We start from the raw sequence: 57,114 nt of genomic DNA on the forward strand, positions 1-57,114 counted from the left end.
CAGCGTCAGCTGAGGAGCAGTTAGCTTCCATGGAAGAAATTGGTTCCGCGGCTGGTACACTATCTCAAATGGCTGAAGAGTTACAAGTGTTAATTGAAAGATTTAAAGTATAAAAAGGGGAGGCTGTCTCAAAATAGCATTAGTGCTATTAGAGGCAGTCTTTTTAGCCGATAAACGGATTATTGTAGGCTTATATATAGGGAATATCAATGATTAGAGGTTCAATTTATTAAATATTTGTCGAAAAATAGAGGGATTTGTTAAGTGTGTGTATAATGAATATTGTATAGATTACATATAAAGGAGATTATTATGGGAGTGTATTGGGGAACGAAAAGACATTCTTGGCTTAGTTATGTCTCGTTTTGGTTAAGTATTTTATTCTTTGCTGTTTTTGTAATTGAAGTGTTTGTATTTAAAACACTTTCAAATAGTTCATTACAAATCGTTAAATATTTTTATTTTATATTTGTCCCATTAAATATCATTCTTAGCTTGAGATTATTATCTAAGAAGAATGAAAAGAAAATATTACCGGTTTTTAGTTTAATTGTATCGCTATTATTTGCCAGTTTAATTATAGTATTAGCATTAGCAGCCGCAGGAAAAGTCTTTTGAGGAGAGTGATATAAATCACTCTTCTTTTGTGTGAAATTTTTAGATTTATAAGTAGTGTGAAGGAAATAAGGAAAGTGATAGGTTATCAGTAAAGGGACATACTAGTGAGTAGAGAAGGAATCAAAAATACTATATGTTTTGTATGTGTTTATAAAGCAAATGAATGCGGTAAGATTCGTGATATATGGTACAATAAACATAGATAGTGATAGAGATAAAGGGTATATAAAATACTCATCGTTTTTTAGTAAGAGAGGGGTTATCTTATGCTATACGAGGATTTGATGACATTATTCCAAGCTGCTCCGATAGAATTGGATAGAGGCGGCTGGAAATATATAATCCAGGAACAAAATGATAATTATGAAATTGTTGATGAAATGTTAAAAAAGCAAATGAATGTTGAATTGTATTTTAATGAATATGATGAGGTGAAAATCACTTTATATAAAGATGGAAGCCCCATTACTACGATGCAAAGAATTGCTATTTCAAAAGTTGAGTTAGATGAAGAGGAGGAAGGCGTTCAATTCGTATTAGAACGCATGCCAAGTCGAATGATTCGTTTGCAATTAAAGCCGTATCTTGCAGTAGAAATGGGGCCGTATTGGGAAGTATGTGAAGAGTGTGAATGAACATGAAAAAGCATCCGTATAAGCGGATGCTTTTTCATGTTTTTTGAAGTTGTTTAAAAGCAATAATCGGTAGTAAAATGATGCTTACCCAACCGATTATTGGATATAGAATATGAAGCAATTGGCTATATCCGATGTAACTAAAGCAATAACTAATTAGTAATATGAAGTAAATAATGTTATGACTTTTCCATCCTGTAATGGATTGCATTTGTTTTGTCATTCCGAAAATATTCCCAACTAATGTTGTGAACACTTCACCAAAAATGATAAGAACAAAGAAAAAGTGGAAAGTGGCATTAAATCTTCTTACAACTTCAGCCATTGGGATGTTGTATTGATAAAATTGTTCAACTGATAATATTGCTAAATGGCTACATAATAAAATGAAGCAAAGCCCTGCGCCTCCTAAAATACCACCCCATAAAATAGCTTTTCGGTCTTTTACTTCACTGGCTAATGGGACGAGAACACTTTGGGCGAGTGAAAGATTTAATGCAACATATGTAATCGGGCTAGTAATCCATTTCATATTCCAACTTTCTGTAGGAACGGTGTTAATAAGAGGAGTTGTACCATGAATAAAGGTTGTGATAGCGAGTCCAATAATAAAGATCATCATTATAGGTACGACAAGTGTATTTACTTCAAAAACACCTTGTAATCCTCGGCTCCCAATAATGAGACAGGCGATGACTGTGATGAAAATACCAAGTTGTCTCGGGAGGCGGAGTTGTTCTTCAAATACTGCCCCTGCCCCTGATAACATAACGCTTGTTACACCAAATAATACGAGTAACAGTAATGTGTTTACAACATTTCCAAATACATCCCCAAATAAATATTTGTTAAATTCTTGAGCTGAAAATGCCCCTATTTGTGATGAAAGTAACATCATCTTTGTGCCGAGCCAAATAAAAAAAAATCCACTTATACATATGCCAATGGTTCCGTAAAATCCGTTCACTGTAAAAAATTCAACAATTTCTCGCCCAGTAGCAAATCCAGCTCCAACGACAGTTCCGATATAAGTAGCAGCGACTTTCTTTGCTACTTGCCATTGTTGATTGTCCATGTTATCCCTCTTTCTTCTATGATGAGCTTGACTTACTATTATGCATATGTGTGAGCTTGGACAATTAGACATATGAAGTAGTTGAAAGAATACATGAATTATATGATATTAGGGAAATATTAAGGTTGTTAAAACTTTGTTACATATAAGCTGTTCATTCAAACGAGTAGGAAATGTATGGTAAAATGTAATTAGGTTATTAAAAGATAATAATTATAAAAATGCTAAGAGGAGTGGATTGTATGAGTACGAAAACAAATGTTGTTGAAGTATTAAACAAGCAGGTAGCAAACTGGAATGTGTTATATGTGAAACTGCATAATTATCACTGGTATGTGACAGGACCACACTTCTTTACATTACATGAGAAATTTGAAGAGTTTTATAATGAAGCAGGGACTTACATTGATGAGTTAGCAGAACGTATTTTAGCGCTAGAAGGAAAACCGTTAGCGACAATGAAAGAATATCTAGCAACTGCTACTGTGAGTGAAGGGACAAGCAAAGAGTCTGCAGAAGAAATGGTACAAACTTTAGTAAATGATTTTTCTGCACTCATTCAAGAATTGAGAGAAGGTATGGAAGTAGCGGATGAAGCTAGTGATGAAACATCTGCTGATATGCTATTAGCAATTCATACGACATTAGAACAACATGTATGGATGTTAAGTGCATTCTTAAAATAAACATAAATGGATTAAAGAAAAACTCTATTGAAAAATTCTTTCAATAGAGTTTTTTATGATTTTTCAGTTTCCTTTTATGCTATAATATAGTAAAAAGGAGGCGATGCGATGTTTCGCTTTTTCAGAACTGGAAAAGAAGAGCGGGAAATTACGAAAGACGAATTAGAGCAAGCGATGGCTAAGTTTCTAGAAACGAATGCTAATATCGTTTATACAGTATTAGTAAATGATGATTACACAGTAAATTATGATTTGTTAAAGCCCTATTTACCTGCATTTCCAACCAATTTTTTTCTTATTACGAAGGAAACGCTTGAGGTATTTGAGCATACAGAAGAAAATTTAAACCTAGTTAAAGAAATTGATATCGTACAAAAGGCCGTAGATCAATATGTAACAGAAAAAGAAATGTTCCCAATTGTTGAAGATAGCGAAGATCGCCTCATATGTGGAATGAAGCTAGGACCATATTTAAATCGTATATTAAAAAGAAATTTATATATTTCAGAAAAACATTATTTAGTTTCAAGTAAACCAGATAAGAAAAAAAAGAATACTGGGTAGATGTTATGAGAACAACAATAATATATTGTTGTCTTTTTTTTGTTTTTAAAATATTGATTTTTCAGTCTATTTAATTTTATACTATAACTAGTGGATAGGAAGGAGTGGTGTATTATGCGTATACATACATTAATTATTAAATATCATTCTGAAAATCAGGTATTGTTAAGGTGAATTGTAGAATTTTACTACTTATACCCTGACCCAAGAATGATAGGATGATTGGAGAAAAAATATTTTAAAAGGTTACGGGGGATTTCTATATGAAAAATAGTATGACTTATATTCAATTATTAAATGAAACGCTAGATTGTTATGCAAAAAAAGGAAGTTTTGAAGCATACACTTATATAATGGAGCATGCTAAAGATGTAATAGGTAATGAAGCACAAATATATAACTTTAAATATGCGCTAGCAAGTGCAGCAGGACTTGAAGATGAAGCGTTGCATTTAATGAAGAAAGCAATTATAGAAAATGGGTTTTGGTATGGAAGTGAGTATTTAATTTCCGATGATGATTTAAAACCATTACATAAATTTGAAGAGTTTCATAGAATGGTTCAATTATGTAAAGAAAGAGAAGAGTTAGCAAAGAAATCGGAACAAGCAGACGTGAAATATATATACAGTAAACAAAATGAAAATCTATTAATAACAATGCATGGTGATCAAGAAAATATAAAAATAGTAGAACCTTATTGGCATTCAGCTTTGGAACGAGATTATATGTTAGTGTTTCCTCAATCGTCTCAAACTCAATTTTCAGATGGATATGTTTGGGATAATATCGAAAGAGGAAGAGAAGAGTTAAAAGGACATTACAATAAGATTATGTTGAGTAATACATTTGAAAACATTATCATTGGTGGATTTTCTGCTGGGGCAAGAGTAGCGCTACATTCCATGTTACAAGGTGAAATAGAAGTGAACGGTTTTATTTTTGTGGCACCGTGGCTCCCTGAAATGGAAGAATGGGAAGAAATGATTGGAATATTACATGATAAAAGCATAAAAGGATATATAATATGTGGGGATCAAGATGAAGATTGTTTCGAATGTACACAGCAATTTGTAAAGTTATTAAAAGATAAAAATATAGAACATAAGTATAAAGTGGTACCTAATTTAAATCATGATTATCCTGAGAATTTTGATGTGGTATTAAAAGAAGCTATTGAATATATAGGAAACAAAAACAATTGATTGGTAGTAAGAAAGGGAGATGCATCATATGTGATGCATCTCCTTTTCGTTATTATAAATTAAAAGCGTCTGCCAATAAGCGATAAGAGTTTAATTTATCTTCAAATTGATGAGTGATTGTGACAATCATAAACTCTTCAGCATTGTATGCTTTGCTTAAGTTTAATATTTTTTCTTTTACAGAAGACGGATCGCCGACGATCATACGTTGACGATTTTCTTTAATACGAAATAGGTCATAAGCACTATACGAATAATTTTGAGCAGTTTCAATAGACGGGGTTCCAGTAGTCCGTTTTCCTTGTTCTAATAGTAAAATCGATAAATCAAGGCTTGATGCTATATTCTCCGCTTCTTCGTTTGTTTCTCCGCAAATAACAAAAATAGAGACGATTGATTTTGGTTTATCACCTAAATAGGAAGGTTGGAATTGTTCTTGATAGGCTTTCATTACTTCAGGGCCACCGTATCCGTTAATGAACTGTGCAAATGCAAAGGAAGCGCCTTGCTTTGCAGCAATCATTGCACTTTCCCCGCTAGAACCAAGCATCCACATTTCAGGAGATGTTGTGATAACTGGAGTAGCCTTTAAATTTGCATAATGATGGTTTTCTGGTACTTGATCATGTAAGTACATAGCAACATCTGCAATTTGTTCTGGATATTGATCAAGTGAGACCATTTTACCTTCTTGAAGTGCGCGAGTTGCTATCGGCATACCACCAGGCGCTCTACCAACACCAAGGTCAATACGGTTTGGATAAAGTGCCTCTAACACGCGGAAATTCTCGGCAACTTTATATGGACTATAGTGCGGCAACATAACACCACCCGAACCAACTCTAATATGATTCGTTTTTGCTGCGATATGTGAAATAAGTATTTCTGGACTTGAACCTGCTAGACTTACAGAATTATGGTGTTCAGATACCCAAAAACGTGTAAATCCTAGTTTTTCAACTTCTTGTGCAAGTGTTACTGTATGTGAAAAAGCTTCAGCTGCTGTACTGCCATCAGAAATAGGTGATTGGTCTAATACACTTAATTTGATCATAGAATATACCTCTCAATCTTAATGTACATTCTATTATATATTTACTTACGAAAAATGCGTAGTGAAATGCTCATACAAAAAAGAGGATGATAATATATCCACTTTTAACGAGAAAACCCTCGTTCATAATGATTCATTTCGACTAAGGTTAAAATATAGTCGTAGTTATCAATCTCAAGTTTTATTTGATCACGTTCGTTTTCTGATAATTGTATACTACTAAGTTTTTTACATAGTTGTTGTTTCTTTAATTCTAAATGCTTTTTTGTAGCGTGGTAATCATAAGTATGTTTCATTTTTAACCACTCCTTCTTTACAGTTGCTATATTATACGGAGCGTGAAGAGATGTGAGAGCTATACCTTATGTACTTTTAGTGAATATTCGACTTGCTATGGTGTTATGTTTGAGGGGATTTATGAATAAAATGCACTAAACCACTAATGCCCATAAAAGCTCGATTGGTTCAACTAATAATCAGTGGGTAGGAACAAACCCACTGATTATAGCTTCACTTTATGAAGTAAGGGGTGGAATTGTGCAGAAAGCTATAATGTTTAACAATGAGATGGATGAAACGTTAAAAGTTATAGATAAAGGATTGGAGAAGACGTCACGCCCGAAACAAATTATTGTAGTAGGGGCTGGTATGGCTGGATTAGTTTCGGCATCTTTATTAAAGGCTGCGGGACATGAAGTGAAGATTTTTGAAGCAAACAACCGGGTAGGTGGCCGTATAGAGACAGTTAGAATGGAAGATACCGGATTATATTTAGATGTTGGAGCAATGAGAATTCCGTATTCGCATACATTAACGATGGCATATATAAGAAAGTTTGGGCTACAGGTGAGCCCTTTTATTAATAGGAATGAGACAGATATTATCTACGTAAATGGTCGGAAAACGACATTAAAACAATACGAAAAAGATCCAAGTATTTTAAGATATCCTGTGGAAATGAATGAAGTTGGGAAAACGTCTGAGGAACTATTAATGTTAGCGGTACAGCCCATTATAAATTTTATAAAAAAGAACCCAGAGAAAAATTGGGATATTGTAGTAAAGGATTTTGGGAGATATTCTACAGGGCAATTTTTAAAGTATCATCCTTATCAATATAATACGTATTTCTCGCCAGTAACGATTGAGATGATTGGTGTTTTATTAGATTTAGAAGGCTTTTTGGAAAGGTCATTCGTTGAGACGTTACGCTTTTTATACATTATGCAAGAGGAAAGTGGATTTTGCGAAATAATAGGTGGGAATGATAGATTACCAAAGTCTTTTTTACCGCAACTAGAAGAAAATATTATATATAATCAAAAATTAATGAAGCTTCATCAACAAGATAACGGTGTGACAGCTTTCTATCGGAACGAGGAAACTTTTGAATATAGTAGTATTACAGGGGACTTAGTTATTGTTACAATTCCTTTTTCAACAATGCGATTTGTAGAAGTAGATCCATTTGATTCGATATCTCATGCGAAGTGGAAAACAATTCGCGAATTGCATTATATGCCAGCTACAAAAATAGGAATTCAATTTAAAAGTCGTTTTTGGGAGGAACAAGGGCAATTAGGTGGGAGAATTATAACAGATCTTCCTATACGTTATGCGTATTATCCAAGTCATGGAATCGGTTCAAAAGGACCAGCCATTATGCTTGGGAGTTATACGTGGTCATACGATGCATTACTATGGGATGGTTTATCAAAAGGGGATCGTATCTATTACACATTACAAAATTTAGCAACAATATTAGGTGGTCAAGTATATGATGAGTTTATGTCTGGAATATCAAAGAGTTGGACATTAGATCCATATGCGCTTGGAGGGTTTGCACTATTTCAAGCTGGCCAAGAATCTGAATTACAGCCAGTCATTGTAAAACCTGAGGGAAGAATTTACTTCGCTGGTGATCATACAACGCTGTATCACGGATGGATTCAAGGTGCGATTGAATCCGGAGTTCGTGTGGCGGTAGAGGTAAATGATCAAAATGTGTAAAATTCAGAAATTTCTTTACTGTATAACTTGAGATGGATATTATTATATATAAAAGAAATATAGGGAGTGTTGAAAATGAATCCGTTATTATTCGATTTTCCTTCTGAATTTTATACTGAAAGGCTTTATATACGAATGCCAAAACCAGATGACGGTAAAGTTGTATATGACGCAATTCAAGCTTCAATGAAAGAACTAAAACCTTGGATGGTCTTTGCACAAAAAGAGCAAACAGAGGAAGAAATAGAAGAGAGTATTAGAAAATCGCATATTCAATTTTTGCAGCGTGAGGATTTGAGATTACTAGTTTTTTTGAAAGAAACAGGTGAATTTGTTGCATCTGCCGGATTACATCGTATTAATTGGGATATACCTCAATTTGAAATCGGGTATTGGATTGATTCAAGGTTTAGTGGAAAGGGCTATATGGTAGAGGCTGCAAAAGGTATAACAGATTATGCTTTCACTGAATTGAAAGCAAACCGCGTAGAAATTCGATGCGATTCTTTAAATAAGAAGAGTAGAGCGATACCTGAGAAATTAGGATTTAAGTTAGAAGGTACGTTAGAAAGTGCGAGTGTTGCAGTAGATGGAAATGGATTAAGGGATATGTGTGTATTTGCCATGACTAGAAATACATATGAAAAAGAAGAGCTGTAAAGAAACAGCTCTTCTTTTTGAGTATTATGGTACAGGATGTCCATTAGAGCTTTCGAAAATTGTAAACCATTGTTGACGATCTAAATTAACTTTTGTAGCAAGCGCGGCTGTTTTAACACGATCTAATTTACCAGATCCAACGATTGGCATCATGTTAGCTGGGTGAGCAAGCAACCATGCATACATAACCGTATCGATGCTAGTAACATTTAGTTCAGTAGCAACTTTTTGTAAAGTTTCACGTACACGTATGGCACGTTCTGATTGACCAGTAAAGATTTCACCACCAGCAAGAGGTGACCAAATCATTGGATTGATTCGTTTTTCTTGGCATAAATCAATCGTACCTTTTTCAAAATGCTCAAGCTGCATCGCAGATACTTCAATTTGATTTGTAATGAGCGGGAAATCTAAATACGAACTTAACATATTAAATTGTGAAGGTAAGAAGTTAGATACACCGAAGTGACGAACTTTGCCTTCTTGCTTTAAGCGTGAGAATGCTTCTGCCACTTCAGTTGGATCCATAAATGGATCTGGGCGATGGATGAGCAGTACATCAATATAGTCTGTATGTAAGTTTTGTAATGAATCTTCCGCGCTCTTTATGATATGTTCTGCACTCGTATTGTAGTGAGCGACATATCGTTCTGGAAATTTTGGTGATGGGGGAGCGATTCCACATTTTGTGATAATTTGCATATTTTCGCGCAAGGAAGGCTTGAGTTGTAACGCTTCTCCAAACAATCCTTCACACGTATATCCGCCATAAATATCAGCGTGATCGAAAGTAGTAATCCCCATATCCATACAGTCTTCAATAAAAGAAAGTAACTCTTGCTTTGTCATATTCCATTCTGCTAAACGCCAAAAACCTTGAATAATACGAGAAAATTCTAGTGTTTCGGCCATTTGAACTCGTTCCACTATAAGTACCCCCTATATGAATGAATAATATTTTTGAAAAGGCTTTCTTACTACATATTATTATATAGTTACAGGTTCGGACATACAATAAATATGTTTTGCTACAAAAACGATTTTCTCTATATGCTATAATGTAGAAACATATAGCTATAAGGAGATGTAAGGGATGATTCCAGTAACGATATTAACTGGTTTTCTTGGATCTGGGAAAACGACATTATTAAATCGTATTTTAACAGAAAATCATGGTAAAAAATTAGCAGTGATTGTAAATGAAATAGGGCAAATTGGTATTGATAATCAGCTGATTATGAATGTCGAAGAAGAGATTATGGAGATGACGAATGGATGTTTATGTTGTACTGTACGTGAAGATTTACTCGTTGCTTTAAAACAATTACTGGACGTAAAAGCTGAAGGTAAAATGGACTTTGATGGATTAGTAATTGAAACGACGGGTCTTGCAAATCCAGGTCCGATTATTCAAACATTCTTTTTAGATCCTGTTATTCAATCTGCATATCAAATTAACGGTGTTGTAACGGTAGTAGATAGTTACCATATACATAAACATTTTGAAAAAGGACTAGAAGCAAAAGAACAAATTGCATTTGCTGATGTCGTTTTAGTAAATAAATTAGATTTAGTGGATGAAAGTGAAAAGGAAAATCTATTGCAGGAACTACAAGGTATTAACCCAACTGCAAAGTTAATCGAGGCCACTAACTGTGATGTGGATATTCCATCATTACTACAAATACAAACGTTTAAAACGAAAGATACGTTACAAATTTACCCTCATAAAGAACATAACCATCTAGAAGGTGTAAAATCATTTGTATTACGTGAAGAACGTCCGTTAGATTTACAAAAATTGAATGAGTGGATGTCAGCTGTCGTTCAAGAGCTAGGGGAGTATTTATATCGTTACAAAGGAATTTTATCTATTGATGGAGTAGATAAACGTATCGTTTTCCAAGGTGTGCATACACTGTTTGCCGCTTCGTACGATAGAGAGTGGCAAGAGGGCGAAGAGCGAGTAAGTGAAGTAGTGTTTATCGGAAAAGATATTAATAAAGAATGGTTCCAAGAACATTTCCAAGAGTGTGTGAAATAAGCCTGCGTAATTGCAGGTTTATTTTTTTATACTTTGGAGAACTTCATTGAAAGAATATTAGATTGTAAAAATGGAGTATATAAGAGGAAGAAACTAAAAATAGAAATAACATTGATAAATGTATAATAAAAAGCCTGTTTTCACAGGCTCGTATTTTCATCTATTAGTAATTCCATTACAACACCTACAACTGGGCCTTCATCATCAATATCACCATTTAAACGGAAGCCAAATGACTCATATAGTCCCATTGCGAGTTTGTTGTCAGGATGTAAACTTAAATAAATTATTTTGCATTCAAATTTTTCTTGTAAGAATTGAATGAGTATGCGAAGGAAACGTTTTGCGTATCCTTTTCCTTGATATTGCTCGTCAATCATAAAGCGATCTAACCAGACACTTTTACGTTTTTCCCAATACCATCCATACATTGCATACCCTACAAGTGTTTCTCCATCATATAAACCTACTGACGTTCCGTTTCCTTCAAATAATGATTCTGCTAAAGAAAACGCATTGCTTTCAATAAATTGCTGCTGGTCTTTTGCGACGTTTAAAGCAGCTACTGAACGCCAATTTTTTGCTGTTACTTCACTAATGTGAAGAATCATAATTCCAACTCACCTTCTAAATTAATATAGCTTAAAAGCTAATATGGATAATTTTACTTGTTATTTTGGTCAAGTCAAGTGAGAACAAACAAAAAAGAAGCTGAATGGCATATTCAGCTTCTTATAAAGTGAAACTTTAATGAGTGGGGGTTTTGTTCATCCCCCACTCATTATCAGCCCGCATCAATCGGGCGTTTACTGCCCGTTAATACGGGATAAAAAGTTGATTAGTTAGTAGCTTCTTTCAATGTATTCACGTTTTCTTCCATTAAAGTAAAGTAATCTTTATTGTTCTTAGCATCATCTTCAGAAATAGTAGCAAGGTGATTTAAACGTAAAATTTTTGTGCCAGTTTCTTGTTGAATCACTGATGCTACTTTTGGAGTGGAGAATGTTTCAAATAAAATATATTTTAGACCGTGCTCTTTTACTGTTTTTGTAATGTCAGCCAGCTGTTTTTGAGATGGTTCATCAGATGCTGAAATTCCAGCGATTGGGATTTGTTTTAAACCGTATCGTTGTTCCCAGTAGCCATAAGCTGCGTGTGAAACTAATATTTCTTTCGTTTTTGCATTTGCAATGACAGCTTTAAATTGATCATCTAAATCAGTAAATTTTGTTTGTAGTGCTGCAAAGTTTTTTTCGAACTCTTTTTTATGTTCAGGCTGTAATTCTACAAGTGCATTTTTAATTTTTTCTGCTTGTTTCATCGCAAGAGTAGGATCTATCCAAACGTGTGGGTCTTTATCATGATGATGTTCATCTTCTTTATGACCGTCTCCATGATCGTGCTGCTCTTCTTCAGATGAAGCACGAAGTTCGATATCTTTAGATGCATTTACAATTTTTACGTTTTCTTTTTTTAATGATTTTTCCATTTTTTCGGCAAATGGTTCTAATTCTGCGCCGTTATAAACAAATAAATCGGCTTTCGCGACTTGTACAGTCTGCTTTTGACTTGGTTCAAATGTATGAGAATCCGCACCAGGTGGGTAAATTGTTTCTACATTTACATAATCACCACCGATTTTTTTTGCAAAGTCAGCGAGTGGGAAAATGGTTGTATAAACAGAAAGTTTCCCATCTTTTTTCGCTGCACCTTCTTTGTTGTTAGAACATCCAGCAAAGATGAGTGTGAAAATAAGTATAAATGAAAATAGAGCTAATTTTTTAGGCATATAATTCTCCTCTTTTCTTTTTTACAATTATATTTTCTCCAAATATTAGAAGAAAATAGCGTTTTAATGCAAAACGGAATAATTACGTTTTAGTGCGCGAACCTAGTATAATACATCTTTATGAAAGTTGCAATAAATAATAATCATTACGATTTGATTTTGTTATAAATTTGTCAAAAAGAACGGTATTAATTTTTATTATTAGTGCATATGTGACAATGTTACTTTCATATATTGGGAGGGAGCAGAAAAAAGGGGATGAGTGCTTGGGTTACTTCATGGAGGCCATCTTATTAATACTTGCGGTCGTTTTGCCATTATCTTTTGTTTTAATTTTTTTAAGGAGATTAATAAGTAATTTAGGAGGTGCTACAACAATAACGAAATTACCAATGGAAGAAAAAGAAAAGAAAAAAGAGTAAGTAAAGCACTATGCGTACGCATAGTGCTTTACTTATGGTAAAATGGGAGAACGGAAACTCCTGTTAGCGACGAATAGCTATAGGGGAGAATAGTAAATAAAGAGGTATACACATATATGAATAAGCGAACAGCGTTAGTACTTGGTGCAAGTGGGTTAGTTGGACAAGAAATAACGCGACTATTACTTGACTCAGATTACTACGATTCGGTTACTATTTTTGTAAGGGAACCATTACAATTACAACATGAGAAATTACAGCAGAAACAGGTGGATTTTTCAGTGTTAGAGGAATATAAAGAATTTTTTGCAGTAGATGATGTATTCAGTTGTTTAGGGACAACGATAAAAAAAGCGAAGTCGAAGGCGAATTTTAAAAAAGTAGATTATGAATATACATTGCGAGCTGCTTGCTTAGCTGAAAAACAGGGCGTGCAAAATTTTCTTGTTATTTCATCAATGGGAGCGAAACCTAAATCATTCTTCTTTTACTCGCAAGTGAAGGGGAGGATGGAAGAGGAGCTGAAAAAGCTAGTTATTGGTGGCATACACATTTTTAGGCCTTCATTATTAGTAGGAAATCGACAAGAATATCGTTTTGGAGAAAGAATGGCTGAGAAATTATCTCGTATTCTTCCGTTTATATTTAAAGGAGCTTTTAAAAAGTACAAACCAATTTCAGCTAAAGATGTGGCGAAAGGAATGTATATAACGGCGCTACGAGAGGAATCGGGTATCCATATTTATAATTCAAATGAAATTACAACTATAGAATAAATAAAACCGAGAAGAATGACTTCTCGGTTTTATTTATTAGTTTTAATGTTTCCAGGTGCTCGTCGGTACTGATATGGTTCTTGTAATTCAAAGCCTAGTTCATTGGCGACTATTCTTGGGAAGTATGGATTGCGAAGTAACTCACGTCCGATAAAAATTAAATCTGCCTCGTTAGTTTTTAAAATTTGCTCTGCTTGTGATCCAGTTGTAATTAATCCTACTGCGCCTGTTGCAATGTTAACATGTTCCTTAATATGTTTAGCATATTGTACTTGATACCCAGGATACACATCAATATGTGCCGGTACAACAGCACCAGAACTACAATCGATTAAATCGACCCCCTGTTCTTTCATCCATCCTGTATACTGTACATAATCTTGAACCGTTAACCCGTCAGGATGATAATCATTTGCCGAAATACGAACAAATAACGGTCCGTTCCAAACTGCATTTACAGAGTCAATGATTTCGCGTAAGAAACGATAGCGATTTTCAGGTGAGCCCCCGTATTCATCAGTCCGCTTATTGGAAAGTGGAGAAAGAAATTCATTAATAAGATAACCGTGAGCGCCGTGTAATTCAATAATGTCAAATCCCGCTTGTTTAGAGCGGAAAGCTGCTTTTTGAAAAGCAGAAACAGTTTCTTTAATTTGCTGTTTATTCATTTCTACTGGTATTTTCATTCCGTCGCTAAATGGAATTGCTGAGGGAGCGAAAGCGTCTGTTTCTAATTCAGCCTTTCTTCCGGCATGAGCGAGTTGAATGGCTGCTTGTGCACCGTTATCATGTATAAAAGTTGTCGTTTTATGTAAGCCTTCAATTAGACTGTCATCCCAAATGCCTAGGTCTTTGTTAGAAATTCGACCTTCAGGTAACACAGCTGTTGCTTCAATCATAACTAGACCTACTTGACCAGCAGCCCTGGTTCCATAATGGATGAGATGAAAATTAGTTATTTGGCCATCCTCATTCTCTGATGAATACATGCACATAGGCGACATAACGATACGGTTTTTTAGTGTAACGTCCTTAATTGTATAGGGTGAAAAAAGTTGGGAATGCATCAAATAGCCTCCTTGATTGAATTTTCTTACATTGTATCATTCTCTTTTTTGTTTCCCTAACAAAACGCTTATACGAAAAATTTTGTCTATTCGTGTTACAATGACTAATATGAAATGAATTGGAGGATGACATATGTATCAGGCATATTATGAAAGTGAATTAGGTTTGCTGGAAATTACAGCGAATGATAAAGGAATTACGTCTGTTATATTTGTTGATGAACGACAAGAAGAACGTACAAATGAAATGATAAATCAGTGTATAAATGAGCTAGAGGAATATTTTAAGGGGAAAAGAAAAGAGTTCACGGTTCCGTTGTCTGCTGAGGGAACATTATTTCAAAAAAATGTATGGGATGCGCTCTATACTATTCCGTACGGCGTAAGTGCTTCATATTTAGATATTGCGGAGAAGGTCGGCAATACAAAAGCTGTACGAGCGATAGGAGGAGCAAATAGCCGGAATCCAATTTCAATTATCGTTCCATGTCACCGTGTAATAGGAAAGAGTGGAAAGCTTGTTGGGTATGCGGGTGGTTTATGGAGGAAAGAGTGGTTATTGAAGCATGAAGGTATTTTAAAATGAAGTGTGGATGGAAAGAGGGATCGTTTTGAAATGTATAAATTGTGGGCGACCTTGTACTAATGATCAGTTAAATTGTGCAAATTGTCAACGGAATTTGCATAATGAACAAGGGGAAAGTAGCTCGTTAATAGACAAAGAATTAGAAGTATATGTAGGGAGACAATATCCGTATTACAAAAGAAAATGGGAGCTTGAGAACAAGCGAATTGCTAGGTGGAGCTGGAATGGTTTGGCTACTATTTTCAATGTAGGTTGGCTTGGATATCGTAAGCATTATTTACCTGCTGCTTTATTTATACTGTTATTAGTAGCATGTGATGCGTTTTCTTATTATATGGGGTTCAATGTAGCATTGCCAATCATTAATATGGTGCCTCTTACGTTTTTATTACTCGTTTTTATTCTATTTGGGATGGGGATTTTTGCGAATGGATTATATTATCAATTTGCAGAAAGGCGTATATATCGAATAAAAGCACGGGGAATTAAAGATGAATCGGTTGAAAATTATCTTATCCGTGATAGTGGTGGAACGAGTAAAATGGGAGCAACAATCGTAACTATTTTAGCAGTTGCTAGCCTTCTTTTAAGCCATTTCTTTTTTCCGACTGATCGAGATATTATACAAAAAGTACGTACAAGTTCGCTTTATGAATATCCATTCTTTTCGATTGGTGAATCGTTTGAAAGCTATTTTCAAAATTCAGGGTGGATATATTATCGTGGATCGGAAGGTATGGAATTAGTAGAATTTCAAGGATACAGCCCAGGGATGCCAAGACAAAAAGTTACGATTCAATTTATTGTTGATTATAAATTGAGTGAAATTGAACCATACTCCCTTACGATTAATGGTGAATCTAAAAATGAAGAAGAGTTTTTGAAGATGATGGAAGAAATATTCAAGGTTCAAAATCCGTTTGAAATAGAGGATGGATTGCAAGTAAAAGTGATAGAAAAAGAAGCGGATGGAAAGAACTTTCTATCTGCTTCTTTTTTTGTGTGTGAAAAATAATATTTGAAATAATCTGAATTTTTTGTATAATAATATGTATTATACTAGCTTTCATTTATACATATAGATTGGGGGAAGGAAGAATGAAGAGAAAGGTAACAACGATTGCTGCAGTTGCATTATCAACTAGTGTATTGGTTGCAGGTTGCGGAAATGGGGAGAAGGCATCTACAACAAAGAAAGAAGCAGGTAAGGGAGTAGCAGATAAGCAAGTATTAAACTTACTAGAAACAGCAGAAATTCCTTCAATGGATACATCAAAATCAACGGATTCAGTATCATTCCGGGCCTTTGTAAATGCAATGGAAGGGCTATATCGTTTAGATAAGGACAATAAGCCAACTCCAGGTATGGCAAAAGATGTGAAGATTAGTGAGGATAAAACGACATATACATTTGAATTACGAGATGCGAAATGGTCTAATGGTGATCCAGTTCGAGCACAAGACTTTGTATATGCATGGCAACGTGCATTAGATAAAGCAACGGCAGCTGAGTATGCATTTATTTTATTTGATGTGAAAAATGCACAGAAAGTAAATAAAGGAGAATTACCGCTAGATCAATTAGGAGTGAAAGCGAAGGATGATAAAACGTTAGTAGTAGAATTAGAACAACCAGCACCATATTTCCTTGAGCTGACTTCATTCCCGACATTTTTCCCTTTAAATGAAAAATATGTAAAAGAACAAGGGGATAAATATGCATTAGAAGCAGATAAATTATTATACAATGGACCATTTACTATGAGTCAATGGAAACATGAACAAAGTTATCAGTTAAAGAAAAACCCTAATTATTGGGATAAAGATACTGTAAAGTTAGAAGAAATTAATGTAAGTATTGTGAAAGAAACGAGCACAGGAGTAAATTTATATGATAGTGATCAAGCAGATCGAGTTATTTTAAGTTCTGAATTTGTTGATAAATATAAAAAGAATAAGCCAGATGAATTTAAAACAAAGTTAGATCCACGTATGTATTTCTTGCGCTTTAACCAAAAAAATGCAACATTTAAAAACCAAAAAGTACGTGAAGCAATTGATTTGGCATATGATAAAAAAGGAATTGCGAATGTTATTTTAAATGACGGATCATTGCCAGCATATTTCTTAGTACCTGAAAAATTTACGACAGGGCCAGATGGGAAAGATTTCCGTTCTGTAAATAAAAATTTCCGTGACAGTAAAGATAATGCAGAAAAAGCAAAAAAATTATGGGAAGAAGCGAAGAAAGAACTTGGCCAAGATACAATTACAGTAGAATTTCTGAATGATGATAACGGTAGCCGTAAAAAAGTGGGCGACTTTATTAAAGAAGAGTTAGAGAAAAATTTACCGGGTCTAAAAGTGAATTTGAAACAACAACCATATAAGCAGAAGCTAGATTTAGAAAAGAAATTTGAATATGAATTCTCATTATCTGCTTGGAGTCCAGATTATCCAGATCCAATGACTTATATTGATATGTTTGTAACGGGAAGCTCATTTAATGAAATGGATTATTCTAATCCGAAGTATGATGATTTAGTAGCAAAATCAAAAGGAGAATTATTAAAAGATGATGCAGCACGCTGGAAAGCACTTGCGGAAGCTGAAAAAATCTTAATTGGTCAAGACGCTGCAATCTCACCTACGTATCAACAAAGTACGGCTTATTTAGAGAAGACATATGTAAAAGGTATCGCTAACCATACGTTTGGTGGAGACTTCAGTTATAAATGGGCATATATTACAAAGAAATAGTATAATAAAAGATGAGTGAATTTTCGCTCATCTTTTATTTGTATAAGGGGGAGCTATAGTTGTTAAGGGGAATCAATCATCTCTGTTTTTCGGTTTCAGATTTAGAAAAATCTATTGTGTTTTACGAAAAGATACTAGAAGGAGAATTATTGGTTAAAGGAAGAAAGCTTGCATATTTTAATATATGCGGAGTGTGGGTAGCACTTAATGAAGAGGTACATATTCCAAGAAATGAGATTCATCAATCTTATACGCACATTTCATTCACTGTAGAACAAGAAGATTTTAATTGTTTGTTAAAGCGATTAGAAGAAAATGAAGTTCATATTTTAAAGGGCAGAGAACGAGATGTGAGAGATTGTGAATCTATATATTTTCAAGATCCAGATGGCCATAAATTTGAGTTTCATTCAGGGACACTGCAAGACCGACTTAATTATTATAGGGAAGAGAAACCTCATATGACATTTTACTAAGGGGGGAAGAAGTTGCATGCACTTGTAATTGGTGGAACAGGAATGTTAAAGAAAGTTTCTGGGTGTCTTTGTGATCAAGGATTTCGTGTGTCTGTTATTGGACGAGATGAAGTGAAATTAGAAAATGTTAAGCAAGCGAGTATTACACCAGAAAATATCACATGTCTTCCTTTAGATTATCATAATGACGATGATCTAAAGCGATCTATTACAAATACAATTGAACAGAATGGTCCAATTACATTAGTTGTTGCATGGGTACATTCGAGTGCTAAGCATGCATTGCGACTCATTTGTAATGAGGTTGAATTGTCATCGGAAAAGTACAGTTTATTTCATATATTAGGTAGTAGTGCATCGCGTACGAAGTCACAAAAAATAGGTGGTAGATTATGTCGTTATCATAGAATTATATTAGGTTTTATTATAGAAGATACATATGGAAGATGGCTTACACATGAAGAGATATCAGATGGAGTAATAAAGGGGATTGAAAGTAAATACGATGAATGGATTGTCGGGAGAGTAGAGCCGTGGGAATCACGGCCAAAATGGTAAGGGGGCATGGGAAATGAAGACAACGGTATATGTAACAAGGCACGGTGAGACAGAATGGAATGTAGCAGGGCGGATGCAAGGACGGAAAAATTCAGCATTAACAGAGAATGGTATGATACAAGCGAAACAATTAGGGGAGCGTATGAAGGATTTACCACTCCATGCCATATATAGTAGTCCAAGCGAAAGAACGCTTCATACTGCTGAATTGATTAAAGGGGAACGCGATATTCCAATTATAGAAGATGAACGTTTCTATGAAATAAATATGGGGATATGGGAAGGGCAAACAATTGCTGATTTGGAAATGCAATATCCAGAAGAAGTACATTTATTTTGGAATGAACCACATCTTTTTCAATCAACATCAGGGGAAAACTTTACGGCCGTTCATAAAAGAGTAATTGAAGGGATACACTTTCTTTTAGAAAAACATAAAGGAGAAAATATTTTAATAGTTACTCATGCTGCAGCAGCGAAACTACTTGTAGGACATTTTGCAGGTCTTGAAATTGAACATGTATGGGGAGAGCCATTTATGCATAGCGCGAGTCTTAGTGTGATTGAATTTGATGAAGATCTTGGTAAAGTAAAACAATTTGCAGATATAAGTCATTTTCAGTAAACGTAAAAAAGGTCGCAAAGCGACCTTTTTTTGGTGGGCATAAAAAACTAGCAATTACGTTTTTTATACCAGAAGTGATCGAATTTTTTATTCTTGCAAGAAGAAGACTTGTGTCTGCTATCTTTGCAATCGTCCCATTTGTGCCCATCATCATGACAGTCCTTACCATGATCCCACGAATCATCACAAGAACCATGATGGCTATGAGGGAAAAATACACATTTTTTACAGAAACATCGTTTTGTCCAGAAACATTTCTTTTCAAAGCGAACGCATTTTGTAACGAAAGTACATTTTTTCACGCGAGTACGTTTTGTAACTATAACGCATTCTTTTCTGCGAGTAACCTTTGTAACGAAAGTCCATTTTTGAACGCGTACACGAGTACATTTTGTAACAAAAGTCCATTTTTTTACATGAGTACATTTTGTAACGAAAGTACAATGTTTCACGCGAGTACATCTTGTTCTTGTACATTTACGCCCTGTTGTACATTTACGCCCTGTTGTACATTTACGCCCTGTTGTACATTTACGCCCTGTTGTACATTTACACCCTGTTGTACATTTATGATGATCATCATCGCAATCAAAAGTACTTGGATCTTGGTGTAAGAAATCCTCCATCCCAGCACTTTTGATTTCTTCAACAGCTTTTCTAATGTCACGTTTCATAGAAATCCTCCTTATCGTGTATTAAATTGAACAAGTATTCTTTTTCCTTAACATGATATGAGATTAGGTTTCTTTCTGAACAAGACAAGAGTGTAATTTTATATAAATAGATGATAGCGGATGTATGGACAAGACAAGGCGCATACATTGAATGAAGAGAATAGAGAAGGGATGAGAATATATGCTACCTTCATATGAATTTTTTATTCATCCAATGTACTTAGTGGAAATGAAAAAAGACATTTGGTCAGATAGTCCAGTGCCAGCAAAGTTAACATATGGAAAAAAGAAGTATGATATTGATATCGTTTATCGGGGTGCTCATATTCGTGAGTTTGAGAAAAAGTCATATCATGTTCAGTTTTATAAACCGAAAAAATTTCTAGGTGTGAAGGAATTTCATTTAAACTCTGAATTTATGGATCCATCCCTTATTCGTAACAAATTATCATTAGACTTTTTTAATGATATTGGGGTACTTTCACCGAAGTCACAGCATGTGTTTATAAAAATAAATGGTCAAACCCAAGGTGTATATTTACAGTTAGAATCGGTTGATGAAAACTTTTTAAAAAGTAGAGGGTTGCCGAGTGGTTCTATTTATTATGCGATAGATGATGACGCAAATTTTTCTCTAATGAGCGAGAGAGATAAAGATGTTAAAACTGAGCTTTTTGCAGGGTATGAATTTAAATGTTCGAATGAAAATAGTGAAGAGCAACTTAGTGAATTCGTTTTTCAAGCAAATACATTATCGAGGGATGATTATGAAAAAGGGATTGGAAAATACCTTAATGTTGATAAATATTTACGTTGGTTAGCGGGAGTTATTTTGACTCAAAACTTTGATGGTTTTGTTCATAACTATGCACTGTATCATAATGATGAAACAAATTTATTTGAAGTGATACCGTGGGATTACGATGCGACTTGGGGGCGGGATGTACAAGGGAGACCACTTAATCATGAGTACATTCGGATTCAAGGGTATAATACGTTAAGTGCAAGATTGTTAGATATACCTGTTTTTAGAAAACAATATCGAAGTATTTTGGAAGAAATATTAGAAGAACAATTTACCGTTTCGTTTATGATGCCGAAAGTAGAAGGTTTGTGTGAATCGATTCGTCCATATTTACTACAAGATCCATATATGAAAGAAAAATTAGAAACATTTGATCAAGAAGCTGATATGATTGATGAATATATAAATAAAAGAAGGAAGTATATACAAGACCACTTACATGAATTAGATTAATTTTGAAAGAGATTGAAACATTATCAATCTCTTTTTTTGTATAATAAAGATGTATCAATTGAATTGACGTAATATTTATTTAATAAAGAATGGAGATGTGGAAACATGACGGTCAAGTGGATTGATTGGGTAAAACAAATACAATCTATAGCTCAAGCGGGTTTAACGTATTCTAAGGATGTGTATGATATAGAGCGTTTCCAACAATTACGGGATATTTCCATTTCGATGATGTCACATTACACAAAGACAGATTGGGAAGTTGTAGAGAAGTTATTTGCAAGTGAGACAGGCTATCAAACACCTAAAGTTGATATACGGGCAGTTATTTTTCAAAATGAAAAACTATTATTTGTGAAAGAAAAAAGTGATAGGAAATGGGCATTGCCAGGTGGATGGGCTGATGTTGGTTATACGCCAACAGAAGTAGCAGCAAAAGAAGTTTTAGAGGAGACGGGTTATGAAGTAGATGATTTTAAGCTACTCGCTATATTTGATAAAGAAAAACATCAACCATCACCTTCAGCAACGCATGTATATAAGATTTTTATTGGCTGTAATATTGTTGGTGGGGAAAAGAAAGTTAGTATTGAAACAGAAGAAATAGAGTTTTTTGGTGAAGATGAATTACCGGATTTATCAATTGCTAGAAATACAGGAGAGCAAATTAAAGAAATGTTTGCCTACATGAAAGACCCGCAGAAAGAAAAAATAATAGATTAATACTGCTAGAATTGTACATATTGTTAAAATGAAGATATTGGCAGAATGCAACCTTTATGTAATAATGGGATGGTATGTGAAGAAAAAAGGAGATAGAAAATAAAATGTTAGCAAGCATAATAGATCAGTTATTGCAATTTTTTGCAAGCCTAGGTTACTTTGGAGTAGCGCTAGCTTTAATGATTGAAATTATCCCGAGTGAAATTGTACTTTCGTATGCTGGCTTTTTAGTCGCAGATGGTAAAATTAGCTTTGTCGGTGCAGTTATTGCTGGAACAATCGGTGGTACTTTAGCTCAAATCTTTTTATATTGGCTTGGATACTATGGAGGACGTCCAGTTGTAGAGAAATATGGAAAATATCTACTTATTAATAAACACCATTTAGACATAGCAGAAAATTGGTTTAAGCGTTACGGAGCTGGAGTAATATTTTCGGCACGTTTTATCCCAATTGTACGTCATGCAATCTCTATTCCGGCAGGACTAGCTAAGATGCCATTAAAACTTTTCACACTGTATACAGTTGTAGCGATTATTCCATGGTCAATACTATTTATATACTTAGGTGAAAAGCTTGGTGGAAATTGGCGACATATTAAAGAGTATGCATCTGATTACACACATTACATAATTATAGGAGCTGTTCTCTTTGTTGCTCTATACTTTGGTTTAAAGTATTTAAAAAAGAAAAAAGCAGCGCGTTAAAGTCAATGATTTTTCATTGGCTTTTTTATTTGTTTCGGTTCTAAAAAAAAGGAGTTGTCCATAATGTGTAATAATAAAGCGTAGCGGGGGAATGTGATGAAAGGATCACCGTTTTTACGTGGAACGATATTTTTAACGATGGCAACGATGATATCTAAGATGTTAGGGTTCATATATGTTATCCCATTTACAGCAATGGTAGGTACGAGTGGGTACGTATTATATACGTATGCATACCGTCCTTATACAATTATGCTTAGTATTGCGACGATGGGATTGCCACTTGCCGTTTCAAAAATGGTATCAAAATATGATCAATTGAATGATTATCATACGGTTAAAAGAGTATTAAAGAGTGGTATCGTTTTTATGTTTATAATGGGAGTTATTTCATGTTTTACACTATATATATTAGCTCCACATTTAGCTAAACTTGTAATTGATGGTAATGATCAAACCGGGAATAGTATAACGGCGGTCGCAAATAACATTCAAATTGTAAGTTTTGCGCTAATACTTGTACCAGTAATGAGTTTGTTAAGGGGCTTCTTTCAAGGATTTCAATCGATGGGGCCTTCTGCACTAAGTGTAGTTGTTGAGCAATTTTTTCGGGTCTTAACCATTTTAATAGGAAGTTTTGTTGTTTTATATGTTTTAAAAGAGTCTATTTCGCTAGCGGTCGGTATTTCAACGTTTGGTGCATTTATGGGAGCTATAGGTGGATTAACGGTTTTAAGTGCGTATTATGTAAAAAGGAGAAGGCACTTAAAGAAAAAAGAGATGGCAAGTATACAACAAACAACGAAATCTTTTTTCTCGTTATATAGGGAGCTCTTTACATATTCAATACCGTTTGTTGTGGTTGGTTTAGCAATTCCGTTGTATCAGACAATTGATACATTTACAATTAATAAACTACTTATACAAATAGGATATATGCAAGGAGAAGCTGAAAAGATTAATGCGATAATTGGTCTTGTTCAGATGGTTGTACTCATTCCAGTTTCCGTTGCGACCGCTTTTAGTATGTCTCTTGTACCGGAGATGACGAAAGCTTATACAGCAGGAAATACAAAATTGTTGTACAAACATTTTACGAGGACGAATGTATTAGTAGTAGGGATTACGGTACCAGCCGCAATTGGGATGATGGTATTAGCTAAGCCAGTATATACTCTTTTATTTGGTGCCGGAAATGATCCGGAGATGGGGAGAATCATTTTACAGTACTATGCTCCTGCTTGTATACTATTTTCACTCTTCACAGTAACGGCTGCAATGCTACAAGGAATCAATCAACAGCAGAAAACAGTGCTAGGATTAGTAATCGGAATAATTGTAAAGATAGTTTTAAATATTGTATTGCTACCGTATTTTGATTATGTGAGTTTTATTATTTCAACATATGCTGGCTATACGATTTCAGTCGGCTTTAACTTGTGGATGCTTTCTAAATATGTTATAAAGGCAACATAAGCTTTTTTAAAGGCAGAGAATACTCTGTCTTTTTCTATGTTTACAAGATTTTTCTTAAAAAAACGTTTTCAAAATAATTTTTCTATTGAAATTTAATCGTTTGTTCCATATGCTGAAAATAGCGGTTCAAAAACTGTTGTTTAAGTGAGGTAGATTCCTACATGTAAAAAGAATCGGGGTGATAGTATGTTAAATATTTATTTAACAGACCGAAACGGAAAACTACAAGAGATTGAGGAAATGCAAAAGGGCTGCTGGATTAATGTACTTCATCCAACAGAAGAAGAAATTCAGTATCTAGTACAAACTTTAAATGTAGACTTAGATTTCATTAAAGACCCTTTGGATGATGAAGAACGCTCTCGTATTGAAAAAGAAGACAATAATACTTTAATTATCGTGGATATTCCGACAGTCAGACATGATGAAGAAGGAAATTCAATTTATGACACGATTCCAATAGGTATGATTGTAATGCCAGATTGTTTTGTTACTATTTGCTTAGAAGAAAATCCAATTTTTGAACGATTTATTAATCAACGTATTAAAGAATTTTATACGTTTAAAAAGACGCGCTTCGCACTTCAGCTCTTATATACAATTTCTACTTATTATTTAAGATACTTAAAGCAAATTAATCGAAAAACAATCGATTTAGAGCACCAATTAAATAAGTCGATGAAAAATAAAGAAATTTTCACATTGCTAGGTCTAGAAAAAAGTTTAGTTTACTTTACAACATCATTAAAGGCCAATAAGATTGTAATTCAAAAATTAATGCGAAACAGTACATTTTTGAAAATGTATGAAGATGATCAAGATTTACTAGAAGATGTATTAATTGAGAATAAGCAGGCTATTGAAATGGCGGAAATATATAGTCACATTTTAAGTGGAATGATGAATACATTTAGTTCGGTTATATCAAATAATTTAAATAGTGTTATGAAACTGTTGACTTCAATTACAATCATTTTATCATTACCAACGATGGTTTCTAGTTTCTTTGGAATGAATGTAAAGGTCCCGTTTGAAGGGGAAGCACATGGTTTTGTAATTGTACTTATTATATGTGTAACATTATCTTTCACTTTAGCATTTGTTTTTTGGAAGAAACGTTACTTTTAATGATAGGAAAGCTGATCTAGCATAGTTATAAAACTGCGCTAGATCAGCTTTTTTTGCTATGAAATCTCAATTTTGGAACAGAATATATATTGTAAAATGTAATGTGTATGAAGGTTGTGAATTCTGTATAACCCTTGTTCAAATAATAAAATGGGGTTAAAATTACATATTGTTAAAGAAAAGTTGGAGGAAATACATCATGGAATTGTTTCAATTACCGAAAGCATTCCTGCAAATGAATACAATCTTTATCTCAATATTAATCGAAGCACTTCCGTTTGTGCTAATTGGTGTATTTATTTCAGGATTCATTCAAATGTTTGTGACAGAAGATATGGTGGCAAAATGGATGCCGAAGAACCGATTTCTGTCTGTTTTATTAGCTACTTTTTTAGGCATGATGTTTCCTGGATGTGAATGTGGAATTGTTCCGATTGTAAGACGATTAATCGGAAAAGGCGTTCCACCATACGCAGGGATTGCATTTATGTTAACTGGACCGATTATTAATCCAGTTGTACTATTTGCAACATATGTTGCTTTTGGAAGTAGTATGCACATGGTATGGTATCGTTCTATTGTAGCGATTATCGTAGCAATTATTGTTGGAATTATATTATCATTTATGTTTAAAGAACATCAATTAAGAGATGATCACTTCCCAGAAGTGAATCATAAGCGTCCATTACGTACAAAAATGTGGGATGTATGTACACATGCTGTTGAGGAATTTTTCTCAATGGGGAAATATTTAGTGTTAGGAGCGTTAATTGCTGCTGCAGTTCAAACGTTTGTACAAACTTCAACATTGCTTGCTATTGGACAAGGTCCGTTTTCTTCATCAGCTGTAATGATGGGACTTGCTTTTATTTTATCACTTTGTTCAGAGGCAGATGCATTTATTGCTTCTTCGTTCCAAAGTACATTTTCAACAGCGTCACTTGTCGCGTTCCTCGTTTATGGACCGATGGTGGATATTAAAAATATGTTTATGATGCTTGCAACATTTAAAACAAAATTTGTAATTGTCGTGACGGTTACAGTTACACTTGTTGTATATGCAAGCTCACTACTCATTTATGCGATGGGGTGGTAGGTTATGTTTCGAGCATATATATTATTAGGTTTTACAATATTAATTGGACAGCTTCATATTTCCGGTAACATTACGAAGTATATAAATATGAAGTACGCCTATTTATCAAAAACTGCAGCTATTATTTTAGGTTTCTTAACGATTGTACAAATTATTATCGTTTTCCAAAAAGAGCACCAAAAGGAAAAAGAGAAACGTGATTGTAGTTGTGATCATAGCCATTGCGGTCATGATCATTCGAAAGATGAGAATACATGGTGGAAAAAAGTATTTTCGTATTCATTGTTCTGTTTTCCAATCATTTCAGGTTTGTTTTTCCCGATTGCAACATTAGATTCGGACATTGTTAAAGCGAAAGGTTTTCATTTCCCTGTTGCCCAAGCGGAAAGTAAAGATCCATTTATGACAAGACAATTTTTAAGACCGGATACGAGTATTTATTACGGGAAAGAAGGATATCGTGGTGTAATGGAAAAAGGGAAGAAAGAGTTTGTTACGAAAGATAATATCACTTTAAAAGATGAAGATTTCTTAAAGGGTATGGAGACAATTTATAATTATCCTGGTGAATTTACTGGTAAAACCCTGTCTTATAAAGGATTTGTTTTCCGAGATGATTCTTCTAAAAAGGAACAATATTTCTTATTCCGTTTCGGTATTATACATTGTGTTGCGGATTCGGGTGTATATGGTATGTTAGTTAAAAAACCAGAAGGTGTAGAGTGGAAAAATGATGATTGGATTCAGGTAGAGGGAGAAATTTCAACTGAATTTTATCAGCCGTTCCATGCAAATATTCCTGTTTTAGAGGTAACGAAATGGAATAAAGTTGAACAGCCGAAAGAACAATATGTATTTAGAGGAGCCGATTGATAAAATCGGTTCTTTTTTATGGACTAAAAGTTCTAAAAATTGTTAATATTAAACGTGTAGTTCATGAGATGTAGTGTATATTGGGATATTAGGGATAAATAATTAAAGGGGTGATAACAATGACTGAAGTAAAGGGTAAAACAGCTAATGAATCAAGAGTGTTTAAAACGAGCCGAGTATTTCCAACAGATTTAAATGATCATAACACGCTATTTGGTGGAAAGATATTGGCGGAGATGGATATGGTTGCTTCAATTTCAGCAACGAGACACTCGAGAATGGAATGTGTCACAGCGTCTATGGATTGGGTAGATTTCTTACACCCAGTTCGTTCTTCAGATTGTGTTAGTTATGAATCTTTCGTAATTTGGACGGGAAGAACTTCTATGGAGATTTTTGTGAAAGTAGTAGCGGAAGATTTAATTTCAGGTAAAAAACGTGTAGCGGCAACTTCATTCGTTACTTTTGTTGCGCTTAGTAAGGAGAATAATCCAGTTCCTGTACCGCGTGTTATCCCTGAGACAGAAGAGGAGAAAGAATTGCATCGAATTGCTGTGTTACGTGCAGAGCAACGCCATATTCGTAAGGCAGAGAGTAAGAAGGTAGCTACACTGTTAACTTTTTGATGAAACATACTTTCCCGGTGGTACTAGTATTGGAATAGGCTAGGGGATTTTTGAAATGAAAAGCGGACACCTAAAAATAGGTGTCCGCTTTTATAGTTTTTCCATCCGCATATCGTATTACAATAACTGCTTAGCAGAAGCAAGCAGCACCTACGATAATTAAGAGGATAAATAATACGACTAGTAGCGCAAATCCATTACCATGTGCGAAGCCCATTGTTATTTCCTCCTTTTATTTTAAGATACAACATAGAATATGCAAATGAGCTCCTGTTTGATATGGACGTATATCATGCAATGACATATTTTTTGAATGGTAATGTTAAAAAAAAGGAAAGATATAGGAATAACAGTATTTAGAGAAAGGAACATATCCATGAAGCACTTTTTAATTGTAATACTTTGTTTTATAGGTGTATTCATATGGATGAACATCGATGTGGAAATGGGGAAGAAAATGGCTAGTGGATATGAATTAGAACAAATTCGATTAGGGGATTTTCAATTATATACGAACGGTGATGAGTTATATAAAAGTTTATTTGAGGATGTAAATCGTGCAGAAAAGAATGTGTATATTCATTTTTATATTGTAGGAAAAGATGAAGTAAGCCAAAAATTCTTACAGTTATTAGAGAAAAAAGCATCTAGCGGAGTAGATGTGAAATTGTCAGTAGACCGTATCGGCGGATATAAGCTTAAGAAAAAGATAATTAATCAATTAAAAGAAAAAGGCGTGAAGTTTACATTTAGTAAAAAACCTAAATTAAAAAACTTATTTTATTCTTTGCATCAACGTAATCATAGACGCATTGTTACAATAGACGGGAAAGTTTCGTACATCGGTGGCTTCAATATCGGAAAGGAATATCTTGGACAGGATCCTAAATTTGGTCCGTGGCGTGATTATCATGTACGCATCGAAGGGAATGGAGCTACTGATATGGAAAGGAAGTTTGCGGAAGATTGGCAAGAAGATACGGGAGAAAAGTTTCCTATACATCAAGAGTTACCTGTAAAAGGAAATGTAAAATATCAATACGTATTTTCGAATGGAAAAGGTTTATGGAAGGAGTATGGAGCGTTTTTAAAGAAGGCAAAACATTCTTTAATTATCGCTACACCATATTTTGTACCGAGTAAAGAAATGGTGAAGGGGCTGAAAGATGCATTAAATCGTGGTGTCCGTGTAAAAATCCTCGTCCCATTTAAAAGTGATGCCGTATTGTTAAAACAGGCTGCCTATCCTTATTTGAAAGACATGTTAGATGCTGGAGCGGAGATTTATCAATATCGAAATGGATTTTTTCATGGGAAAGTAACAATCATTGACGAGGAAATGGTTGATATTGGTACAGCAAATTTTGATAATAGAAGTTTTTACTTAAATAACGAATCTAACTGTTTCATATATGATAAGACAGTCGTTGCTGACGTCTGGAGTCGACTAAAAGAAGACTTTCATAAATCAAAACGATTTTCTGAAGAAGATTTTGAAAAAATTAGTAGATGGGATTGGTTTCTAGCAAGAATATCAAATGTTATCGCATCATATTTATAGTATAGAGATGAAATAGGAAGGGAGGCGCTTTAATGGATTGTATGAAAGAATTGATGACATATAGTTACACACTTATATATAAAGTTGGAGAATACACGAGCAAGGTTCGAGATGAAGAATTAAAGGGTATTTTGCAGCATCATTTGCCGTATATGTTACAAGCATATAATGAACAAGTGAATTTTCAAGAAGGAGAAAATATACAACATATAACTTGTAAACAAATGTGTCCGGAATTTCCTGATATGGATAGGGAAACAGATAATGAGTATACAGGGGATATTGGGATTGCTATTTGTTATATTACACATTTGAAACGATTAGCATTAAAGTTTGCTCAAGTGGCAGTAGAAGTTGCGAACCCGGAATTTCGTTCTTTTCTTGAAAATTGTTTTGTGAAAATGAACCGTTATGCATATAATGTTTGGCAATATGTTGTGAAGAAGGAATATAAGATTAAACATGTATATGAAAATGAAAAATTCGCGTGAAAAGCTAAGGCGGAATGAAAGGCGCCTTAGTTTTTTTATGTTCAATTAGAGGGTGAAGATTAAAGAGTGGGTTTGTTATCGGAATATTTACAAAAATTTACTATATCTTTACTATTTTTAAATCTTTCCTTTAAAAATAAAGAGTAATATGGGATTGTACATATTCTATCAAAGGGAGGAAACGCAAATGAACAAATGGGTTAAGTCATTAACTGCTATGGCACTTGCAAGTTCTTTATTAATGGTAGGTTGTAGTAAAGGTGAGGATAAAAAGAAAGAGGATGACACAACTTCGCAGCAAGATGAAAAGAAAGATAAAGAAACAAGTGGAACAGAAAAGTCTTCTGATTCAAAAGAAAAGAAATAAAGTGAAACTTTATTTAATCAGTGGAGGTTTTGTCCATCCCCCACTGAATATTATCCCGCAAATAGCAGGATAAATGGATAATAGAGCTTCCTCACATATATGGGGAAGCTTTTTTGTTGTATATTTGTAAGTTTTGCGGAAAAATAGAGAGATAGAATGGAAGAGGGGGATAGTATATGAAAGTATGTATATTAGGAGCGACAGGTAGAGTAGGTTCACACATTTTGAAGTTAGCATTACATGATTCATATGAAGTGACAGTATTAGTTCGTGATTTGAGTAAAGTGGAAATAGAGCATGAAAGGTTACATATTATAGAGGGAAATGTATTAAATGAAAATGATATAACGGAAGCAGTGAAAGGGTGCGATTTTGTAATTAGTACTCTTGGAACAGATGGGAATGGAACGTTAGCAAAGAGTTTACCAATTATTATAAAATGTATGGAAAAAGAGGGCATAAAGAAGATAGTTACAATAGGAACTGCTGGCATTTTACAAGCACGAACAAATCCAAGTATATATCGTTTCCAATCAAATGAATCGAAAAGAAAAACAACAACAGCAGCGGAAGATCATTTAGCTGCCTATGAAGCGCTGGAAAATAGTAAACTTTGCTGGATTGTTGTTTGTCCAACGCATTTAATAAATGGTGATGAAACTGGTTTATATCGAACTGAAAAAGATATGTTGCCAACAGATGGATCGAAAATCACAGTTGGTGATACAGCTCATTTTACATGGAGTTTACGTAATAAAAGCTTATACGAGAAAAGCCGAGTAGGTATTTCATATTAAAAAACCATCCCAAAATAGGGATGGCTAAAAAATGATATAGCATACAAAGATGATAATCATAATGATTTGGAGAATGGCTTTGGCTACTGTACTACTTAAAAAACCGACTACGGTTGCAATTCCGACTAATAGGGCGTCTTTTGGCGCCTTTTTATGCATTAGTTCCGTAATAAATACAGATAGGAACGGTATGATAATAAGCCCGAATGGTGGGAAGAAGAACGATCCGACAATGATAGAAACCATACCAACACGTTCGCCCGATTTTGTACTTCCGTATTTTTTTAGGAAGTATCCATTTGCAATAAAGTCAGCAACGAAAATGAAGAGTGTAAAAATGACTTGAATAATCCAAAAAGATGTCGTTAACTCTCCGCCGTTTATTCCAAAATGATAAATGAAATAGCCAGCCCATACGGCAAGGATGCCAGGGATAATGGGGTATATAAAGGCAAGAAATGAAACAATGAAACAAGCAATGATACAAATTGTTAATAAAACAGTCACTTTATAACTCCTTTGTAGTATCTAATTTATGTACAGCAATCTTTTTAATTTGATGCCCATCAAGTTCTAATGCTTTAAATTGAAAACCATCATATTCAACTGAATAGCCAGCCTCAATATTTAAATCAATTGATTGAGAGAGAAGCCAACCACCAATTGTATCTAAATCACTTTCATCGATATGTAGGCCAAACATATCATTTACTTCAGAAATGAGTACTTTCCCATCTAAAACAGTAAGCTTAGGAGTACGCTTTTCAATCATTGGTGATTCGTCTGCGTCAAATTCATCTTGAATTTCTCCGATAATTTCTTCAAGAATATCCTCCATCGTTAAAAGGCCAGCAGTTCCACCGTATTCATCCATAACAATCGCCATTTGTACGCGGTTCTTTTGGAGGTGTATTAACGTTTTACGAATGGGAACTGTTTCAAATACAGTTAAAACAGGATGTATGTAGGCATCAAGTGGTTTGTAAATGCCTTTTGTTTGATTATGGAAAATCTCTTTCGTATTTATCATTCCGATAATATCATCTTTATCCTTTTCAATAATAGGATAACGTGTATACTTTTCAGTTGCAACGATTTTCATATTTTCTTCTAACGTATTTTCAGTAGATAAACAAACCATTTCAGTTCTAGGTACCATAATTTCTTTCGCAACACGATCATCGAATTCAAAAATATTATTAACATATTTATACTCGGTTTGATTAATTTCACCGCTTTTATAACTTTCACCTAAAATGAGTCGTAATTCTTCTTCAGAATGAGCAAGTTCATTTTCTTTCGCAGGCTCTAAACCGAGTAATTTTGTAAAAAATATAGCTGCACTATTGAGAAGCCAAATGAACGGATACATAATTTTATCAAATAAAATAAGTGGTTTTGCAAATTTTAATGTGATTGCCTCTGCTTTTTGGATTGCGAAAGATTTAGGAACTAACTCTCCTAATACAACATGGAAAAAAGTAATCACACTAAAAGCAATAATAAAGGATAGCGTGTTAGCCATTGTTCCAGTAATATTGATTCTTTCAAATAGTGGTCGTAATAAATGTTCTACAGTTGGTTCACCAAGCCAACCAAGCCCTAAAGAAGTGATAGTAATCCCGAGCTGACAAGCGGATAAATAAACATCTAAGTTAGATAGGACGCTTCTTGCAGCTAATGCTTGCTTATTACCTTCATTGGCAAGTTGATCGATTCGACTTTTTCGTACTTTTACAACAGCGAATTCTGATGCAACGAAAAAGCCAGAAATAAGGATAAGTATAAAGATGAGAAAAATATTTAATATGTCCAAGTGTGTTCTCTATTCCAAAGTTTGGAATAAAGATGTCACCTCCTGCAATTATGTTATACTTTTATAATAAATCTAAATGAAAAGATTAGTCAAAGAAAATGGGTAAATAATGGTAGGTTTTAATAGTGGTTTTTTAATTTGCTGTTATTTTGTCCTCTATATAATAGGAATAACCGTCTACATTTAATTTAAGTAGACGGTTATTCTATGTTATGGTTTCGAAATACTTCTAGTTAAAGTATAGGTATTTTGTTTAGTGTAGTTTGTTGTCCATAAAGCTTGGAGAAACGATAAGATGCTATATGGAATATAAAGTAGTAATAAACCAATTGTAACAACTATAGGTGCTTTTCCGCCAAATTGAACGACAAATTGTAATAGTCCGTTTGTGTGAAAAATACATTCCATAAAAACGAATGAAAGAATAATGGAACTTAAAATAGATTTATGATTGGAAGTAAGGGCAATAAATAATGTATCAATAAGAAAAGATGAATTTTTTATTTCGTATTCATTAGTATTATTTAAGAACGGTAGCCATTTTTTAATTGCTTGCATAACGATAATCATGGAAGTGCTACATACGATGATAAAAGAGGAGAAGAAAGGAAAATTTATGAATTTCGCGATATAGAGAAGTGATAATAGCACTGAACATTGTAATATCACAGTGCTAAAAGAATATGGTATCCAGCGAAATAAAGAACTGCACTTTTTTAATGAATTGGGTGCTTTTAAAAATAGATGACCAATTCCTAGACTTATAAAGAAACCGATTACAAGAGTGAATGTGAAACGAACGATCGATAAAAAATAAATTTCCCATATGTAGGGGAACAGTGGTGACGAATGATTAGAGGTATGTATTATATTTTGTGCATGTATAAGCTGACTTGCTGAGAAAAGGATAGGTTCATGCATCCAATCAATTGTTGGAATTGAAATGGAAGAAGGCTGTGCAAAATTATGAAAAATGCTTACAAATCCAGTTAAATAAGAGTAATTATGTGTAATGAATAATGCTGGAATAGGACTAATGACAAAAATAATCAAAACACCGACCATGAATTTACATATCTGTGAGCGCAATAAGGACATACAATCACCTACTCTTTGAATATTCAGAAAATTCTTATTCTTATTTTAGCCTTTTTCGGATGAAGTTACAACATATTTTTCTCGAAGTAGGTTAGAGAGAATATACTATACTGTGATTATCCCGCTTTAACGGGCAGTAAGACTCCACCTCAAAATGCGGCGAATGCGTAGAAGTTAGGTGGGGAGATCAACTGCCCGTAAAAGCCCGATTGGTGAAGGCTAATAATAAGTGGGGTGGGAAAATCCCCACTTATTAAAGTTTCACTTTAAACAAGTGTATGATTAATGAATAAATTATGACGGAAAAATGAACAATTTTCAGAAAAATAAAATAAATCATTTATTTTTTTCTGAAAATATAATATAGTTATGGCACAGAAAGTATTTTAACATAAGGAGGCTGTTTATGAGGATTAAAGGGAATTATGTGCCGAAAAGGGAAGTTTTATTTTGCTTAAGTTCAATAACAATAGGGGAAGCACTGGAGCATTTAAATAAAACTGGCTATCGTTGTGTACCAGTTTTAGATGAAAAAAAAGAGAAATATTTAGGGAATATATATAAAGTAGATATTTTAGAATATAAAGGTTCGCTGGAAGAGAGTGTATTACAATTATTAAACGATAAAGAAGGATATGTCAGAGAAGATTCTTCGTTCTTTAAAGTGTTTTTTACAATAAAAAAATTACCTTATTTATCAGTAGTTGATGAAAAAGGAGTCTTTCTTGGAATTTTAACGCATAAAAAGGTTTTTGAGTTATTAGAAGATGCTTGGGGTGTTCATTCTAGTAAATATTCTGTCATGATTGGGACGCAGGATTATAATGGGGCAATTCAAAAATTATCGACAGTGTTAAAAAAGTATACAGGTATCCAGAGTTTAATGACTTTTGATAATGATGCCTTATTAGTTCGTAGAATTATGTTTACATTAGGAGAAGAGTTTAACGAAGGTGAATTAGAGACGTTATTGAAAGATTTAGAAGATCATGGATTTAGAGTTGTGTATGTGGAAGAGATGAAAAATCCACGTGAAGTTGAAACGATAGAGTAACATGCAAAAGCCATCTAATTATGTTGGATGGCTTTTGCTATGTTACGTGTATAAAATTATTTGAAAATAACGATAGGGTAATAGGTGAGATTGTAAAAATATTTGTGTAAAAGAATAAAAAATGTAGATAATTTTGATTTTCAAAAAAATCAATTTGAAAATATGTTTTTATTTTTCAACTAAATATGTTACTATATGTGTGATAAAAACAAAGAGGTCTGACAACTATACTCCACGCAATACCACTCTAATGAGTTAAATTTTCGAAAAAATCAAAAATTAATAATTAGAGTAAGAATAAGGGGAATGGAGAAATTATGGAGAAAGACACTGCTTTGTAAGGGGCATATTTTATCATCTTGAGCAGAGAGGAGGATGCATAGCATATTGTGAAAAGAGAGATAAACAATGAAAAAGTGCTATGCAAATGAAAAGTATGAAGGGACGTTTAAGGCCAGGTGATACGGTAGCAATTGGTTTAATGTTATTTGCACTATTTTTAGGAGCAGGAAATTTAATTTTCCCACCAGTTTTAGGGCAACAAGCTGGAGAGAATGTTTGGGTTGCTACAATCGGATTCCTTGTAACGGGAGTCGGATTACCCCTATTAGCTGTGACAGCTGTCGCGTTTGTAGAGGGGGACTTGAAAGCGCTATCTTCTAGAGTTCACCCTATATTTGCGTTTATTTTCCCATTGATTAGTTATTTAGCGATTGGACCATTCTTCGCGATTCCGCGCACGGGAGCCGTTTCATTTGAAATGGGTATGAAGCCATTTTTATCAGAGGCATTGGTTTCAGAGTGGTACATGCTATTTATTTTCACTATAATTTTCTTCGGAATAACGTGGTATTTATCATTAAATCCATCTAAGTTAGTGGATTGGTTCGGGAAATTTCTTACACCATTGTTAGTATTGATTGTTGCTGTAATTGTCGGAAAGGCAATTATTGATCCGATTGGAGAACCAGCTGCGCCGCTAGCGGCATACAAAGAAAATGCTTTCTTTGGTGGATTTATTCAAGGATATTTAACGATGGATGCAATTAGTGCGCTTGTATTTGGAATTGTCGTTGTACAAGTTATCCGCTCTAAAGGAATAAAAGAGAGTAGTCAAATTGCAAAAATAACAGTTGTATCAGGTATTATTGCTGTACTTGGTTTAACGTTAATCTATTTATCACTTGCTTATCTTGGTTCAACAAGTACATCACTTGGTGTCTCAGAGAATGGTGGACTTATTTTAACGAATGTTGTAAATGAGTTATATGGAACAAGTGGTAAAATTTTATTAGGACTTGTTATTATACTCGCTTGTTTAACAACTTCTGTTGGATTAACATCAGCTTGTGCTGGCTTCTTTACAAACTTATTCCCAAAACTTTCGCATAAAACGATTGTAACAATGGTATGTGTGTTTAGTTTAATTGTATCTAACCTAGGTTTAACACAATTAATTGCAGTTACTTTGCCAGTGTTAATGATTATTTATCCAGTTGCAATTGTATTAATTGTACTTTCGTATTTCCATAAATGGATTGGAAATCGTAATACAATTTATATTGGAGCTATTTTAGGCGCTTTGTTAATTAGTTTCTTTAACGGTTTAGAAAGTGCGAACATTAAAATTGACGCGATTTCTAACGTATTACAAATGCTACCATTATATAAAGAAGGAATAGGATGGTTAATCCCAGCATGTATTGGCGGGGTTCTCGGTTTCTTCTTCTATAAATCAAATGAATCAAGTGAGTTACAAAAGAAAGGTGCCTAGGCACCTTTCTTTTTTTTGAAGGGGATTTTTATATTTTGTCTAAGTAGTAATTGGGAGGATTGATATAATGGCTAGTTTTGAAGATTTTTTAAATTTGGATTTGCGTATTGGGACGGTAAGAAAGGCGGAGGAATTTAAAGAAGCAAGGGTTCCTGCAATTAAGTTAGAGATTGATTTTGGAGAGTTAGGGGTTAAGCAATCAAGTGCTCAAATTACGAAAAGGTACAATCCAGAAGATTTAATCGGTCAACAAGTAGTTGCTGTTGTGAATTTCCCGCCAAAACGTGTAGCTGGATTTAAATCAGAAGTGCTTGTTTTAGGGGGAGTACCTGAAGCTGGTGATGTTGTGTTGCTTCAGCCTAATATGGAATTGCCAAATGGAACGAAAATTAGTTAGTGTGAAGGCAGGGGTAAACATGGATATCGGACGAGAATATTTACAATGTGCCATTTCGAATTTCAAGGCAACACAAAAACAAGGAGAACGTGTACTTTCTCAATTATCTTATGAACAGATAATGTGGTGTGCCCATGAAGAGACAAATAGTATCGCGATTATTATTAAGCATTTACATGGTAATATGCGTTCAAGATGGACGGAATTTTTAACGTCTGATGGAGAAAAAATAGATCGTAACCGAGATGGTGAATTTGAAGGTGGCTACAATTCAAAACAAGAAGCGCTTGCTGCGTGGCAAGAAGGGTGGGAGTATGTCTTTAAAACGATGGATACTTTAACAGCAGAGCAGATTTTGCAGAAAGTATACATTCGCGGAGAAGAACACACTGTCATGCAAGCGATCGAAAGGCAAATTGCTCATTATGCTTTACATATTGGACAAATCATTTACATTGGTAAAATGTTAAAAGAAAATGATTGGGAATGTTTAAGTATTCCTAGAGGTCAGTCTACCCGTTATTTAGAGAAAAAACGTTCAACATAATAATATGAAAGAAACCGATATAAAATAGGAAGCAAAAAAATAAGCCAAATGATAGAGGGCTCCGTGAACATTAGAATGATGCCAGCAATAAGCCCATATGTAATAAGAAAGAAACCAAAGAGTGTATTAATAGGAATAAAACGTGAGACAAATAATTGCTGATTTTTGAAACAAGTGTTGTGAAATAAATAAAAGCGGAAATACCGTGTAGAGGTAATAAGATCTTTCTTTCGCGCAATTCTTTTTTTGCATGTATGACAGATGAACGGTGGTTGCATTTCATTACGCTCCATTTTTTATATTTGTAATAATGTAAGACAAAAGTAAGTATAAAGTGTATATCCCTATATATGCTCCTGATATAAGAAAAAATGGATTTAGTAAAATTCCATGAATGCTTGTCATGAAAACTAAATTTTGTATTAAAACATCATATATAGTAATAGAAATTATAGTCCCAAGTACATACAATGCTAGGTACGCAGAAATATGGAGCACAATACGAATTTTAGGATGTAAAGCAAGTAAATAAAAAGTAATTGATAGAGCGATTGGTAATGATCCTATTAATAGCTTCAATTCATTTCACCTCATTAACAATATAGCCGGAATTTAAGCGGTCTATTCTCTAGAGCTTGTACATAACTTGAAATAGAGAGGGTGATAGTATGAATCGAGGCTTTTTTTACGTGAAATTAACAAGTGTACGCAAATTAATTTTATTTGTTATTACTACGGTATTAGCGACTTTTTTTCTTATTAGTTTAATGGTAACTTCCATGAAAGAGACGAAGTCAACGTATTTATATAATTGGTTGAATGAGTTATCAATGAATGGTTACATGTACGTTATTGGGAAAGAAAATCATTATTTTACACAGGAGTACCGGAATTTGAATCAAGACTTTTCTATCTCTTCATTCCTCTTTTCGATGGCTACAAATATTCGTTTTGATGATGTACGTAGTTTTGTCGGGAAAGAACTTCCGGGATTTGGGAAATATGATACAGAAATCGTTATAGCAGGTGAAGGAACAAATTACTCCAACTTACCGATAGAATCGAGTGTTCCTCTTGAAGAAGTAGTGAAAGAACGGACTGGAGAAGGTGGACAAGCGCCAAAGCCTGATACGAATAAAGAGAAGAAACAACCATCTCAAACGACTGGAAAAAGACAAGTTGCATTTATATATCATTCACATAGCTGGGAATCTTATTTGCCGTTACTTAACTTAACAAATGATCCTAATCCAAATAAAGCAACGAGTTCTGTAACGAATATTTCAATAGTTGGCGATCGATTGCGAGAACAGTTAGAAAGTGAAGGGATCGGTGCTACTAACGATAAAACTGATGTTGGTCAAAAGTTAATAAGTAAAGGATTAAACAGTAATAGTTCTTATAAACTGTCACGAGAAATTGTACAAGAAGCAATGGCTGGTAATAAAGAACTCCAATACTTTTTCGATTTGCACCGTGATAGTGCACGGAAAAATGTCACGACAAAAACAATTGGAGATAAATCATATGCGAAGCTTGCTTTTGTAATCGGGAAAGGTAACAAAAACTATGAAAAAAACTTACAATTAGCAACTGCGTTACATGAGACGATTAGTAAGAAATATCCGGGAATGAGCCGTGGTGTAATTCAAAAAGGATTCCAAACAGGAAATGGAGTCTATAATCAGGACTTATCAGGACAAGCCATATTAATTGAAGTGGGTGGCGTAGACAATACAGAGGAAGAATTAAATCGATCGATAGATGCACTTGCTAAGGCATTTGGAGAATATTTTTGGCAAGCCGAAAAAGTGAATGGATAAAGTGAAAATTTAATTGGTGAGTGCTCATCCTACTGATTAGTAGCCCTTACCAATCAGGCTACCCGTTAATACGGGATAAACGTAAGCAAGAAGCTTACGTTTATTTGTTTGTTCATAATCTATAGATAGAAAGAAGTGTCACATTATAGACAAAATTCCCTATTATTATATTGATATCGAAATTTGTCTATTTATAGTAAGAAATTTAGAAAGGAATTTTCAGAATAGTGGAGAAAATATTTTTACAAGGAAAATTTTTAACGAACAGAATGGGTAGGGGATCAAGATGATACGAGAGATTAGAGTAGAAGATGCAGCATCATTTTTACAATTAAGTAAGCAGTTAGACGAAGAAACGAAATTTATGTTATACGAACCAGGAGAAAGAAAAACTACAGTAGAGCAACAAGAAAAGATGGTCCACCGTTTTATTGAAAATGAATATGCGACAATATTTGTAGCAGTTGAAGAAAAGAGAATAGTAGGGTTTATTTTAGTTAATGGAAATAATATTCAAAGAAAAAGACATGTGGCAGGCATTGTAATTGGTATTTTGCAAGAGTATAGTGGCCGAGGTATTGGAACGACTTTGTTTAAAGAGGTAGAGAAGTGGGCAAGATTACATGATGTATGGCGTTTAGAATTAACGGTAATGGCCCACAATACAAGAGCTCAGGCACTATATAGCAAAATTGGATTTGAACAAGAAGGTGTCAAAAAATCTGCTCTTATCATCGATGGAAAAGGTGTCGATGAGTATGAAATGGCCAAATTATTAAAATAAGAGGTCGTTATATGAAAAAAAGATGGGCACTACTTGGTATCGTAGCGATGATACTGATTGTTGGAGTAGCAGGAATAAATTATAAGATGTACAAGGATCAAGAGGCGAGGGAAGTAAATGTAAATAATATATTTCCAAAAGCAACAGAAACGATTGCAAATATGGATGGAGATATCGCGGTCATTAGTAATCCGAATTCGATGCTTGTACTTGTGAATAAAAATAGGCGATTACCAGATGGGTATAGACCGCCAGATTTAGTTATTCCGAAAGTACGTTACTCTAGTGAAGGTGATCAAGAGAAGAAAAAGATGAGGAAAGAGGCAGCGTTGGCACTTGAAGAAATGTTTCAGCAAGCTAATAATGAGCGGATTTTCCTTTTTGCAGTCTCTGGATTTAGATCTTTTGATCGACAAAAAGCATTAAATACGATGTATAAAAGGCAAGATGGCGAAGCAAAGACAGCGATGTCTAGTGCAGTCCCTGGTACGAGTGAACATCAAACAGGACTAGCTATGGATATTACATCTCAATCAGCTAAGTTTCAGTTAGAAACTGTTTTTGGGGAGACGAAAGAAGGAAAGTGGCTTTCTGAAAATGCCCATAAGTTTGGTTTTGTTATTCGATATACGAAAGAGAAAGAAGGGATTACTGGTTATCGTTATGAACCGTGGCATGTACGGTATGTTGGGAATCCGCAAGCTACATATTTATATGAAAACCAACTGACGCTTGAAGAAGTAACACAGTAATGAATTGAGGGGAGAAGGCTAAGATGACGATGTTATATAAGAAAAAGGTACATGCATATATTACGAGAGAAAAAGAAGGGGTTATGCAACTACTCGTTTTTAAACATCGTGATATACGAGAGGCTGGTATCCAAGTGCCAGGTGGGACAGTAGATGAAGGGGAAACGTTAGAGGCAGCAATTTTACGTGAAGTACAAGAAGAGTCAGGACTACGCCATTTTTGTATCGAGCGCTTTCTTTCCGATTACATTATTTTTGTGAAAGAAAAAAAGGAATATCAAAAACGCCATTTTTTCCATATTTCATTATTAACAGATGTGAAAGATACGTGGGAACATATAGTGAGAGCTGGTGAGGAAGACAAAGGTTTAGTATTTTGTTATGAGTGGGTTGATATTAACAAATGCCCTGAATTAGCAGGTAAACAAGGAGAGTTTTTACATTTGCTAGAAGAGGTATACGTAAAATAATAAAAAGAGTCTGAGGCGACAATGTGTTCGTTTCAGACTCTTTTTATTTCTCTGGAAATTAAAGGTTTTTTAACGGGTAAGTTGAAGTCCTTAAAAGGGATTGTAGTTATTTATGCGAGGAGCGGAGAAAATGAAAAGAATAATATATACACGTCATCAATAAAAGGGCTTATAAAAGGAGAATGAATATGGAAATACAGTATAATACATTATTGCAAAAAGAATTAACAATTCATGATATTCAAAAGGAAATGGAAGCTGGGCATTTAACTTCAAAAGAACTAGTCATGTATTATCTTCATAGAATCGCAAAGTATGACCAAGATGGACCGAAAATTAATTCAATTTTAGAAATTAATCCAGATGCTATCTTTATTGCAGAAGCGTTAGATTATGAAAGAAAGACAAAAGGTGTAAGAGGTCCATTACATGGTATACCTGTTTTACTTAAGGATAATATTGAAACGAATGACTCGATGCATACAAGTGCTGGTACGATTGCCCTAGAACAAAATATAAGTAGTGAAGATGCATTTCTCGTTACAAAACTTCGAGAAGCAGGAGCAATTATAATAGGTAAAACAAATATGACAGAACTAGCAAATGCAATGTCTTTTGAAATGTGGGCTGGATATAGCGCTAGAGGCGGTCAAACAATTAATCCTTACGGTACAGGAGAGGATGATATGTTCGTTGGTGGCTCAAGTACAGGGTCTGCTATAGCAGTTGCCGCTAACTTTACTGTATTATCCGTCGGAACAGAGACAGATGCTTCTATTTTGAGCCCAGCTGTTCAAAACTCGGTTGTAGGTATTAAACCGACTGTTGGCTTAATTAGTCGTAGTGGAATTATTCCTTTCACTTATTCACAAGATACAGCTGGGCCATTTGCTAGAACGGTAACAGATGCTGCTATTTTACTAGGGAGTCTAACTGGGGTGGATGAGAAGGATGTAGCTACTCATAAAAGTGAAGGAATGGTATATCAAGATTATACACCTTACCTCGATGCTAACGGTTTAAAGGGGGCGAAGATTGGTGTATTTAGCAATGCGCCAAAAGATTATTATGAATCTGGAGAATACGATGAAAAATTGTTTAAGGAAACGATTCAAGTTTTACGTAGTAAGGGAGCGACAATAGTAGAAGATATTGATATTCCATCTTTTCATAGAGAATGGAGCTGGGGAGTTCCGCTTTATGAACTGAAGCATAGCTTAGATAACTATCTTTCTAAATTACCTTCTACCACTCCAGTACATTCTATGTTGGAATTAATAGAGTTTAATGAAAATATAGCAGGAAGAGCTTTGAAATATGGACAAACTAAGTTAGAAAGAAGAAAAGATTTTCCTAATACGTTAAGGAATCAAGAATATTTAAACGCAAGATTAGAAGATATATATTTTTCACAAGAACAAGGTATTGATTTTGCATTGGAAAAATATAATCTTGATGCGATACTGTTCCCATCCTATATAGGATCCACTATATGTGCAAAAGCAGGTTATCCATCTATAGCAATGCCTGCGGGATATATGGATAACGGGAGGCCTTTTGGAATTACTTTTGCAAGTGCTGCTTTTAGTGAAGGGACATTAATTAAACTAGCATACGCTTTTGAACAGGCGACAAAACATAGAAAGATTCCGAATTTATCGTAAATGGAACATATAAAAGGACAGGAAATCCCTGTCCTTTTTGTTATATAGATTAAAAAGAAATATCCTTCTTTTGCGTTTTTTGATGCTTTAATAAGCTAAAAGACAAACAAGCAGAACATAAAATAAGAAAAGAAGCGATGATATAAATAGTACGAACACCGAAAATATCAGTAATAATTCCAACGCTAAGCATAGAAAGGCCTGAAGCTGTCGAGAGAAGTGCACCATGGGCTGTATACATCTTTGATAATAACGAAGGAGAGACACTTGATTGAAGGACTGTTGTTTGAGAAATATCTCTAATTTGATAACAAGGGCCCATTAGAATGCAAAGAAATAGAGCGATAAATGCGTTGCTTGTAACACCATATAGAAACGTAAGGATGCTAAACATAAGAGAGCCTAACCCCATGGAGCGTATTAAATTGTTTTGAATGTATGAACTCATTCTCCACGCTATTAGACCACCAATTAATGTACCGACATAATAACTTGTATTAATATATCCCCACCATTCTTCTCCCTTATGTAGAACAGTCGTTACATAAGCCATCGTAATAGCACCGATCCATATTGTCCCTGCGAAAGTTTCAATTAAGTCCATTAGTGTAACTGTGCGCAAAGAAGGGTGATGAAATAATAGTTTCCAGCCTTCTAATAAAGCGGTGCTTTTTGAAGAGGAAGGCTCTGTTACTCGTTCAGTATGTATGGAACGTAATGAAAAGTGTAATGCAATACATCCAAAAATCATCAAAATGTTATTAATCATGAGTGTAGAAGTAGCACCAATGAGAAGAACTATAATACTTGTAAATGAATAAGCTGTCGCTTGTGCAATTTGTGTTGAAAAGGAAAAGATACTATTTACTTTTACCAATTTTTCTTTTGGTGTTAGGCGTGGAAGGATGCTGTATAGTAATGGAGCACTCCACCCACTACATAATGAAATGAAAAAAATGAAAGTCAATAGAGCTAAAATGTTTGTGGATAAGACCGGGAATAAAATCATTAATAATAGCAAAAGAGCTGTTTTCAGCCATTGCAGAGTATATAGCAACGTATAAGATGGAAGCCAATTCATTATAAGTGGTGCAGATATGTTAGCGATAAGATTTGTAATAACTTGTAATAATGGAAAGAGAGCGGTAATTGTAGCTGATTTAGTTGTGATGTAGATGTGAGTTGTAATAATCATTACGTATACAATGTCAGCAAGGGTAATACATATTTTGGAGCCTAAATAGTAAACTAGTGAGTGATTCAGCAATAAGAATACCACCTTTCAAATCAATGGTGCTTTTTAATTATAATTATTATAATCTGCAAGTTATATTTTTGAAAGAATTAAATTTTTTGTCATTTTTTGAAAGGGATTTTCATGTATAATGAAGAATATATTAATATAGTATTTTAATAATGCTTGTTGTAACAGCGAATATATATAATAGCTTGTAGCAAACGTCCCTCTATGAGAAAGGGCGGATAAACCATTCTTTTCTTCATATACATATAGAAAATGAGAAAGAAAGTGAGGGTTGCATATGGCTGGATGGGTGATTTGGTTCATAATAGCAGGTATTTTATTTATCGCGGAAATGTTGTCGATTACGTTTTACATGCTTTGGCTTGGGATTGGGGCTGTTGTCGGAGGTCTTATTGCTTTGTTTGCCCCTGATGCACTATTTTTACAAGTTGTTGCTGGTGCGATTGTCAGTTTAACATTGACCTTCTTTACGAAAAGAATTTCAAAAAACTTTCGAGAAGCAAAAGGTTTTACTGATACAGTAGATAAACTTGTTGGTAAAAAGGGAATTGTTATGCAAACGATTACAAGTGAAGTGAACGGTATTGTGAAAGTGGATGGAGATACTTGGACAGCTATTTCGGATACTCCTATCGATGCTGGAGAAAAAGTCGTTGTTATAAAGAGGCATAGTACTATTTTACAAGTAAAAAAGGAGAGTGAATAAATATGGTAGTAGCATTAACGTTAACGATTATTTTCGCGTTGATTGTCGTTGTATTTGTTGCATTGACGATTAAAATTGTCCCACAGCAAAAAGTTGGGGTTATTGAAAGGTTTGGTAAATTTCAACGCATTATGCACCCAGGATTAAATTTATTAATACCGATTGTGGATCGCGTTCGTGTATATCATGATTTACGTATTCAACAAACGAATGTACCACCGCAAAAGGTAATAACGAAAGATAATGTACAAGTAGAAATTGATACAATTATTTTCTATCAAATTGTTGAACCAGAACTTGCGACATACGGTATTTCTAACTATGAATATGGTGTTCGTAACATTACTTCTGCAACGATGCGTCAAATTATTGGTAAAATGGAACTGGATGAAACATTATCTGGCCGTGAAAAAATTTCAACGGAAATTCGCTTAGCGCTTGACGAAGCAACAGAAAAATGGGGCGTTCGTATTGAACGTGTTGAAGTTGTCGATATTAACCCGCCAAAAGATGTGCAAGCATCGATGGAAAAACAAATGAAAGCAGAACGTAATAAACGTGCGATCATTTTAGAAGCTGAAGCTGCAAAACAAGATAAAGTTCTTCGTGCTGAAGGTGAAAAACAAAGTAAAATCTTGATGGCTGAAGGGGATAAAGAAGCACGTATTCGTGAAGCTGAAGGTATACGAGAAGCGAAAGAATTAGAAGCACAAGGGGAAGCAAGAGCGATTGATGAAATTGCAAAAGCAGAACAAAATCGAATTGAGTTACTTCGTGCAGCAGATTTAGATGAGCGCGTACTGGCTTATAAATCATTTGAATCATTGATTGAGGTCGCGAAAGGGCCAGCAAATAAAGTCTTTATTCCATCTAATGCAATTGAAACACTTGGTACTCTTGGTGCAATCGGAGAAATCTTTAAAGAAAAACAAGCGAAGAAACTACCTTCAAATGATACAGGTAAAGAACAATAAGAGTGAGAAAGGGAAATGGGATGCCATTTCTCTTTTTTTGTGCGTATATTCCATAAAGCTTGTACATATTCATGTATAAAGAAGGTGATATAGTGAAAAAGTATGCAACTCGTATACATGGAAAGAAACTAATTTCATTACTCTTTTTATATGCACTAGTAGTAATTATTATTGCGTCGATTGTGACGTCACTTTTACATACAATGAAATCTTATTATGCGAATCAGTGGTTTGGAAAAGTATCGATGCAAGGTTTTGTACAAATGATAGAAAGTGAGAATCATTACTATGGATATGATTATTTTAAAAAATATAAACGAGACTCAGTTGGAAGTTTACTATTCTCTATCGCGACGGATTTGAAAATTAAAGATTTAAGAACGTTTGTTGGTAAAGAAGTACCCGGTATGTCAAAATATTATTCTAACATTATCGTAGCTGGTGAAGGGACGAACTATACGAATATTCCTAATGAATCTAGTGTACAAATTGAAGAAGTAACGAAAGAACGAGAAGTAGCAAAAGACAAAGTTACAGAAGCGGAAAAGAAGAATCCAGTGCAAAAAAAGAGCGGGACAAAAAAGGGAGAAAGCGCGGTATATATTTACCATACACATAGCTGGGAATCCTTCTTTCCATTATTACCAGGTGCTACCGATCCATCGAGTCCAGATGTAAATGTGTCCTTATTAGGGGACCGTTTTAAGGAGCAACTTGAAGGACAAGGAATTCCAGTAATTCATGATAAAACGAATATGGGTGATTTACTAGCTAGTAAAAAATGGGTATGGTATCAGTCATATAAAGCATCGCATGGATATGTAAAAGAAGCATTAGCACAGAATAGTAAAATTGCGTTTCCGATTGATATACATCGTGATGATCAGCGAAAGAAGGTAACAACAAAAGTCATTAACGGGAAATCGTATGCAAGATTATATTTTATAATTGGGATGGAAAACGAAGGGCGTGCTGAAAATGAAAAAATCGCAAGGGCGATCAATAGCTATTTAGATGAAAACTATTACGGAATAAGTAGAGGAATATTCCCTAAGGATAAAAAAGACGGAAATGGTGTATATAATCAAGACTTATCTAAAAACGCAATGTTAATTGAAGTGGGTGGTGTGGATAATACGCTGGATGAACTATATAATACCATTGATGTGTTAACGGAAGCGTTTAGTAAATATTATTGGAATGATGCAGAGAAAGTGAATGGATGAGGGGCGGGAAACCGTTCCTTTTTCGTGTTGTTTAAAAAAAATTAAGATTTCATAATGTGAAATAAGAGCGAAATTGTAAGTATTAAAATTGATATAATGATTGAAAATTCAGTCATCAAATGGAGTTTCTAAACTTTTTAGTATATTATTATGGGAAATTGGAGGGGAAAGAATGGCAATTAGAACAGGGGAACAGTATATTGAAGGATTACGAAAAAGAAATCCTGAAATTTGGATTGGTGGAAGAAAAGTAACAGATGTAGTAAATGAAGATGTTTTTCGCGAACCCATTTTACAAATTGCTAACTTATATGATATGCAGCACAATCTAGAATATCAGGATAAGATTACTCATATATGCGAAGAGACAGGGGAAAGGGTCTCAAATGCCTTTTTAGTGCCAAAAAATTATGAAGATTTAAAAGCACGTCGTGAATTATTTGAAGTATGGGCAAAAGCTACCTTCGGTTTAATGGGAAGAACACCAGATTTTTTAAATGTAACAGTAACTTCAATGGCAAGTAATTCTTGGTTTTTTGAGAAGTTCAATCCAGAATGGGGAGCGAATATAAAGAATTATTATAAACATATACGGGATAATGATTTATTTTTAACACATGCGATTATTAATCCGCAAAATGATCGTAGTAAGGCTTCTCATCAACAAGAAGATGAAACTATGCATTTAGGTGTAGTAAGTGAAACAGCAGAAGGGATGTATGTTAGTGGTGCTAAAATGTTAGCGACACTCGCCCCTATTACAGACGAGGTAATTATATATTCCTATCCAAGTTTTAAGCCAGGTGATGAACGTCATGCAATCTCTTTTGCAGTACCAATTGATGCACCAGGACTAAGAATTCTTTGTCGTGAGCCAATGCAAGATGGAAAACGTTCTCTATTTGATCATCCACTTGCATCAAGGTTTGAGGAAATGGATGCATTACTAGTATTTCATAATGTGTTTATCCCATGGGATAAAGTATTTATTTATCAAAATATAGAAGCTGGGAATCAATTGTATCCTAAAACGGGAATTGGTCATCAGCCAGCGCATCAATCTGGAGTAAGAGGATTAGTAAAGCTTTCTTTCGCTGCTGAAGTAGCTATGAAATTAGCAGATTCGATAGGAGTAGATGGATTTTTGAATGTACAAAACCAGTTAGCAGAACTTATGCAAGATGTAGAAACGATACGTGCGCTCTTACAAGTAGCTGAGTATGAATATGAAAAGAATCCATATGGAGAAGTTATTCCTGCAAGGTTGCCACTTGATACAATACGCAGTTTATTACCTAAAATGTATCCACGTGCAATTGAGATTATTCAAACCATTGGTGCTGGTGGATTATTAATGTCACCGACAGGTGCAGATTTTATGAATCCCGAAATTCAAGACGATATGGAAAAATACTATATTGGGCGTGAAGGAGTATCTTCTGAGGAACGAGTTCGTTTATTTAAATTAGCATGGGATTTATGTGGAGAAGCTTTTGGACAACGGTTATTACAATATGAGCGTTATTATTCTGGAGATCCGGTACGTAAAATGGGAATGTTTTATAATGCGTACAAAAAACAACAAACGTTTTCCCTAGTAAACAATGCTTTGCAATCAAGTTCATCTGAAGGTGCTTTAAGTTAAATAAAAATGTTTACGCTTACATTTTTATTTAGAAAAGGAAGGAGCAACAGATGATAACAAGAATTTTACTGTTAGGATGTAAATCTTCTTATATTTTTAACAACATCTAAAACTAGAGAACTGTAACTGGAATAGGGGAGGTAAATGATTTGATCGCTTCTATCAGTAAAATTTGTAAAATTCTAAATTGTTTCACGAGTGATGAGCCTGTACTAGGTAATTCTGAAATAGCGGAAAAACTAAATATGAATGCAAGTACGGTTCATCACCTTGTTCGTACGTTGTGTGAAGAAGGAATGCTCATTCAAGATGAGCAAAGAAAATATAGATTAGGCTGGAAATTGTTAGAGTGGGGAAACCAGGTTATGTTTCAGCAAGAGATTTATAGCGGAGCAATTCCACTTGTAGAAGAGCTTGTTAGAAATTTTAATGGGACTGTGCATATTGGTATGTATGATCGTGGTGATGTCGTATTTATTTTGAAAGTGTCATCAAGGGAATCAGTTCAAATTTCAACACATGTTGGATCAAGAGAGCCTGCATATTGTACAAGTACAGGGAAAGTGTTGCTTTCGTTCCATTCATCTTCATTAGAATGTACGTCAGAAAAAGAACTTTTACGACGAGCCCCTAATACAATTACTTGCGTGAAACAATTCCAAGTGGAGTTACAGAAGATTCGTAAACAAGGATATTCAATTAGTGATAATGAAAATGAACATGGACTATATGGAATTGCTGCTCCAATTCGATCTTATACTGGCAGAACTATTGCGGCGCTTAATATTGTTGGTCCCATATCATATATGCAGGGAAGTCAACGTGAAATCATAATTCAAAGTGTGATGAATACAGCAAATTTGATTTCAAAGGAATTTGGTTATTTAGAAATCTAACTTTAGAAGAAGAGAGATGAGAATCATTTATATACATGAGCAGTGTATACCTGAATTAATGAAATCAATTGTTTCAATTGGTGCTTTTGATGGTGTACATAAAGGCCATCAAACTGTTATTAAAAATACGGTTGAGAAGGCAAAGGAATTAAAGATAACAAATGTTGTGTATACATTTGATCCACCACCACGTTCTTATTTTCAAGGGGCGCAAATATTAACACCCATTGAAGAGAAGGTGAAACGTCTTCAAAATCTCGGTGTTGAACATGTAATTGTAATTCGGTTTGATGAGTCATATATAACCAAAAGTGCGAGCTGTTTTGTTCAAGACTTAAAAAGGCTAAATCCTGTAGACATTTATATTGGTCAAGATTTTAGGTTCGGAAAAAATCGAGAAGGTAATATAGAGCTGCTAAGAGAACACTTCAATATTTCTATAGTGAAAGATGTTTGCTGTGAAGAAGGTGAGCGAATATCTTCAACGAGAATTAGAAATTATGTATGTCATGGAGAGTTGCAAAAGTCTAGCGCTTTACTCGGTTAGTCTTTTAAAACGATATAAATAGAAGGAATAAAGAGGAGGAAATAATATGTCTAAAACTTTGCAATCTTTTAATTTACTAAAATGGATTGATGAGAATAAGGAGTTATTGAAGCCGCCAGTAAATAATAAAGTTATTTGGCAAGATTCGGAATTTATTGCCATGATATTAGGTGGTCCAAATAGAAGACGTGATTTTCACGTAGATCCTTCAGATGAATTTTTCTATCAAATTAAAGGTGAATGTTATGTGGAGTGTATTACAGAGGAAGGTAAGCGGGAAGTCGTCACAGTAAAAGAAGGGGATGTATTTATGCTGCCAGCTATGGTACCACATTCACCACACCGTGTTGCTAATACATTTGGGCTAGTAATTGAAAGAAAACGTAGCCAAGGAGAACTTGAGGATTTCGTTTGGTTCTGTGACGAGTGTAATCATGAAATGCATCGTGTGCGTGTTCAATTAAATGATATTGAAAAGCAAGTAAAAGAAGCAATTCATAGTTTTAATTCGAATAAGGAAATTCGAGCATGTAAGCACTGTGGTCACATTATGCCAGAAGAAGTGGAGGAATGGAAGTGCGAATAGATTTTCATACACATATTATTCCTGAGACTTTTCCGGATTTTGAAGAGAAGTTTGGTGGTGGTCGTTGGCCGATATTAAATCGGACTTGTACATGTGGTGCAAGTATTATGGTTGGAGGTAAAAACTTTCGTGACGTTACAGACCAAGTCTGGTGCCCTAAGAAAAGAATTGAAGATATGGACCGTGAAGGTGTAGATATTCAAGTTTTATCGCCAATCCCTGTTACATTTTCGTATTGGGCAAAACCAGAGGAAGCCGAAAGTATGGCACGTATTCAAAATGATTTTATTGCAGAAACAGTTTCAGCACATCCAGATCGTTTTGTAGGGCTAGGAACAGTTCCGATGCAAGATGGAGAAACTGCAATTCGTGAAATGGAGCGTTGTATAACGGAATTAAATTTACATGGTATTGAAATTGGTACAAACGTAAATGGTAAAAATTTAGATGATCCATCGTTTATTGAATTCTTTCGAATGGCTGAAAAATGGCAAGTTCCGATTTTTATTCACCCATGGGAAACATTAGGGCGCGATAGAATGCCACATCATAATTTTATGTATACAGTCGGGATGCCAAGTGAAACAGCACTTGCGGCAGCTACACTAATATGTAGTGGGATAATGGAGAAATTTCCACGGTTAAAGGTTTGTTTTGCACATGGGGGAGGGTCTTTCCCATATATTTTGCCAAGATTAGATCAAGGATGGAAAGTATGGCCGCATTTACGGTTGACTACACACCCTCCTAGTTATTATGCAAAGAAATTTTATTTTGATTCTTTAAATTATGATCCTATTAATTTGAAATATATGATTGAAAGATTTGGACATGAAAAAATTTTCATGGGCTCAGATTATCCATTTCTATTGCGAGAAGTTGATCCTGGAAAAGTGATTGATGAAACAGTCGGTTTATCGGAGGAACAAAAAGCAGCGATGCTCGGGGGAAATGCTGCGGAATTTTTAAATATTGATATAAAAAAACGAGGTGTAGCATATGCAGAGATTACAAACACCTGAGAGCAAATTAAGTGAGTTAGGAATCACACTACCAGCTATTCGCCCAGCAGTTGGAAATTATGTTAGTTGTGTAAAAGTAGGTAACTTATTGTTTACTGCAGGACAAGGTGTAGATGAGTATCACGGGAAGTTAGGAAAGGATATTTCAATTGATGAAGGATATAAAGCAGCAAGACAATCCATGTTGAATTTATTGAGTGTTGTGAGAAACGAACTAGGTGATTTAAATAAGGTAAAACGAGTTGTAAAGCTACTTGGTTTTGTAAATAGTACGGAAGATTTTATTAATCAGCCAAAAGTAATGAATGGGGCATCTGATGTATTAGTAGATATTTTTGGGGAAAAGGGAAAACACGCCCGATCTGCAGTCGGTATGGCTCAATTACCTAATAACACAACAATTGAAATTGAGATGGTTTTAGAAATTGAGGAGTAGGAGGTAAGGAAGGTGAACAAAGAATTATTAGCTGACAAAATGAAAGTAAAAAATGCGAAATTGTTTATTGATGGACAATACGTGGATTCCATATCTGGCGAAACATTTGATACGTTCAATCCAGCGACGAATAGAAAACTTGCTTCTATTGCAAAGGCAAATGAAGAGGACACAAAAAGAGCAATTGATGTGGCAGAACGTACATTTAAAAGCGGCATTTGGAGTGAAATGCCTGTGGAAGAGCGGTCGAATATTTTATGCAAAATGTCAGATTTGATTATGGAAAGAGTGGATGAACTAGCATATATAGAAACTCTTGATGTTGGAAAACCGATTAAAGAAAGCAAAGGATTCGATATACCCCGTTCGGCTCATAATTTTCGCTTCTTTGCTGAAATGGCTAAATATATGGTGCATGAGCATTATGACAAACATAACTTTATGTCATATGCAAAGTATGCTCCCGCGGGAGTGACAAGTTTAATCATTCCTTGGAATTTGCCATTTATGCAAATGACGTGGAAAGCATCAGCTGCACTTGCTTCTGGTAATACTGTTGTTGTCAAGCCGGCCTCTTATACTCCATTAAGTGCAGTTATGCTTGGTGAAATTGCAAATGATGCAGGACTACCTCCAGGTGTACTTAATATTATTACAGGTCCAGGGAATACTGTCGGGACAAAAATGACAACACATCCAGCTGTAAGAAGAATTTCATTTGTTGGAGAAAGTAATACAGGAAAAACAATTATGCGTAATGCATCAGAAAACTTAATACCTGTTTCATTAGAATTAGGGGGCAAATCAGCAAATATCGTATTTGAAGATGCAGATTTAGATGAAGCGGTACAAGGATCGATTGAAGCTATTTATCGGAACCAAGGAGAAATTTGTTTAGCTGGTTCAAGATTACTTGTGCAAGAAAGTGTATATGAACAGTTTTTAGAGAAATTTGTAGCGGCTGTAAAAAGAATAAAAGTTGGAGATCCTCTTTCTGAAGATACAGATATGGGAGCGCTTGTATCAAAATCTCATTTAGAAACAGTTGATCGTTATGTAGAAATAGGAATTTCAGAAGGGGCAAAATTAGCCTATGGTGGAAAAAGAGTGGAGAGTCTAGTAGAAGGAAACTTTTATGAACCTACTATTCTATATGATGTTGATAACAGTATGCGTGTAGCGCAAGAAGAGATATTTGGCCCAGTTCTAGTTGTTATTCCATTTAAAACGGAAGAGGATGCAATTCGCATTGCGAATGATTCCATTTATGGACTAGCTGGAGTTGTTTGGACAAATGATCTTAGACGAGCGCAACGAGTGGTTTCACAAATCGATTCAGGATTATTATGGATTAATTGTTGGTATGTTCGAGATTTACGTACTCCATTTGGCGGTTCGAAGGCGAGTGGGATTGGTAGAGAAGGTGGACGTCATAGTTTCGAATTTTATACGGAAGCTAAGACGGTTACGATGAAATTATAAAGGGGATGTTTTAACTTAAAGTTCAAAGCTCCCATCTGACATTTATGGAAATAAAATAGTTAGGTGGAGGCTAGTTATATTGTCGTTGATAGGGGATATATAAATTTGAAAAATGAGGTGAAAGCAATTGTTAATTAAAGAATTAGCTGATGAACTATTACAAGCTGAAAATTCACGAGTAGGGATACCTCCATTTACTGAGAGATATGCTAATTTATCTGTTGAGGATGCTTATAATATTCAGCTTGAAGTAGTAGAAAGAAAGTTGGAGAATGGGCGTTGTGTAATTGGAAAGAAAGTTGGACTTACGAGTGTTGCAATGCAACAAATGCTTGGGGTAAATGAACCAGATTATGGACATTTACTGGACGATATGAAGATAGAAAATGGTAGTGAAATTTCAATAAGTTCCTTTGTAGCTCCCAAAATAGAAGCAGAAATAGGGTTTGTTTTAGCAGAAGACTTAAATGGGCCTAATATTACATATGTTGACGTACTAATGGCGACGAAATATGTAGTGCCTACACTTGAAATTATTGATAGTCGAATTGCTGATTGGAAAATTCGGCTTGCTGATACAGTGGCGGATAATGGATCGTCGGCAAAAGTTGTAATTGGTGATACATTCTCTAGCGTTGATAAAGTAGATTTACGTACAACTGGAATGACACTTTATAAAAATAATAGTTTAATTGCAACGGGTGCTGGTGCGGCTGCATTAGGGCATCCTGCGCAAGCTGTTGCTTGGCTAGCTAATAAACTTCATGAGTTTAATATTGGATTAAAAGCAGGGGAGTTAATTTTACCAGGTGCGTTATCTGGTGCAGTCTCAGTAAATAGTAAAGATAGTATTCATGCTGATTTCGGTTCACTCGGATCGGTTTCTGTTACCTTCATATAGATTAAAAGATTGAAAAAAGGGGGGATAGATGTGGAGAAAGTAAAGGTAGCCATTATTGGATCAGGTAATATTGGCACGGATTTAATGTATAAATTAAGAAAAAGTGAAGTCATAGAGCTGAATGCCATGATTGGAATAGATTCGGAATCGGATGGTTTAAAGCGAGCAAAAGAAGCGGGATACGAGATTTTTGATAATGGAATACAAGCAATTATTGATAATCTAAATTTAGCCGATATTGTATTTGATGCAACTTCAGCTAAAGCACATAGTCACCATGCAAAAGTATTGGGGGAACTTGGGAAAATAATAATAGACTTAACACCTGCTGCATGTGGGCCGTTCGTTTGCCCTGCTATACCAAATAATAATTTTGTAGAAAAGCAAAACGTTAATATGATTACGTGCGGGGGACAAGCAACGATTCCGATTGTTTATGCTATTAATGAGGTAGCAAATGTTACATATGCAGAGATAGTTGCTACAATTTCAAGTTTAAGTGCAGGTCCAGGTACAAGGGCAAATATTGATGAGTTTACAATTACGACGAGGCGCGGAATCGAAGAAATTGGTGGGGCAGATCAAGGGAAAGCACTTATTATATTAAACCCTGCTGAGCCTCCTATATTAATGAGAGATACAGTATATTGTGAAGTTAAGTATATGGATGAGGCTTCTATCCAAGAAGCGATTCAAAAGATGGTTGAAGTAGTTAGGACGTATGTTCCAGGTTATTCTTTAAAACAAGAGCCGATGTTTGATGGGAATCGTGTAACTGTATTTTTAGAGGTTGAAGGAGCAGGAGATTATTTTCCCCCTTATGCCGGTAATTTAGATATTATGACAGCAGCGTCATTAAAAGTAGCTGAAGAATTCGCAGCACAAATCATTTCAGAGAAGAAAAGAGGTGTAATGAATGAGGCGAAATAGTGAAATGCCAGTGAAAATAACGGAAGTTTGTTTACGTGATGGAAGCCATGTAATGAAACATCAATTTACAGAAAAACAAGTTCGATCTGTTACAAGGGCATTAGATGAGGCCGGTATGCATTATATCGAAGTGAGTCATGGAGATGGTTTAGGTGGTTCTACATTACAATATGGAAAGTCATTAGTTAACGAAATGAAGCTAATTGAGGCAGCAGTAGATGAGTGTAAGCAAGCTAAAGTAGCTGTTTTGTTAATTCCTGGTATTGGAACTATCCATGAATTAAAGCAAGCTGCAAATATTGGTGCGAAACTTGTTCGTGTAGCAACGCATGTAACAGAAGCGGATGTTTCAGCTCAGCATATTCAATTTGCGCGTGAGTTAGGTATGGAAGTGTGCGGTTTTTTAATGATGGCACATTCTGCACCGGTTGAAAAATTAGTAGAACAAGCAAAGCTTATGGAGGATTATGGTGCAGAAGCAATTTATGTAACTGATTCGGCTGGTGCTTTATTACCCCACGAAGTACGTGAGCGTATTCGTGCATTACGTCAATCTTTAAATATAGAAATTGGTTTCCATGGTCATAATAATCTTTCGGTTGCAGTAGCGAATACAGTCACTGCAATTGAGGAAGGTGCGACACGTATTGACGGAAGCGTGCGGTGTCTTGGGGCAGGAGCTGGAAATGCCCAAACAGAAGTATTGCTAGCTGTTTTGGATCGTATGGGATATAAGCTAGATATAGATTTATATAAGATGATGGACGTAGCTGAGGAGGTTGTTGCCCCTTTATTACCAGTACCACAAGAAATCCAAAAAGGTAGTCTAGTAATGGGATATGCTGGTGTATACTCTAGCTTTTTATTACATGCTGAAAGAGCGGCAAAACGCTTTAATGTAGATGCCCGTGATATTTTAATAGAACTGGGGAA

The 57,114-nt window shown here is 34.7% G+C and carries 66 protein-coding genes (2 of these 66 running past the window's edge); 51 read left to right on the forward strand and 15 right to left on the reverse strand.

The features are described from left to right. The 3 genes from BAU23_RS31090 to BAU23_RS07260 all read left to right on the forward strand — a co-directional run. Window positions 1–113, forward strand: partial view of a methyl-accepting chemotaxis protein gene (locus BAU23_RS31090; RefSeq protein ID WP_479370984.1) — the 3' end only. Its footprint begins 706 nt before the window's first position; 113 of the gene's 819 nt are visible here — the last part of the coding sequence; its start codon lies off the left edge, out of view; it ends in the stop codon at window positions 111–113. A 199-nt stretch (window positions 114–312) separates the two neighbouring features. Beyond that, complete coding sequence (locus BAU23_RS07255) at window positions 313–618, forward strand: hypothetical protein (RefSeq protein WP_000539563.1); 306 nt, start codon at window positions 313–315, stop codon at window positions 616–618. A gap of 266 nt (window positions 619–884) precedes the next feature. Further along, entirely contained in the window at window positions 885–1,253 is a 369-nt protein-coding gene (locus BAU23_RS07260; RefSeq protein WP_000965070.1) for a DUF3979 family protein, read from the forward strand. A 34-nt stretch (window positions 1,254–1,287) separates the two neighbouring features. Here BAU23_RS07260 and BAU23_RS07265 read toward each other — a convergent pair whose 3' ends face one another. Beyond that, on the reverse strand, window positions 1,288–2,328 hold the full coding sequence (locus BAU23_RS07265) for a YkvI family membrane protein (RefSeq protein ID WP_002075563.1): 1,041 nt from the start codon (window positions 2,326–2,328) through the stop codon (window positions 1,288–1,290). Window positions 2,329–2,570: 242 nt separating this feature from the next. Between BAU23_RS07265 and BAU23_RS07270 the strand changes: the two genes are divergently transcribed. The 3 genes from BAU23_RS07270 (at window position 2,571) to BAU23_RS07280 (ending at window position 4,783) form a co-directional block, all read left to right on the forward strand. Continuing rightward, window positions 2,571–3,014: a Dps family protein gene (locus tag BAU23_RS07270; RefSeq protein WP_000105196.1), complete on the forward strand. Its 444-nt coding sequence runs from the start codon at window positions 2,571–2,573 to the stop codon at window positions 3,012–3,014. A gap of 108 nt (window positions 3,015–3,122) precedes the next feature. Continuing rightward, the gene (locus BAU23_RS07275) at window positions 3,123–3,578 is read left to right on the forward strand and encodes a DUF3939 domain-containing protein (protein WP_000488202.1); all 456 of its coding nucleotides are present in this window, start codon (window positions 3,123–3,125) and stop codon (window positions 3,576–3,578) included. A gap of 263 nt (window positions 3,579–3,841) precedes the next feature. Beyond that, window positions 3,842–4,783 (forward strand): alpha/beta hydrolase, encoded by a 942-nt coding sequence (locus BAU23_RS07280; RefSeq protein ID WP_071733925.1) that lies wholly within the window; start codon window positions 3,842–3,844, stop codon window positions 4,781–4,783. Between the two features lie 52 nt (window positions 4,784–4,835). Here BAU23_RS07280 and BAU23_RS07285 read toward each other — a convergent pair whose 3' ends face one another. Continuing rightward, the gene (locus tag BAU23_RS07285) at window positions 4,836–5,837 is read right to left on the reverse strand and encodes an LLM class flavin-dependent oxidoreductase (RefSeq protein ID WP_071733927.1); all 1,002 of its coding nucleotides are present in this window, start codon (window positions 5,835–5,837) and stop codon (window positions 4,836–4,838) included. 104 nt (window positions 5,838–5,941) lie between these two features. Continuing rightward, window positions 5,942–6,133 (reverse strand): DUF3896 family protein, encoded by a 192-nt coding sequence (locus tag BAU23_RS07290; protein ID WP_071733929.1) that lies wholly within the window; start codon window positions 6,131–6,133, stop codon window positions 5,942–5,944. Window positions 6,134–6,374: 241 nt separating this feature from the next. Here BAU23_RS07290 and BAU23_RS07295 point away from each other — a divergent pair, with 241 nt between their 5' ends. Continuing rightward, window positions 6,375–7,847 (forward strand): flavin monoamine oxidase family protein, encoded by a 1,473-nt coding sequence (locus BAU23_RS07295; protein WP_001167902.1) that lies wholly within the window; start codon window positions 6,375–6,377, stop codon window positions 7,845–7,847. Window positions 7,848–7,922: 75 nt separating this feature from the next. After that, window positions 7,923–8,507, forward strand: coding sequence for a GNAT family N-acetyltransferase (locus tag BAU23_RS07300; RefSeq protein ID WP_071733931.1), 585 nt, complete (start codon window positions 7,923–7,925; stop codon window positions 8,505–8,507). A gap of 24 nt (window positions 8,508–8,531) precedes the next feature. On the opposite strand, the gene BAU23_RS07305 is transcribed toward BAU23_RS07300, so the two are convergent. After that, the gene (locus tag BAU23_RS07305) at window positions 8,532–9,434 is read right to left on the reverse strand and encodes an aldo/keto reductase (RefSeq protein WP_071733933.1); all 903 of its coding nucleotides are present in this window, start codon (window positions 9,432–9,434) and stop codon (window positions 8,532–8,534) included. A 166-nt stretch (window positions 9,435–9,600) separates the two neighbouring features. Between BAU23_RS07305 and BAU23_RS07310 the strand changes: the two genes are divergently transcribed. After that, entirely contained in the window at window positions 9,601–10,551 is a 951-nt protein-coding gene (locus BAU23_RS07310) for a CobW family GTP-binding protein (protein WP_000613454.1), read from the forward strand. Between the two features lie 140 nt (window positions 10,552–10,691). Here BAU23_RS07310 and BAU23_RS07315 read toward each other — a convergent pair whose 3' ends face one another. Then, entirely contained in the window at window positions 10,692–11,162 is a 471-nt protein-coding gene (locus BAU23_RS07315) for a GNAT family N-acetyltransferase (protein WP_071733935.1), read from the reverse strand. 227 nt (window positions 11,163–11,389) lie between these two features. Next, window positions 11,390–12,340 carry a metal ABC transporter substrate-binding protein gene (locus BAU23_RS07320; RefSeq protein WP_071733937.1) on the reverse strand — a complete coding sequence of 317 codons (951 nt, stop codon included), beginning with the start codon at window positions 12,338–12,340 and terminating at the stop codon, window positions 11,390–11,392. Window positions 12,341–12,606: 266 nt separating this feature from the next. Here BAU23_RS07320 and BAU23_RS29680 point away from each other — a divergent pair, with 266 nt between their 5' ends. Together BAU23_RS29680 and BAU23_RS07330 are read left to right on the forward strand one after the other, a co-directional pair. After that, on the forward strand, window positions 12,607–12,762 hold the full coding sequence (locus tag BAU23_RS29680) for a hypothetical protein (protein ID WP_420913056.1): 156 nt from the start codon (window positions 12,607–12,609) through the stop codon (window positions 12,760–12,762). A 116-nt stretch (window positions 12,763–12,878) separates the two neighbouring features. Continuing rightward, window positions 12,879–13,538, forward strand: coding sequence for an oxidoreductase (locus tag BAU23_RS07330; RefSeq protein WP_001042741.1), 660 nt, complete (start codon window positions 12,879–12,881; stop codon window positions 13,536–13,538). 29 nt (window positions 13,539–13,567) lie between these two features. Here BAU23_RS07330 and namA read toward each other — a convergent pair whose 3' ends face one another. Further along, window positions 13,568–14,605, reverse strand: a complete 1,038-nt coding sequence (namA, locus tag BAU23_RS07335; protein ID WP_071733939.1) for an NADPH dehydrogenase NamA — start codon at window positions 14,603–14,605, stop codon at window positions 13,568–13,570. Between the two features lie 133 nt (window positions 14,606–14,738). Between namA and BAU23_RS07340 the strand changes: the two genes are divergently transcribed. From BAU23_RS07340 to BAU23_RS07365, 6 genes are all read left to right on the forward strand, one after another. Then, window positions 14,739–15,191: a methylated-DNA--[protein]-cysteine S-methyltransferase gene (locus tag BAU23_RS07340; protein WP_016129224.1), complete on the forward strand. Its 453-nt coding sequence runs from the start codon at window positions 14,739–14,741 to the stop codon at window positions 15,189–15,191. Window positions 15,192–15,216: 25 nt separating this feature from the next. Further along, window positions 15,217–16,206 carry a DUF2628 domain-containing protein gene (locus tag BAU23_RS07345; RefSeq protein WP_033656562.1) on the forward strand — a complete coding sequence of 330 codons (990 nt, stop codon included), beginning with the start codon at window positions 15,217–15,219 and terminating at the stop codon, window positions 16,204–16,206. An 83-nt stretch (window positions 16,207–16,289) separates the two neighbouring features. Beyond that, complete coding sequence (locus tag BAU23_RS07350) at window positions 16,290–17,951, forward strand: peptide ABC transporter substrate-binding protein (protein ID WP_071733942.1); 1,662 nt, start codon at window positions 16,290–16,292, stop codon at window positions 17,949–17,951. Between the two features lie 59 nt (window positions 17,952–18,010). Further along, complete coding sequence (fosB, locus tag BAU23_RS07355; protein ID WP_000943777.1) at window positions 18,011–18,427, forward strand: FosBx1 family fosfomycin resistance bacillithiol transferase; 417 nt, start codon at window positions 18,011–18,013, stop codon at window positions 18,425–18,427. Between the two features lie 12 nt (window positions 18,428–18,439). Further along, window positions 18,440–18,985 (forward strand): short-chain dehydrogenase, encoded by a 546-nt coding sequence (locus BAU23_RS07360; RefSeq protein ID WP_071733944.1) that lies wholly within the window; start codon window positions 18,440–18,442, stop codon window positions 18,983–18,985. A gap of 13 nt (window positions 18,986–18,998) precedes the next feature. Continuing rightward, window positions 18,999–19,610, forward strand: coding sequence for a phosphoserine phosphatase 1 (locus BAU23_RS07365; protein ID WP_016129227.1), 612 nt, complete (start codon window positions 18,999–19,001; stop codon window positions 19,608–19,610). Window positions 19,611–19,657: 47 nt separating this feature from the next. On the opposite strand, the gene exsB is transcribed toward BAU23_RS07365, so the two are convergent. Further along, the gene (gene exsB, locus BAU23_RS07370) at window positions 19,658–20,284 is read right to left on the reverse strand and encodes an exosporium protein ExsB (protein ID WP_071733946.1); all 627 of its coding nucleotides are present in this window, start codon (window positions 20,282–20,284) and stop codon (window positions 19,658–19,660) included. Window positions 20,285–20,465: 181 nt separating this feature from the next. Here exsB and cotH point away from each other — a divergent pair, with 181 nt between their 5' ends. From cotH to BAU23_RS07410, 8 genes are all read left to right on the forward strand, one after another. Next, complete coding sequence (gene cotH / locus BAU23_RS07375) at window positions 20,466–21,542, forward strand: spore coat protein CotH (protein WP_071733948.1); 1,077 nt, start codon at window positions 20,466–20,468, stop codon at window positions 21,540–21,542. Between the two features lie 105 nt (window positions 21,543–21,647). Continuing rightward, window positions 21,648–22,265, forward strand: coding sequence for an NUDIX hydrolase (locus BAU23_RS07380; protein WP_071733950.1), 618 nt, complete (start codon window positions 21,648–21,650; stop codon window positions 22,263–22,265). Between the two features lie 104 nt (window positions 22,266–22,369). After that, window positions 22,370–22,972 carry an undecaprenyl phosphate transporter UptA gene (uptA, locus tag BAU23_RS07385; RefSeq protein ID WP_000881204.1) on the forward strand — a complete coding sequence of 201 codons (603 nt, stop codon included), beginning with the start codon at window positions 22,370–22,372 and terminating at the stop codon, window positions 22,970–22,972. 96 nt (window positions 22,973–23,068) lie between these two features. Next, the gene (locus BAU23_RS07390) at window positions 23,069–24,448 is read left to right on the forward strand and encodes a putative polysaccharide biosynthesis protein (protein WP_000678852.1); all 1,380 of its coding nucleotides are present in this window, start codon (window positions 23,069–23,071) and stop codon (window positions 24,446–24,448) included. Window positions 24,449–24,634: 186 nt separating this feature from the next. Next, window positions 24,635–25,576, forward strand: coding sequence for a magnesium transporter CorA family protein (locus BAU23_RS07395; protein WP_000932386.1), 942 nt, complete (start codon window positions 24,635–24,637; stop codon window positions 25,574–25,576). Between the two features lie 199 nt (window positions 25,577–25,775). Beyond that, the gene (locus BAU23_RS07400) at window positions 25,776–26,672 is read left to right on the forward strand and encodes a permease (RefSeq protein WP_000418719.1); all 897 of its coding nucleotides are present in this window, start codon (window positions 25,776–25,778) and stop codon (window positions 26,670–26,672) included. A 3-nt stretch (window positions 26,673–26,675) separates the two neighbouring features. Beyond that, entirely contained in the window at window positions 26,676–27,545 is an 870-nt protein-coding gene (locus BAU23_RS07405) for a TIGR03943 family putative permease subunit (RefSeq protein ID WP_071733952.1), read from the forward strand. Window positions 27,546–27,664: 119 nt separating this feature from the next. After that, complete coding sequence (locus BAU23_RS07410; RefSeq protein ID WP_002012448.1) at window positions 27,665–28,171, forward strand: acyl-CoA thioesterase; 507 nt, start codon at window positions 27,665–27,667, stop codon at window positions 28,169–28,171. Between the two features lie 130 nt (window positions 28,172–28,301). On the opposite strand, the gene BAU23_RS07415 is transcribed toward BAU23_RS07410, so the two are convergent. Next, entirely contained in the window at window positions 28,302–28,388 is an 87-nt protein-coding gene (locus tag BAU23_RS07415; RefSeq protein ID WP_000505094.1) for a YjcZ family sporulation protein, read from the reverse strand. Window positions 28,389–28,547: 159 nt separating this feature from the next. Between BAU23_RS07415 and cls the strand changes: the two genes are divergently transcribed. The 4 genes from cls to BAU23_RS07440 all read left to right on the forward strand — a co-directional run bounded on the left by cls (window position 28,548) and on the right by BAU23_RS07440 (window position 31,387). Beyond that, window positions 28,548–29,732 (forward strand): cardiolipin synthase, encoded by a 1,185-nt coding sequence (gene cls / locus BAU23_RS07420; protein WP_016129229.1) that lies wholly within the window; start codon window positions 28,548–28,550, stop codon window positions 29,730–29,732. Between the two features lie 32 nt (window positions 29,733–29,764). Then, entirely contained in the window at window positions 29,765–30,223 is a 459-nt protein-coding gene (locus BAU23_RS07425; protein WP_000340564.1) for a spore coat protein, read from the forward strand. A 187-nt stretch (window positions 30,224–30,410) separates the two neighbouring features. Continuing rightward, window positions 30,411–30,590 carry a hypothetical protein gene (locus BAU23_RS07430; protein ID WP_001045959.1) on the forward strand — a complete coding sequence of 60 codons (180 nt, stop codon included), beginning with the start codon at window positions 30,411–30,413 and terminating at the stop codon, window positions 30,588–30,590. 176 nt (window positions 30,591–30,766) lie between these two features. Then, a complete protein-coding gene (locus BAU23_RS07440) occupies window positions 30,767–31,387 on the forward strand; it encodes an NAD(P)-dependent oxidoreductase (protein ID WP_071733954.1) in 621 nt (206 codons plus the stop codon). A gap of 24 nt (window positions 31,388–31,411) precedes the next feature. On the opposite strand, the gene BAU23_RS07445 is transcribed toward BAU23_RS07440, so the two are convergent. From BAU23_RS07445 to BAU23_RS07455, 3 genes are all read right to left on the reverse strand, one after another. Then, window positions 31,412–31,894 (reverse strand): DUF456 domain-containing protein, encoded by a 483-nt coding sequence (locus BAU23_RS07445; RefSeq protein ID WP_000217328.1) that lies wholly within the window; start codon window positions 31,892–31,894, stop codon window positions 31,412–31,414. A gap of 1 nt (window position 31,895) precedes the next feature. Beyond that, window positions 31,896–33,203 (reverse strand): hemolysin family protein, encoded by a 1,308-nt coding sequence (locus BAU23_RS07450; protein ID WP_000353724.1) that lies wholly within the window; start codon window positions 33,201–33,203, stop codon window positions 31,896–31,898. Window positions 33,204–33,413: 210 nt separating this feature from the next. Beyond that, entirely contained in the window at window positions 33,414–34,301 is an 888-nt protein-coding gene (locus tag BAU23_RS07455) for a hypothetical protein (protein ID WP_071733956.1), read from the reverse strand. A 406-nt stretch (window positions 34,302–34,707) separates the two neighbouring features. On the opposite strand from BAU23_RS07455, the gene cbpA reads away from it, so the two are divergent. The 4 genes from cbpA (at window position 34,708) to BAU23_RS07475 (ending at window position 38,073) form a co-directional block, all read left to right on the forward strand. After that, window positions 34,708–35,355, forward strand: coding sequence for a cyclic di-AMP binding protein CbpA (cbpA, locus tag BAU23_RS07460; protein WP_001220501.1), 648 nt, complete (start codon window positions 34,708–34,710; stop codon window positions 35,353–35,355). A gap of 436 nt (window positions 35,356–35,791) precedes the next feature. Beyond that, window positions 35,792–37,129, forward strand: coding sequence for a branched-chain amino acid transport system II carrier protein BrnQ4 (gene brnQ4, locus BAU23_RS07465; protein WP_406910831.1), 1,338 nt, complete (start codon window positions 35,792–35,794; stop codon window positions 37,127–37,129). 67 nt (window positions 37,130–37,196) lie between these two features. Further along, entirely contained in the window at window positions 37,197–37,526 is a 330-nt protein-coding gene (gene csaA, locus BAU23_RS07470; protein WP_000135732.1) for a chaperone CsaA, read from the forward strand. Next, window positions 37,507–38,073, forward strand: a complete 567-nt coding sequence (locus tag BAU23_RS07475) for a DUF1572 domain-containing protein (RefSeq protein ID WP_000440094.1) — start codon at window positions 37,507–37,509, stop codon at window positions 38,071–38,073. The genes csaA and BAU23_RS07475 overlap by 20 nt, the downstream gene beginning before the upstream one ends. On the opposite strand, the gene BAU23_RS30500 is transcribed toward BAU23_RS07475, so the two are convergent. Next, window positions 38,046–38,351, reverse strand: coding sequence for a hypothetical protein (locus BAU23_RS30500; protein ID WP_002100073.1), 306 nt, complete (start codon window positions 38,349–38,351; stop codon window positions 38,046–38,048). The two genes, BAU23_RS07475 and BAU23_RS30500, sit on opposite strands and share 28 nt — an antisense overlap. A 4-nt stretch (window positions 38,352–38,355) precedes the next feature. Next, window positions 38,356–38,652, reverse strand: coding sequence for a hypothetical protein (locus BAU23_RS07485; protein WP_000770740.1), 297 nt, complete (start codon window positions 38,650–38,652; stop codon window positions 38,356–38,358). Between the two features lie 89 nt (window positions 38,653–38,741). On the opposite strand from BAU23_RS07485, the gene spoIIP (BAU23_RS07490) reads away from it, so the two are divergent. The 5 genes from spoIIP (BAU23_RS07490) (at window position 38,742) to BAU23_RS07515 (ending at window position 43,566) form a co-directional block, all read left to right on the forward strand. Further along, window positions 38,742–39,896, forward strand: a complete 1,155-nt coding sequence (spoIIP, locus tag BAU23_RS07490) for a stage II sporulation protein SpoIIP (RefSeq protein ID WP_001079312.1) — start codon at window positions 38,742–38,744, stop codon at window positions 39,894–39,896. 286 nt (window positions 39,897–40,182) lie between these two features. After that, a complete protein-coding gene (locus tag BAU23_RS07500) occupies window positions 40,183–40,680 on the forward strand; it encodes a GNAT family N-acetyltransferase (protein ID WP_016129234.1) in 498 nt (165 codons plus the stop codon). 11 nt (window positions 40,681–40,691) lie between these two features. Beyond that, the gene (locus tag BAU23_RS07505) at window positions 40,692–41,432 is read left to right on the forward strand and encodes a M15 family metallopeptidase (protein ID WP_000747652.1); all 741 of its coding nucleotides are present in this window, start codon (window positions 40,692–40,694) and stop codon (window positions 41,430–41,432) included. Window positions 41,433–41,455: 23 nt separating this feature from the next. Continuing rightward, entirely contained in the window at window positions 41,456–41,902 is a 447-nt protein-coding gene (locus BAU23_RS07510; protein ID WP_000178290.1) for an NUDIX hydrolase, read from the forward strand. 188 nt (window positions 41,903–42,090) lie between these two features. Further along, a complete protein-coding gene (locus BAU23_RS07515) occupies window positions 42,091–43,566 on the forward strand; it encodes an amidase family protein (protein ID WP_071733958.1) in 1,476 nt (491 codons plus the stop codon). A gap of 49 nt (window positions 43,567–43,615) precedes the next feature. Here the strand turns inward: BAU23_RS07515 and BAU23_RS07520 are convergent, their stop codons facing one another. Next, on the reverse strand, window positions 43,616–44,833 hold the full coding sequence (locus BAU23_RS07520; RefSeq protein ID WP_071733960.1) for an MFS transporter: 1,218 nt from the start codon (window positions 44,831–44,833) through the stop codon (window positions 43,616–43,618). A 274-nt stretch (window positions 44,834–45,107) separates the two neighbouring features. Between BAU23_RS07520 and BAU23_RS07525 the strand changes: the two genes are divergently transcribed. From BAU23_RS07525 to dmpG, 13 genes are all read left to right on the forward strand, one after another. After that, on the forward strand, window positions 45,108–45,536 hold the full coding sequence (locus BAU23_RS07525; protein WP_000929497.1) for an NfeD family protein: 429 nt from the start codon (window positions 45,108–45,110) through the stop codon (window positions 45,534–45,536). A 2-nt stretch (window positions 45,537–45,538) separates the two neighbouring features. Further along, on the forward strand, window positions 45,539–46,510 hold the full coding sequence (locus tag BAU23_RS07530) for an SPFH domain-containing protein (protein ID WP_016129236.1): 972 nt from the start codon (window positions 45,539–45,541) through the stop codon (window positions 46,508–46,510). A 71-nt stretch (window positions 46,511–46,581) separates the two neighbouring features. Then, window positions 46,582–47,736, forward strand: coding sequence for a stage II sporulation protein P (gene spoIIP / locus BAU23_RS07535; protein ID WP_002075600.1), 1,155 nt, complete (start codon window positions 46,582–46,584; stop codon window positions 47,734–47,736). 172 nt (window positions 47,737–47,908) lie between these two features. After that, window positions 47,909–49,381, forward strand: coding sequence for a 4-hydroxyphenylacetate 3-hydroxylase family protein (locus BAU23_RS07540; RefSeq protein ID WP_001007863.1), 1,473 nt, complete (start codon window positions 47,909–47,911; stop codon window positions 49,379–49,381). Between the two features lie 149 nt (window positions 49,382–49,530). Further along, on the forward strand, window positions 49,531–50,277 hold the full coding sequence (locus tag BAU23_RS07545) for an IclR family transcriptional regulator (protein WP_000561977.1): 747 nt from the start codon (window positions 49,531–49,533) through the stop codon (window positions 50,275–50,277). 16 nt (window positions 50,278–50,293) lie between these two features. Further along, window positions 50,294–50,824, forward strand: coding sequence for an FAD synthetase family protein (locus tag BAU23_RS07550; protein ID WP_001220345.1), 531 nt, complete (start codon window positions 50,294–50,296; stop codon window positions 50,822–50,824). A gap of 46 nt (window positions 50,825–50,870) precedes the next feature. Further along, window positions 50,871–51,410, forward strand: a complete 540-nt coding sequence (nbaC, locus tag BAU23_RS07555) for a 3-hydroxyanthranilate 3,4-dioxygenase (protein WP_000047731.1) — start codon at window positions 50,871–50,873, stop codon at window positions 51,408–51,410. Beyond that, window positions 51,395–52,432, forward strand: a complete 1,038-nt coding sequence (locus BAU23_RS07560; protein ID WP_033656566.1) for an amidohydrolase family protein — start codon at window positions 51,395–51,397, stop codon at window positions 52,430–52,432. Before nbaC ends, BAU23_RS07560 begins: the two co-directional genes overlap by 16 nt. Continuing rightward, the gene (locus BAU23_RS07565; protein WP_001189373.1) at window positions 52,410–52,868 is read left to right on the forward strand and encodes a RidA family protein; all 459 of its coding nucleotides are present in this window, start codon (window positions 52,410–52,412) and stop codon (window positions 52,866–52,868) included. Before BAU23_RS07560 ends, BAU23_RS07565 begins: the two co-directional genes overlap by 23 nt. 12 nt (window positions 52,869–52,880) lie before the next feature. Next, window positions 52,881–54,350 (forward strand): aldehyde dehydrogenase, encoded by a 1,470-nt coding sequence (locus BAU23_RS07570; protein WP_071733961.1) that lies wholly within the window; start codon window positions 52,881–52,883, stop codon window positions 54,348–54,350. Window positions 54,351–54,477: 127 nt separating this feature from the next. Continuing rightward, window positions 54,478–55,251 carry a 2-keto-4-pentenoate hydratase gene (locus BAU23_RS07575; protein ID WP_000905638.1) on the forward strand — a complete coding sequence of 258 codons (774 nt, stop codon included), beginning with the start codon at window positions 54,478–54,480 and terminating at the stop codon, window positions 55,249–55,251. A gap of 30 nt (window positions 55,252–55,281) precedes the next feature. Next, window positions 55,282–56,181, forward strand: coding sequence for an acetaldehyde dehydrogenase (acetylating) (locus BAU23_RS07580; RefSeq protein WP_071733962.1), 900 nt, complete (start codon window positions 55,282–55,284; stop codon window positions 56,179–56,181). Further along, on the forward strand, window positions 56,168–57,114 hold the 5' portion of the coding sequence (dmpG, locus tag BAU23_RS07585) for a 4-hydroxy-2-oxovalerate aldolase (protein ID WP_001254084.1). Its footprint extends 79 nt past the window's final position; 947 of the gene's 1,026 nt are visible here — the first part of the coding sequence; it begins with the start codon at window positions 56,168–56,170; the stop codon falls past the right edge of the window. The genes BAU23_RS07580 and dmpG overlap by 14 nt, the downstream gene beginning before the upstream one ends.

The organism is Bacillus nitratireducens, from assembly GCF_001884135.1.
Taxonomy (GTDB): Bacteria; Bacillota; Bacilli; order Bacillales; family Bacillaceae_G; genus Bacillus_A; species Bacillus_A nitratireducens.

What these genes read in the sequence shown, in the direction of transcription:
- BAU23_RS07255 (WP_000539563.1), top strand. Translation starts at nt 313, where the DNA reads ATGGGAGTGTATTGGGGAACGAAAAGACATTCTTGGCTTAGTTATGTC.
- BAU23_RS07405 (WP_071733952.1), top strand. Translation starts at nt 26,676, where the DNA reads ATGTTTCGAGCATATATATTATTAGGTTTTACAATATTAATTGGACAG.
- BAU23_RS07395 (WP_000932386.1), top strand. Translation starts at nt 24,635, where the DNA reads ATGTTAAATATTTATTTAACAGACCGAAACGGAAAACTACAAGAGATT.
- BAU23_RS07440 (WP_071733954.1), top strand. Translation starts at nt 30,767, where the DNA reads ATGAAAGTATGTATATTAGGAGCGACAGGTAGAGTAGGTTCACACATT.
- BAU23_RS07390 (WP_000678852.1), top strand. Translation starts at nt 23,069, where the DNA reads ATGAAAGGATCACCGTTTTTACGTGGAACGATATTTTTAACGATGGCA.
- cbpA (WP_001220501.1), top strand. Translation starts at nt 34,708, where the DNA reads ATGAGGATTAAAGGGAATTATGTGCCGAAAAGGGAAGTTTTATTTTGC.
- BAU23_RS07275 (WP_000488202.1), top strand. Translation starts at nt 3,123, where the DNA reads ATGTTTCGCTTTTTCAGAACTGGAAAAGAAGAGCGGGAAATTACGAAA.
- BAU23_RS07310 (WP_000613454.1), top strand. Translation starts at nt 9,601, where the DNA reads ATGATTCCAGTAACGATATTAACTGGTTTTCTTGGATCTGGGAAAACG.
- BAU23_RS07500 (WP_016129234.1), top strand. Translation starts at nt 40,183, where the DNA reads ATGATACGAGAGATTAGAGTAGAAGATGCAGCATCATTTTTACAATTA.
- BAU23_RS07350 (WP_071733942.1), top strand. Translation starts at nt 16,290, where the DNA reads ATGAAGAGAAAGGTAACAACGATTGCTGCAGTTGCATTATCAACTAGT.
- BAU23_RS30500 (WP_002100073.1), bottom strand. Translation starts at nt 38,351, where the DNA reads ATGCAACCACCGTTCATCTGTCATACATGCAAAAAAAGAATTGCGCGA.
- BAU23_RS07560 (WP_033656566.1), top strand. Translation starts at nt 51,395, where the DNA reads ATGGAAGTGCGAATAGATTTTCATACACATATTATTCCTGAGACTTTT.
- BAU23_RS07525 (WP_000929497.1), top strand. Translation starts at nt 45,108, where the DNA reads ATGGCTGGATGGGTGATTTGGTTCATAATAGCAGGTATTTTATTTATC.
- nbaC (WP_000047731.1), top strand. Translation starts at nt 50,871, where the DNA reads ATGTCTAAAACTTTGCAATCTTTTAATTTACTAAAATGGATTGATGAG.
- BAU23_RS07270 (WP_000105196.1), top strand. Translation starts at nt 2,571, where the DNA reads ATGAGTACGAAAACAAATGTTGTTGAAGTATTAAACAAGCAGGTAGCA.
- csaA (WP_000135732.1), top strand. Translation starts at nt 37,197, where the DNA reads ATGGCTAGTTTTGAAGATTTTTTAAATTTGGATTTGCGTATTGGGACG.
- exsB (WP_071733946.1), bottom strand. Translation starts at nt 20,284, where the DNA reads ATGAAACGTGACATTAGAAAAGCTGTTGAAGAAATCAAAAGTGCTGGG.
- BAU23_RS07565 (WP_001189373.1), top strand. Translation starts at nt 52,410, where the DNA reads ATGCAGAGATTACAAACACCTGAGAGCAAATTAAGTGAGTTAGGAATC.
- BAU23_RS07425 (WP_000340564.1), top strand. Translation starts at nt 29,765, where the DNA reads ATGGATTGTATGAAAGAATTGATGACATATAGTTACACACTTATATAT.
- BAU23_RS07290 (WP_071733929.1), bottom strand. Translation starts at nt 6,133, where the DNA reads ATGAAACATACTTATGATTACCACGCTACAAAAAAGCATTTAGAATTA.
- BAU23_RS07540 (WP_001007863.1), top strand. Translation starts at nt 47,909, where the DNA reads ATGGCAATTAGAACAGGGGAACAGTATATTGAAGGATTACGAAAAAGA.
- BAU23_RS07265 (WP_002075563.1), bottom strand. Translation starts at nt 2,328, where the DNA reads ATGGACAATCAACAATGGCAAGTAGCAAAGAAAGTCGCTGCTACTTAT.
- BAU23_RS07280 (WP_071733925.1), top strand. Translation starts at nt 3,842, where the DNA reads ATGAAAAATAGTATGACTTATATTCAATTATTAAATGAAACGCTAGAT.
- BAU23_RS07320 (WP_071733937.1), bottom strand. Translation starts at nt 12,340, where the DNA reads ATGCCTAAAAAATTAGCTCTATTTTCATTTATACTTATTTTCACACTC.
- namA (WP_071733939.1), bottom strand. Translation starts at nt 14,605, where the DNA reads ATGCATTCCCAACTTTTTTCACCCTATACAATTAAGGACGTTACACTA.
- BAU23_RS07550 (WP_001220345.1), top strand. Translation starts at nt 50,294, where the DNA reads ATGAGAATCATTTATATACATGAGCAGTGTATACCTGAATTAATGAAA.
- BAU23_RS07415 (WP_000505094.1), bottom strand. Translation starts at nt 28,388, where the DNA reads ATGGGCTTCGCACATGGTAATGGATTTGCGCTACTAGTCGTATTATTT.
- uptA (WP_000881204.1), top strand. Translation starts at nt 22,370, where the DNA reads ATGTTAGCAAGCATAATAGATCAGTTATTGCAATTTTTTGCAAGCCTA.
- BAU23_RS07410 (WP_002012448.1), top strand. Translation starts at nt 27,665, where the DNA reads ATGACTGAAGTAAAGGGTAAAACAGCTAATGAATCAAGAGTGTTTAAA.
- BAU23_RS07505 (WP_000747652.1), top strand. Translation starts at nt 40,692, where the DNA reads ATGAAAAAAAGATGGGCACTACTTGGTATCGTAGCGATGATACTGATT.
- BAU23_RS07300 (WP_071733931.1), top strand. Translation starts at nt 7,923, where the DNA reads ATGAATCCGTTATTATTCGATTTTCCTTCTGAATTTTATACTGAAAGG.
- BAU23_RS07400 (WP_000418719.1), top strand. Translation starts at nt 25,776, where the DNA reads ATGGAATTGTTTCAATTACCGAAAGCATTCCTGCAAATGAATACAATC.
- BAU23_RS07475 (WP_000440094.1), top strand. Translation starts at nt 37,507, where the DNA reads ATGGAACGAAAATTAGTTAGTGTGAAGGCAGGGGTAAACATGGATATC.
- BAU23_RS07315 (WP_071733935.1), bottom strand. Translation starts at nt 11,162, where the DNA reads ATGATTCTTCACATTAGTGAAGTAACAGCAAAAAATTGGCGTTCAGTA.
- BAU23_RS07380 (WP_071733950.1), top strand. Translation starts at nt 21,648, where the DNA reads ATGACGGTCAAGTGGATTGATTGGGTAAAACAAATACAATCTATAGCT.
- BAU23_RS07260 (WP_000965070.1), top strand. Translation starts at nt 885, where the DNA reads ATGCTATACGAGGATTTGATGACATTATTCCAAGCTGCTCCGATAGAA.
- BAU23_RS07430 (WP_001045959.1), top strand. Translation starts at nt 30,411, where the DNA reads ATGAACAAATGGGTTAAGTCATTAACTGCTATGGCACTTGCAAGTTCT.
- cls (WP_016129229.1), top strand. Translation starts at nt 28,548, where the DNA reads ATGAAGCACTTTTTAATTGTAATACTTTGTTTTATAGGTGTATTCATA.
- BAU23_RS07510 (WP_000178290.1), top strand. Translation starts at nt 41,456, where the DNA reads ATGACGATGTTATATAAGAAAAAGGTACATGCATATATTACGAGAGAA.
- brnQ4 (WP_406910831.1), top strand. Translation starts at nt 35,792, where the DNA reads ATGAAGGGACGTTTAAGGCCAGGTGATACGGTAGCAATTGGTTTAATG.
- spoIIP (WP_002075600.1), top strand. Translation starts at nt 46,582, where the DNA reads ATGTATAAAGAAGGTGATATAGTGAAAAAGTATGCAACTCGTATACAT.
- BAU23_RS07515 (WP_071733958.1), top strand. Translation starts at nt 42,091, where the DNA reads ATGGAAATACAGTATAATACATTATTGCAAAAAGAATTAACAATTCAT.
- cotH (WP_071733948.1), top strand. Translation starts at nt 20,466, where the DNA reads ATGCTACCTTCATATGAATTTTTTATTCATCCAATGTACTTAGTGGAA.
- BAU23_RS07455 (WP_071733956.1), bottom strand. Translation starts at nt 34,301, where the DNA reads ATGTCCTTATTGCGCTCACAGATATGTAAATTCATGGTCGGTGTTTTG.
- spoIIP (WP_001079312.1), top strand. Translation starts at nt 38,742, where the DNA reads ATGAATCGAGGCTTTTTTTACGTGAAATTAACAAGTGTACGCAAATTA.
- BAU23_RS07530 (WP_016129236.1), top strand. Translation starts at nt 45,539, where the DNA reads ATGGTAGTAGCATTAACGTTAACGATTATTTTCGCGTTGATTGTCGTT.
- BAU23_RS07365 (WP_016129227.1), top strand. Translation starts at nt 18,999, where the DNA reads ATGAAGACAACGGTATATGTAACAAGGCACGGTGAGACAGAATGGAAT.
- BAU23_RS07340 (WP_016129224.1), top strand. Translation starts at nt 14,739, where the DNA reads ATGTATCAGGCATATTATGAAAGTGAATTAGGTTTGCTGGAAATTACA.
- BAU23_RS07330 (WP_001042741.1), top strand. Translation starts at nt 12,879, where the DNA reads ATGAATAAGCGAACAGCGTTAGTACTTGGTGCAAGTGGGTTAGTTGGA.
- BAU23_RS07285 (WP_071733927.1), bottom strand. Translation starts at nt 5,837, where the DNA reads ATGATCAAATTAAGTGTATTAGACCAATCACCTATTTCTGATGGCAGT.